Source organism: Hydrocarboniphaga sp. FW305-C-57, assembly GCF_058783045.1.
The window spans coordinates 1-56950 of record NZ_JBYSYG010000016.1 but is presented as its reverse complement, the minus strand read 5'-3'; the positions used below and the strand labels follow the sequence as shown (position 1 = coordinate 56950).

The window sequence follows — 56950 nt, the reverse complement described above, 5'->3', positions numbered from 1 at the left end:
GAGCAGATAGCAAATGCCCAGGATCTCGTCGTCGGTGATCGGCTGCCCGTTGATCTGAGCTTTCACGGCAACGCTCGTGAAGTCGTCGACCGGGTTCTTCTTGCGTTCGGCGATCAGCGCGCGCAGATAGTCACGAATCGCCGCTGCGGCATCGATGCGTTCCTGCATGTCCTCGCTGAACAGCAGCGCGTTGTTCCAGCGGAGGAACTGATCGAACAGCTCCTGCGGCAAGCCCATCAGGTGCAGGAAGATCCTGACCGGAAATGGCCTTGCGAACGCCGTCATGAACTCGCAGCCGCTGCCCTCCTGCGTAGCGGCCTCGATGAGGCCAACGCAAGCGGCGCGGATGTTGTCCTGCAGCTTGGCGACCTTGGCCGGCGACAGCAGCGGATTGAGGATCGCGCGGAACAGCGCGTGACGCGGTGGATCGATTTCGAGCGGGATCATGTCCCAGGTTTCGCCGAGCAGGCGCGAAAAACCCGACACGCCGCTGCTCGAGAACTGTTGCGGGTTTTGCAGCACGTGACGGATATCTTCCGCCTTCGTCAAAACCCACGCCCCCCGCGCGCTCGAGAAGTGGGTCGGCGTATACAGTACGCGACCACGATCGCGCAGGCCGTTCATGACGACGAAGGGATCGTCGTGAGGTCCGGAGACGCGCAGCAGATCGTAAGGAACGATGCGGTCGACCGGGACATGCGAAGGCACCGTGCTGGTGCTCACCCGGGCCGATTCCTGCACGTTCAACATGGACTTCTCCTAAGTCAGTATTGCGGCGAACGCTTACTCGAACAGATCGAGTATCGAGGCGTCCGTTCCCGCCGAAAGCAGATAGACGGCGGCTTCCTGCAAGTGCGCTCGCCAGAACGATTCAGCGCCCGCCGCGTCTTTCTTGCCGATGAGGTCGATGAGCTTGCGCAGCGACTTCTGGCTCTTGCGCTGCAGCGTCGCCCACTCGCTGCCCTTGGCTTCACCGATGCGCGCCGAATGGCGTTCGAGAATCTCGTCGAGCAGGCGCGTCAGCAGCGAGACCGTGATGTTGCCCGCCAGGCTGATCATGTATTCGCGAATCCCGGTGATCGCGTGCGCATATCGCGCCGGCGAGCCGATGAGCTGGTCCGCTTCGGCCAGTCGCTTCTTGATCTCGCTGAGTTGTTCGGCCGTGATCACACGCGCCAGATCGGCCATCGCCGGCGGCTCGATGACCATGCGCGCCTTGTAGACATCGTCCACCGAAGCGCCGCGATCCTGCAGGATCAGCCCGAAATGACGAGCGGTCGTATCCAGCATCGGCCGCTTGACCACGGCACCACCGATACCGCCGCGACGCACCACGATCAGCGACTCCGACTCCAGAATCCGCAATGCTTCGCGCAGCGTCGGCCTCGATACGTTGTACTGCTGCATCAGATCGGTTTCGGTCGGCAGCGAATCGCCTTCCTGCAGATCGCCCTGCACGATGCGCTTCCGTATGTCGGCCGCCATCAGCTCGGGTACCTTCTTGGCGCGCACGAAGAGGGAGCGGTCGGCAGGACCGGACGACGTGGTAGGGGCAGCCTTGGCGGATCTGGGCATCAGTGGGTGTCCTGTCTCGGGTGAAGTGCCGGTCAGAGTGACATGATCGGGACCGCTTCTGAATGCCCCGTCTCGCAAAAGGCCGATTCCGCCCCCCAGCGACGCGTCGCCGCCACCTCGGCGTGCCAGGCTTTTCCGCCGCCTTCCAGGCTCAGCAGCTGCAATCGCAGTGTGGCGCGATAGAGGCCGAATTCAAGCGTGAAGCCGCGCGCTCCGGACAGCTGATGCGCTTCCAGACAAACCTGGCGCGCGGCGACCGCCGCGTAGTTCGCCGCGGTAGCGGCCAGCTCTCCATCGTCGTGCCAAGCCGCCTCGCGAAGCAGCACGCGGGCACTCTCGAGCGTGATGGCGATTTCGGCGAGCCGATGCTGCAGCGCCTGGAAGGCGCCCAGCGGGCGCCCGAACTGGCGCCTGCGACTCATGTAGCCGACGAGATTCTTGAGCGCGCTGTCCATCGCACCGACCATCTCGGCCGTTACCGCGAGTTGCCAGCGTCGCACCACGAGATCGCTGTCCCAGGTCGCGAGCACCGGGCTTGATGCGAGCGACGGCAGGCTGGCCACCGGATAAACGTAGTTGCTGCGCACCGGATGCGCCTTCGGCGGATCGAGCGCGTAGACGCGGCTCTGCGCTCCATCGACGAGGATCAGTGTCTTGGCCATGGCGGCGAAGCGGACCGGAACGTCCGAATTGACCCGCGCGATGGCCACCGGAGATTTGACGCCCGAGCCGAGCAGCGTCGGTACGAGCAAGGCGTGCAATCCGACGGGAATGAGACGATCACGCCGCGAAACCTCCTCGACCAGCATGACGGCCTCGAGCAGGTCGCCTCCGCTCACGAGCTCGCGAAAGTAACCCTCCTGCGTCAGCTGCTCCAGCAACGCAGCGTCGTAGCTGTCGACGACGGCAGGCTGACGGTCCAGCAGCTTGCAGACGGACTCGAGCCACTGCTGCTGCTTCGGGTTCGGCTTGAACTCCATGCTCAGCTCTCCTTGGGCAGCCGAAGCCACAATCTTGCGATGAGATTCAATTGCATCTCGTAGCTGCCGCCCCCCAGGCCGGCGATCATCGACGTGCGGAACTCGCCGTCACCGAGTGAACCGCTCGCCAACGCGTTCTCGCCGAGCACGTCGAGCGCCACTTCGGAAACTTCACGCTCGGCACGCACGATGGCGGCACGGCCGACGTAGGCTTCGGGTCCTGCGCCTGCGCCGCCGGAGCGGCTCTGGCGCACCTGATACGAGAGCAGACGAGCCGCATGGCAGGCGGCCCGCGCGTGGGTCGCGGCCTGCTGCAGACCCGCTTCGCCGAGGCGGCCCTGACCGCTCGCGATCCGCATCGCCTGATCGAGCACCGCTTCGGCGCGCGCATAGCGCGGGGTTCCGACCCGCTCATCCGACAGCGCGTCGCGGACGATGGGCCAGCCCTGGTTCTCGGGCCCGAGACGGCATGAAGCCGGCACTCGCACCTTGTCGAAAGTCATGCGATGGATGACGTGGATATCGAGCATCGAAGGCAGCGCCTCGACACAGATTCCGGGGGTCTTCATGGGCACCAGAAAGATCGAAATGCTCTGCTGCGGGTCGGCGTTACGCCGCGTCTTGGCGAGCAGGAAGCAGTATTCCGCCTTGGAAGCGTACGAAGTCCAGATCTTCTCGCCCTGGATGACGTAGTCGTCGCCCTCGCGCTCGGCGAACGTCTGCATCGCGACCAGATCGGAACCCGCGTCCAGTTCGGAGAAGCCCTGGCACCAGAGCACATCCCCGCTGGCGATGCGCTTCAAGTGCATCGCCTTCTGTTCTTCGGAGCCCGCGGCGATGATCGCCGGGCCGATCCAGTTCACGTTCATGTACTGCGAGCCGCGAGGCTCGCCCGCTGCCCAGAGTTCCTCGCTGAGAATCGCGAAGACCCACGAAGACGCATTGCTGCCGCCGTACTCGGCAGGCCAGTGAGGCACCAGCCAGCCTCGTTCCGCGAGGCGGCGACAGAACTCGATGTTGGCATCGGAATAAGGCTCCTCGCCTGGAACCAGCAGGCGAGCCTCCTCGCTGACGAACTCACGGATGAAAGCGCGCAGTTCTTCCCGGAACTGCTGCTCCTCCAAATGCCAGCCGAATTCCATCGTTTCCCCTCTTTATGATCATCTAGTTGATCTAGCTTATTTAACACTGTCCAAAACGTCAATCCCAAAAGCTATGATCAGCATGATCATCTTATTGATCAAACCTAATCAATAGCAGGAGACAGCGAATGCGCAGGAAATTGGGCGTGGTAATGGGCGGAGCCACCGGCATCGGACGCGGCATCGCGCTTGCGCTCGCACGCGAGGGTCACGACGTCTGCATCGCGGACCTCGATCCAGCCGCCGCTTCAAAGGTCGCGGGCGAACTGACCGCTCTCGGCGTCGAGACGCTCGCGCTTGGCTGCGACGTGACCGACAGCGATGCCGTCGAAGCGGTTGCCGAGCGATGCTGGCAGCGGTTCGGACAGGTCGACTACGTTTTCAACAACGCCGGCGTCTACATCATGAAGCCGGCGCTCGACTACACGCCCGAGGATCTGCGCTGGGTTTTCGAAGTGAACGTCAATGGCACCTGGAACGGATGCCTGACTTTCGGCCGCCGATTCGTCCGTCACGGCGTGAAAGGACGCATCTGCAATACCGCGTCGGTCAATGCGCTCGGCATGTCGAGCGTGCAGTCCGCGTTGTACACGGCGACCAAGCACGCCGTGCTCGGTTTCAGCGACGTGCTTCGGCACGAATACGCGGAGCATTTCGCCGTCAGCGTGCTCTGCCCGGGCGCAGTCAATACCGGGTTCTGGGATAGCGAGCGGAACAGGCAGACCCAGTTCGGCAACGCCGGCACCTCGTCGGACTTCGCACGCCGGGCAATGCGCTACGGACTCGATCCCGAAGAGGTCGGGCGACTCACGCTCAAGGGCGTGGACGATGGGGAGTTCCTCATCTTCTCCTCGCCGATGGAACGGGAGATCGCGCAGCAGCGCTGGCTGGATATCGATGGAGCGTTCGCTCGCCAATGGCCCAATGGACCGCTGGCGCAGCATCGCTCCTCGGCGGAGATCCAGGCTCTCGTGCTCGAAGAGCTACGCAACGAAGCACGCTGAGCTTCGTTGCGCCTTCCGCTCAGCGCAGCGGCCGAAAGAAAGTCCGCAACTCATCGATCATGAGTTGCGGTTCTTCGGCGGCCCCGAAGTGACCGCCTTTCCCGGAACGGGTGTAACGGCGCAGGTCGAAGTAGCGTTCGGCCCAGCGCCGCGGCATGCCGATGATGTCGTGCTCGAAGACGATGACGCCGCTCGGCGCCTCCACGACCGGCTGTCGATCATGGCTTGCGCGCCAGGGCTGGTGGGCCGATTCGTAGTAGAAGCGCGCCGAACTGCCGTAGCTCTGCGTGAGCCAGTACAGCATCACCGAAGTCAGCAGGTCGTCCTTGCTGAAACGGCGCTCGACATCGCCCGCGCAATCGCTCCAGGTGCGGCGCTTCTCGACAAGCCAGGAGCACAATCCGACGGGCGAATCATTGAGTCCGAACGCCAGCGACTGCGGCTTGGTGGTCTGCAGCGCCATGTAGCCGACTTCCGAGGCGGCGAACGCCGCGTTGCGGGCGACGCGCCCGGCATCCTCGGGCGCGTAGTCCTCTGGCCTGGCGGCGCCGCCCTCGAAGAAATTCAGTGGCGAGGCGCCCTGCACGTGCAGGCCGATCAGCCTGTCCGCGTACTTGTGCCCGAGTTGCTCGGTCACCACGAGGCCGAAGTCCGAACCATGCGCGGCGAAACGCGCATAGCCGAGCACTTCGCACATGAGCTCGACCCACAGATCGGCGGTCTGGGTGAAGCCGATGCCGGTCCTGGCCAATGGCGTCGACAAGGCGAAGCCCGGCAGCGACGGCACGATGACGTCGAAGGCATCGTCGGCGGACCCGCCGTGCGCGACAGGGTCGGTCAGCGGCCCGATGAGGTGTTGGAAATCCCAGAATGTCCACGGCCACCCATGCGTCAGAATCAGCGGAATCGGCCTGGTTCCCTTGCCGGGTTCGTGGATGAAATGAATCGGCTGGCCCGCCACCGATGCGCGGTAGTGCGCATACCGGTTCATCTCGCGCTCTTGCGCCCGCCAGTCGTAGTGATGCAACCAGTGGTCCACGAGAGTTCTGAGGTAGTCGCCGTTGCTGCCGTACCGCCAGTCCTGATTGCCGAGTTCGTCGGGCCAGCGGGTGGCCTCCAGACGACGCCGCAGATCGGCAAGCTGGGCTTCCGGGAAATGGATCGTGAACCGTTCCGGCTTCATTTGAACTCCTGGTAATGATATATATGATCTACACTATCAAAATCGCCAAGAACGCGATATCACGGAGGACAACCATGGAAATCAGCGGTAAATCAGCGGTCGTGACCGGCGGCGGCAGCGGCATCGGCCGAGGCATTGCGCTCGCACTCGCCCGTCGCGGCGCCGACGTCGTCGTGGCCGACATCGACATTGCCGCCGCCACGGCGGTTGCAGAAAGCATTCGCGCACTTGGACGTCGCGCCGAGGCCGTACGCTGCGACGTCACCAGCGAGAGCTCCGTCGAGGCGCTCGCGGAAAGCGCATGGGCCAGCCTCGGCCCCATTCACCTGGTCTTCAACAATGCCGGCATCGTGGCGCTCGGCCCCGCCGTGGAGGCATCGTCGAAAGACCTCAAATGGTCGTTCGAAGTCAACGCCTATGGCGTCTGGTATGGCTCGGTCGCCTTCGCCAAGCGCATGCTCGCAGCCGGCGTCCAGGGCTGGATCTGCAACACCGGATCGGAAAGTGCGATCGGCGTCGCCAGTGTCGGCACCGCCATCTACTGCGGCTCCAAGCACGCGGTGCTCGGCATCACCGACACGCTGCGCAGCGAATACGCCGGCAAGATCGGCTTCAGCGTGCTGTGTCCCGGCATGGTCCGCACGAATCTCTGGGACGCCGGACGTGCGCGCCCGGCCGAGCACGGCGGCAGCTTCCAGGGCGACCCGGTCGCACACAAGGCCATCCAGTATGGGCTCGACCCCGAGCGCGTCGGCGAGCACGTCGTCGACTGCGTGCAAAAGGAGGAGTTCTACATCTTCACGCATCCACACGTGAAAGACGTCGCGGTCGAGCGCGCCAAGGAAATCGTCGCCGCGATGGATCGCCAATGGCCCAATGGCGCGGGCCCCGAGCACTACACGACGCTCGATGTGCAGAAAAAGATCATGGCGGAAATGGGCGGCTGAACGTCACCAGGCTCGCGGTAGTTCGGGCCGGCATGATTCCTCCAGTGCCGGCCCACCTTTTTGCGTCGGGCGAGCCTATCGGGCCAATACCATGCCGGCGCATTGCGGCCCCCACGACACCGTCACCACCGCGGCCTCGGCATCGGCAACCTGCCTGGCCCCGCCATCGCCGCGCAGCTGAACCACGGCTTCGGCCACCGAGGACAGGCCATGCAAGCGGCCTTCCGCGAGCTGACCGCCATTGGTATTGAGCGGCATTCCGCCACCGGGGCCGATTCGCCTGCCCTCGTCGATCCAGTCTCCGGCTTCGCCTGCCGCACAGAATCCCAGCGCCTCGATCCAGGTCAGCACCGAAAACGTGAAACCGTCGTAAACCTGGGCGAAATCGACATCCTCGGGACGTAAACCCGAACGCTGCCAGAGCCGCTGTGCGCAGCGCGGAGCGCCGCCGTGAAGAAAATCGGGTCCGTGTATCCAGTCTCCGGCACCGGTCGATTGCGCCGAGGCCAGCACGCGTACCGGACGATGGCGCAGATCGCGGGCACGATCGAGGCTCGTGAGGATCAAGGCGCAGCTGCCGCTGACCGGATAGTCGCAGTCGAACAGGCGCAAGGGCGTGCAAAGCATTTTCGATGCGAGGTAGTCGTCCATGCCGATCGGCTGGCGCAGTAGCGCACGCTCGTTGAGCGCCGCCCACCGTCGCGCATTGATCGCGATGTGCCCGTAATGCTGATCGCGCGTTCCGTACTCGTGACGCCGGCGACTCATGCGCAGAGCCGTCGATGGGATGATGCCGAACATTCCGTATGGCGCAACGATTTCGTCGTGCAGCGGTGAATGGCCGGCCTGGGCGACCGGGTCGCCGCTCGCGGAGCCGGTGTTGCCCGCCTGCTGCTGCATGCTGCGAAACACCAGCGCGACTTCGCAGGCACCCGACTCGAGCGCGGCGATCGCGGATACCACGCCCGCGAATCCCGACGCGCCGGTGCCCATGATGTCGGTGTAGGCCGCCAGATCCGAGGTGCCCAGCAAGCGCTGGACGTAGTGGCACTTGGGCGATTCGGTGCCGACCTGATACTCGAAAATCGCATCGATCTCGGCGGGCTTCACCCCGGCATCGGCGATCGCCTCCAGGCAGGCCGTGGCAGTGAGCTTTTCGACGCCAGGCCCCGGACCTCGATAGGCCGGCGAAAACCCGATACCTGCGATCGCAACCGAACGAAGGGCGCTCATCGTGAGACCTCGCGACGAAACACCGGCAGGCTCCAGTCGCCGAGCGGCTCGAAATCCACCTGCACCGGCATGCCGATCTCGACCTCCGCGCAATCACAGCCGACGACGCGGCTGAGCATGCGCAGATCTTTCTGCTCGGCCAGTTCGACGAGCGCGAGCGTATACGGCAGCTGATCTGCGAATCCCGGATGGAAGACGCGCTCGACGGAGGTGAACGCGTAGACGACGCCGCGACCGGACAGCACCGCCGTCTCCAGATCGTCCGACAGGCAGTGCGCACAAAGCGGCATCGGCGGATGCTGAAGCACGCCACATTGGCTGCAACGCCGGCAGGCCAGACGCCCCTCTCGCGCCTGCTCCCAGAAAAAACGATTCTCTTCGGTTGGGATGATCCTGGGCCTTGCCACTGTCATGCTCGAAGTCCTCTACACCTAATGATTGTCTAGTTGATCTATATTATCATTGGCCGTCAAAGCCGGTGAATACGTCGGCATTGCCGGCCACCCAGACCAGAACAGAACCGCTCGATGCGGTCCCGGAGGACGATTCGCGCATGAACTTTCACCTCACCGATCAACAGCGCATGCTGCAGGATCTGTTCGAGAAGTTGCTGCGCGAACAATCGTCGCCCGAACGTGTGCGAAAGGCCGAAGCGACCGCCGGGTTCGATCCCGTACTTTGGAGAATGCTCGCCGACAGCGGCGCGCTGCTGCTGAGAGTTCCCGAATCGGCTGGCGGAGGCGGAATGGGCCTGCTGGATGCCGCAGTGGTCGCCGAACAGTTCGGCCGCCATCTGGCCTCCGCTCCCCTGCTTGAAGGCATGGTCGCGGCCCGGCTGCTCGCCACCGTCGATTCCGCGGCTGCTGCGGACTGGCTCGGAAAGTTCGGCGGTGGCGATGCCATCGTCAGCCTCGCACTGCATGCCGGCGGCGAAGCGCAGATGGTTCCGGCCGGCGCCATCGCGAACGCCATCCTCTGGCTCGACGGCGACACCTTGCGATTGAGTGGCCATCAATCGGATGCCTCTGCCGGTGCGCCGGCGGTCTTCGGCTCGCTGCCGTACCGGCGCATGGACTTCTCGCAGCAAGGCTCAATTGCGCTCGCCAGCGGCAAAGCCATCCGCGAGCACTATCTCGCCGCGCTCGAAGAACTGAAATTGCTGACCGCAGCGGCCGTGGTCGGCGCGACCAAGGCCTCGCTCGAACTCGCGGCGCAGTATTCCTGCGATCGCCAGGCTTTCGGCAAGCCGATCGGCAGCTACCAGGGTGTCTCGCATCCGCTGGCGGATTCGATCACCGAGCACGATGGCGCCCAGCTGCTCGTCTGGCGTGCGATCTGGGCGATCGAACGCAAGAGCCCGGAAAGCGGAGCCCTGATATCGGCGGCGTTCTGGTTCGCATCGCAAACCTTCACACGCGCGGTGACGCGTTCGATGCGCGTTTTCGGTGGCTACGGCATGTCGATGGAGTACGACGTGCAACTTTACTTCCGACGCGGTCGCGGCTGGATACTCGGCTTCGGTGATCCAGCCGCCGAACTGCGCAGCACCGGACAGCGGCTCTGGGGCGGCGCTACGACCTCGCTACCCGAGCCCGGCGAATCCGGCCTCGATTTTCGCTGGGGCGAACAGGCCGACGCGCTGGCCAGCGAAATGCGCGCTTTCTTCGTCGAGAATCTCGAAGAACGTCATCGCGATTTCGCCTATCACTCGGACGATGCGCACGATCCGGCGCTGTTTCGCAAGATGGCCGCGGCCCGTCTGCTTTATCCGGAATGGCCGGAGCAGTATCAGGGACGAGCCTGCGATGCCGCTTCGATGGCCGCTGTGCAGGAAGTCTTCAACGAGTTCGATTTCCCGATTCTGGTTCCCGTCGTCACCGACATGGTCGGCAAGATGCTGCTACTGGCCGGAACCGAAGAGGCCCGGCAGGAGCTGTTGCCGAAATTTGCCAACGGCGATGCCTACTGCAGCCTCGGTTACAGCGAGCCATCGGGCGGGTCCGACTTGTTCGCCGCGAAGACGCGCGCAGTGCGCGAGGGCGATGACTGGATCCTAAACGGCCAGAAGATGTTCACGACGCAGGGCCATCTCGCCGACTACGCGATCCTGCTCGCGCGGACCGATCCCGATGCGCCCAAGCACGCCGGGCTGACGTTGTTCGTGGTGCCGCTGCGCCAGAGCGGCTACGAGTCGCACGAGGTGAAGACGCTCGGGCACGAACGCACCAACATCACCTACTACACCGACATGCGCATTCCGGATCGCTATCGCCTGGGCGAGATCAACGGTGGCGCGAAGACCATGGCCTCTGCGCTCAAGCTCGAACAGGGCGTGGGGCTCTACAACGTGGGGCCGATGCAGCGCCTGCTAAAGCACGCGCTGAAGTGGGCCCGAAGCACGATGCGCGACGGCGGTCCCGCCATCGATTCCGACGACGTCCGGAGTCGGCTCGCAAAACTCTACGTGAGCATCCAGGTTGCCGACGGCCTGACTCGGCGCAGCATCTGGGCCAGCGAGGAAGGCATCAGCCAGAAGTGGTACGGCTCGATGTCCAAGCTGTTCGGCAGCGAGGCCTGGCTCAGCAACGCAAGCGATCTCATGGATCTCGCCGCGCCCGACACGCTCGAGTGCCAGCCCAGCGATGCGGGGTGGATCGAGATCGAATATCGCCGCTCCGTCCCCAGTACTATCTATGGCGGCACGAGCGAGGTACATCGAAGCATCATCGCGGAAAGCGCGCTGAAGATGCCGCGCAGCCGCGCTTGAGCCGCCATCCTGGAGAGCAAGACGATGCCTGACCTGGACCCCAGCAGACTGCAGGCCGTGCAGTTCGAAGTTGGCAGCGACAAGATCGCGACCATCACCTTGAACCGGCCGGCGGCGATGAATTCCTTCGACAAGGCCATGGTCGATGAATTCGGCTTGTTATGGCAGCACATCGCGCGCAACGAAGACATTCATGCGGTCGTACTGCGCGCGGCACCCGGACGCGCGTTCAGCACCGGCGTCGATACCCGGGATCCGAATTTCCCCGACCCTCACCCCAACGACTGGGTGCATGAAGACCCGGGAGTCAAGCTCAGTCCCAAGCAGAATCGCTGCTGGAAACCCGTGATCACGGCCGTCCATGGCCTTTGCGCCGGTGGCGCGTTCTACTGGATCAACGAAAGCGACATCGTCATCTGCTCCGAGGATGCGCAGTTCTTCGAACCGCACGTGACGTACGGCCTGACTGCTGCACTCGAGCCGATCGGGCTCAGCTATCGCATGCCGCTCGGCGACGTATTGCGCATGGCGCTGCTCGGCAATCACGAGCGCATGAGCGCGGCCACCGCCCTACGCGTCGGGCTCGTCAGCGAAGTCCTGCCGTTGCCCGAGCTGTGGGAGCGAGCCCATGCGCTTGCCGCCCTCATCGCGGCGCAGCCGCCCACCGCCATTCAAGGGACGGTTCGCGCCATCTGGGAATCGCTCGACATTCCGCGCAGTTCGGCGCTGCAGGGCGGACTCCGATACACACAGATCGGCAATCCGAAAGGCACAGCCCAAGTCGATCTGGCGGCGGTGAAGGCGAAGACCAAGGCTTTCATGCTCAGGTAAGCCCGTGTCGATGAACGCGAGCAGCCACGGCATCTCACTCAGTGGCTTGCCGAGCCCAGACGCGCATACCACGATGTCGGGGAACTACCGGTCCAGCGGCGGAACGCCCGGGTGAAACTGCTGCTGGACGAAAAGCCGACGCGATACGTGACCTTGGAGATGTTGCCGCCGGATTCGCGCAGATGATGCAGTGCGAGTTCCCGCCGCGTCGCATCGAGTAGTTCCTTGTAGCCCGTGCCGTCGCCGGCCAGACGACGCTGCAGGGTTCGCACGCACATGTTGAGCATCCGTGCGACATCCTTTTGCGTCGGTTCGCCGTGCTCGAGCCGTTGGACCAGCACCGCGCGCACGCGCTCCCGAATGCCGCCTCGTCCCAGGCTCAACAGCATTTTCTGGACGATGGCGTCGTTGAGTCTCGCGAGTTCGGGATTGCCGCCGTCGAGCCTCCGTTCCAGGCTCCGCCGATCGAACACGATGCGATCCCGTTGCCGCCCATAGGCCAGCGGCGTCCGCAGGATGCGGTCGAAGCCTGGCCTGTCTTCGGGGACGGGTCTGCGCAGCTCGATGCGCAGCGGCGAGAATTCGCGTCCCAGGTGCGATCGGCAGAGGCGCACGTAGAGCGCCACCATCATGTCGATCGATTCGGGGGCGGGATCGAGTCCGTCATGCACCCGGATGACGAAATGGTATTCACCGCCCTGCGCGAGCAGTTCGTAGTCGACCGCATCACTGACCACCGCGCCGTATCGCGCGATCCGTTCGAAGGCCTCCTTGAGCGTGCGGCTCGCACCCACCGAAAAGCCGAGCGCATGGCTCGATGTCAGGGTGATGTGGCTCGCGGCGCGCAAGCCCAGCAACGGATCGCGGGTAGTCTCCACTGCCCGCTTCCAGAATCGATCCACGTTTGCGATGGGCAAGCGCAGGTTGGGCTCATCGAGGTCCTGCACCGACAAGCCCGCGCTTCGCAGCAAGGGCTCGCTATCGAAGCCGGCTGCGTCGAGACAGCGCTGCAGCGCCTTGACCCAGCTACCCAGCATGCTGGCCTGCGCAGCGGCGATCCCGTTCATGGCTCATCCTTGCATGGGAAACGAAAGCCCGAAGAGCTCGCCCGCGCCCGCGATGATCATGCGCAGCGCGACGAACAGAACGGCCGCGAGCCCCAGGTAGCCGATCCAGCGGTACCGGTTGAGCAATGCGGCGATCACGTTCGCGGCCAGGCCCATCAGCACGATCGACAGCAACAAGCCGAAAGCCAGCATCGCCGGATGGCGGCTGGCCGCACCGGCAACCGCGAGCACGTTGTCCAGGGACATCGAAACATCCGCGATGAGAATCTGCATCACCGCCTGCATCGGAGTCTTGGCTTTGCGGTGTGATGCGGCTTGAAGCTCGTTCGCCGGCGCATTCACCGTCCGCAGATCGGACCGCATCTTCCAGCAGACCCACAGCAACAGCAGGCCACCGACCAGCAGCAGCCCCGTGATCTTGAGCAGCTGCACGGTCATCAGCGCGAACACGATGCGGGCAATGACCGCCGCGACGAGCCCGATCAGGATCGCCCTTCGCCGATAACGGGCTTCGAGTCCGGCGGCGGCGAGCCCCACCGCGATCGCGTTGTCTCCCGCGAGGACGATGTCGATCAGCAGCACTTGCAACAGCGCTCCCGCGGCGGCGATCCATTCGGCTGGCAGCGTCATCCCAGCCGTCATCAATTGCGATACGACGGATCCTTGCGGTCCAGGCGCCGCAGCAGCCCCGGCCAGACCAGCCCGCCGCCCGCGCCGCGGGTGACCTGCCTGGCCTGCGCCTGTGCCGTCGAAATGATCTGCGGATGGATCGGCACGAGCTCGGCGCCTCCCGCCTGTGCCCGAACCTGGATCATGCAGGCGGCTTCGAAGAAGTACATCGAGACGAAGGCATCGGCGATGCTGCCGCCGATCGTCAGCAGGCCGTGATTGCGCAGCATGTAGAAGTTGGCCGCGCCGAGGTCTTGCACCAGTCGCGGCTTTTCATCGTCACGTAGCGCGACCCCTTCGTAATCGTGCGTCGCGAACGAGGACAGCACGAAGATGCTTTGCTGCGACAGCGGCAGCAACCCGCCTTTCTGCGCGCTCACGGCGACGCCGTTGATGCTGTGCACGTGCAGTACGCATTGCGCATCCCCGCGGGCCGCGTGTATCGCGCTGTGGATGGTGAAGCCGGCCGGATTGATGTCGTCCGGCGAGTCCATCACCTTGCGGCCGTGAAGGTCGACCTTGACGAGCGACGACGCGGTGATCTCCTCGAACATCCAGCCGTAGGGATTGATCAGGAAGTGGTGATCCGAATTCGGAACCCGCGCCGAGATGTGCGTGAAGACGAGATCGTCCCATCCGTACAGGGCGACGAGCCGGTATGCGGCCGCCAGGTTGACGCGCGTCTCCCACTCTTCCGCGCTGACCATCGAACGAACATCGCGATCTGCTGTGCTCATCTCATTCTCCTCGTCTTTTATGTTTCGAGCCGCCGAGCCGCTCAGGCTTCGATCAGCACGGCCCTGAAGTCGTTGACGTTGGTCAGCGTCGGACCGGTGATGATCGAATCGCCCAAGGCCTCGAAGAAGCCGTGACCGTCATTCTGCTCCAGCCGCTGCCGGGCGTTGAACCCGAGCCGGCGAGCGCGTGCCAGCGTGTCGGGCGCCAGATAAGCGCCGGCGATCTCGCGCGCGCCATCGACTCCGTCGGTATCGCCCATCAGGGCATACACGCCCGGATGTCCGTCGAGGGCGAGCGCCATCGACAACAGGCATTCCACGTTGCGCCCGCCGTTGCCCTCGCCCCGCACCGTCACCGTGGTCTCGCCACCCGACAGCAGCACACAGGGCCGCTCGAACGGTTGCCCATGGCGTGCGACTTGGCGTGCGATCCCCGCGAGCACCGTGCCGACGTCGCGCGCTTCGCCTTCGATGTCGTCACCCAGAATATGAGCCGCGATGCCGGCGTCGCGCGCGACTTTCGCTGCGGCTTCCAACGCGAGCTGCGGAGTGGCGATCAGGCGAGTCTCGCTGCGAGCCAGGCGCGAATCTCCAGGCTTGATCGACTCGCTGCGCCCTTCTTCGAGCAAGGCGGCGACCTCGCGCGGCAGCTCGATCTCGTATCGGCGCAGAACCTCGAGCGCATCGGCGCAGGTCGTCGGATCGGCCACGGTCGGACCGGAGGCGATGTCGATCGGCCGGTCACCCGGCACATCCGAAATCAGCAGGCTCAGCACGCGGGCCGGATGGCAGGCGGCGGCGAGCCGACCGCCCTTGATCGCGGACAGATGCCGGCGCACGCAGTTGATCTCGCTGATCGTCGCCCCGCAACCGAGCAATGCCCGATTGATCGCCTGCTTGTGCTCCAGCGTGATTCCGGGCGCCGGCAGCGACAGCAGCGACGAGCCACCGCCCGAGATCAGGCACAGCACCAGATCGCTTTCGTCGAGCCCCTGCACGAGTTCCAGCATGCGCTCGGAAGCGCGCACGCCGGCCGCATCCGGAACCGGATGCGCAGCCTCGACGACTTCGATCGACTTGCACGAAACGCCGTAGCCATAGCGCGTAACGACGAGTCCTCCGAGTTCACCGGGCCAATGATCTTCGACGGCGCGCGCCATCGCCGCCGCGGCCTTGCCGGCCCCGATGACGATCAGTCTTCCGTTCGGAATCGGCGGCAGATGCGGGGGCACGCAACGCGAGGGCTGAGCGCTCGCCACGGCCGCATCGAACATGCGCTTGAGCAGTTGCGCTTGCTGCGAACGCTCGAAGGCCGTTGCAAGGCTCATCCAAGCTCCACTTTCAGCGGCGTCCGTCCGCGACCACGCATTGCGCCGGCGGCTGCGCGCCGTCGAGCACGGCGACGACGCACTGCGCCGCCACCCTGTTGGTGCGATCGAGCCCTTCCCGGGTCGAGGCGCCCGAATGCGGCTGCGCGATCACGTTCGGCAGGGCCGCGAGCTCGCGGGTGACATCGGCATACGAGGGATCCGACTCGCTCACGAAAACGTCGAGCCCGGCACCGGCCAGCCGCTGGCTCTTCAGCGCATCGAGCAGATGCCGATCTTCCACGAGCCCGCCGCGTGCGGTGTTGATCAGAAAAGCGCTCGGCTTCATGAGCCGGATGGTCTCGTCGCGAATCATGAAGCGGGTTTCGGCCGTCAGCGGTGCATGCAAGCTCACGTAGTCGCTCAGCGCGAGCAGCGTCGGCAGATCCACGTACTGCACGCCGCCGGCCTGCTCGAGCGCCTCGTCGCGTCGAGGCGCATGGATCAGGATTTCGGTATCGAAGGCCCTGAGCCGCTTGAGCACGCTGGCCCCGATGCGACCGACGCCGACGACGCCGACCGTCTTGCGATACAGATCGGTGCCGAGCGGGATCGCGAGCGATCCCTGGGCCACATTGGCCTGTCCTTCGCGGAAGCGCCGGCCGAGCGCGAGCATCATGCCGATGGCCTGGTCGGCGACCGTCGCATCGTTGCCTCCAGCGGCGATGGTGGCGACACGGCCGAGATCGCGAATTGCAGCGACGTCGACGCGCTCGTAACCGACGCCGCGGCGCGAGACGACGCGCAGCTGCGGCAAGGCGGTGAGCAGCTCGCGCGTCACCCGCGCATGTCCGACGATCCATCCCGCCGCGCCGTCTAGCCAGCGCAGCAGCGTTTCGACCGGCACATCGCCGTCGCCCTTGCCGGCCGGAAGCTCGGCGATGATCACCTCGCAGCCTTGCGACTGCAGATAGGCGATCGTCTTTTCATCGAAGAACCGCTGCGTCACCACGACCCTGCGCGCACTGCTCATGCGTTCAACTCCATTTCGATAGCCGATCGCATGAGCGCCCTAGAGCTCGACGCCGAGCAGGCGCACGTACTGCTGTCCGCAGTGCATGTCCCGTTCGATCATGCCGCCCTGCGGAGACGTTCTCGGGTATGAAATCTTCACCACGTTGAGGCTGGCGACGGAGAAGCGCTTCACGAGCTTGGCATCGGTGCCGTACAAGGCGGCGATCCGCTCGGGCTGCAAGGCAGGGCTTTCGCTGTATTTCGCGAAGTTGTCGGGGCCGTCGAAGAACAGATCGATGGTGACCCAGAACGGTCCGGCCGCCTTGGAGCGCAAGTGTCGGCAAACGTCTTTGATCGTCGGCATCACGCGGCCTCCGCCTGCTTCAGGTCGACCCATCTCGTGCGCACGAGCTCCATCGGATCCTCGGTTTCGACGACGTGGTTGAGCTTGAATTCGTAGACCGCGCCGCGCTCGATGTCGGCTGGAGAGAACGCAAATCCGTACGAAGGCAGCTCTTCGTCCATGTTGATCGGATAGTGGAAGAAATACGGGTTGCAGGCCTTGGCGATCTGCGTCGCCATCTCCTGCGTATCGGCAGTGGCGACGAACAGCACGCCGACTTCGCGCGGCGGCGGCGTGCCGGGCGGCGGCTTGTCGCCCGATACGGCGTTCCAGCCGTACATGCGCAGCGAAATGTGGAAGTCGCCGGCGGCCGCGCCGATCGTGCGGCGTGTGCGCTCGTAGAGCGCGGCAAGCATCTTGTCGTGGAACTCGTCGATGCGATGCAGCACCTCCGGATCCTGGATGCCGACGAGCATGGTGGTCTGGTAGCGGCCGCGGCCCGCACCCTCGAGCTTCATCGTGTAGGGCATCGGTTCCCAGACCGAGCCCGTCACCTTCACCACGCGCGGGCTGATCTGTTCGTAGACCGACGCGGTCACGTTGAGCACGCCGCCCGGCTCGGTCAGCCGAAACGGATCGCTGTTCTCGTAGAGCATGTGCGCCGACACGCTTTGCGGGCTGCAGCGGAAGGACGTGTTCAGCGGCTCGGCTTCGAAGCCGTCGTCACCGATGCTGATGAGCACGCCCGCACCGCCGCGCTCCACCGAGCACTGTGCGCCGCATTCGGCGATCTTGGCGGCGTGCCATGAAGCGCCCTGCGGTGCGCCCTTCATGAGCGCATAGCAGGCGATGACCGCGGTGTCCGTGGTGCGGCCACCGAGGATGATGTCGGCGCCGCCCTGCAGCGCTGCGATGTAGGGCTCCGGCCCCATCACCGCGACGATGTGATCGCAGGCGTCGATCGTGCTGTCTTCCAGCGCGCCGAGTGGCGGCAGCGGGCGAATCTTGCCGGCTGCGTTCTTGCCCTTGAGCACCGCTTTTTCCTGCTCGGAATACAGCACCGCGATGCGCGGCTGGATCGCGAGTTCGCGTGCGACCTCGAGCACGATGTCGAGCGTCCAGTCGACGTTCTTGTCGCCACCGGCCTGGCCGCTGGTTCCGACGATCAGCGGAATGCCGGCTTCGGCGCCCGCCTTCATGAGAATGGTCAGATCGCGCTTCACCGCCCCGCGATTGTTCTTCGACATTCCCAAGGCCAGATAGGCCGCGCCGCTGTCGGTGGAGCCGGCATCGGTGGCGATGGCGTGCGCGCCTTGGGAGATGCCGTAGCGCACTTCCGCCTCGTCTGCGCCTGCGCCGAGGCTGCCGGTCGGAACGATGATCTTGATGGGATTCTGGAGCATGAAGACTTCACCTCGATGGCCACCGCACGTCGGAAACAATCCGGCTGGCGATGGGCATTCTATGTTTTGGGTTCAATAAGTGAAAGTTTTGGATTCAATTTTACCGGGCCCGACCTTGCCTGATGCAGGCGACGCTCGAAACGAAACGAGGCCCGCGGCGATCGTCACCGCGCAGCGTGCTAGGACGGCTCGCTGATCTCGGCGACGAGGTTCAGCTGCGCGTCGACGCCGACCACGCAGTCCGGTCCGACGCTGAAGGAGGACTCGCGCTCCTCGAACACCGCAGGCCCTTGAATGCGATCGCCAGGCTTGAGCGCGTAGCGGTCGTAGACCGCCGCGAGCCGCTCGCCCCAGCCGGCGAAGTGGATGAGCCGCTCACCGCGCAGGGCCGGCGTATCGACGAGCGAATAGGCCAGGCTGATGTCGCGTCCCGGCAACCGCGCCGACACGCGCCAGTTGACGATCTCGACCGGCAGATCGCCGATGGTCCTGTCGAAGCGCGCGGCATAGGCCTTGTCGAACGCGCTGCGGATGCCGCTTTCGAGACCGGGCGCCAGCGCTCCTTCGGGCAACTGCACTTCCACTTCGAAGCCCTGCCCGACGTAGCGCATGTCGGCCGAGCGTGTGACGACGATCTCCGCCTCGCTGCCACCGGCCTTCAGCAGCAAGCGCCGCGCACGCGCTTCCATGTCGTCGTAGAGCGCTCGCACGCGGCTCCAGTCGACCCTGGATAGCGGCGCCGCATGGCCGCGCACGTCGTCGACGGCCGGCGCCGCGACCAGAAAGCCGAAAGCCGAGATCACGCCGGCGCCCATCGGCACGATCACGCGGCGCAGCTTGAGCAGTTTGGCGAGCGCATACGCATGCACCGGTCCGGCGCCGCCGAAGGCCATCAGCGCGTACTGACGCGGATCCCTGCCCTTCTCGGCCAGATGCATGCGCGTCGCCGCCGCCATGCTCTCGGTGACGATCTGCTGGATGCCCACCGCCGCCGCTTTCGTATCGATTCCGAGCGGCTGCGCCAGCCGCTCGGACAGGGCCCGCTCGACCTGCTCGAGCGACAGCGCCATTTCGCCGCCGAGAAAGAAATCCGGATTCAGATAACCCACGACCAGATCGGAATCGGTGACGGTGGGTTCGGTGCCGCCCCGGCGATACGCGACCGGCCCCGGAACCGAGCTGGCGCTGCGCGGCCCGACTTTCATGAGCCCGAGTTCGTCGATCGCGGCGATCGATCCGCCGCCCGAGCCGATCTCGATCATGTCGACCACCGTGAGCCGCAGCGGCAGGCCGGAGCCCGGCTTGAACTTGTCGAGACGGCCCGCCTCGAACTCGTGCTTGATGTGCGGATGCCCGTGCTCGACGAGGCACATCTTGGCCGTGGTGCCGCCCATGTCGAACGAGATGATCCTGTCCTCGCCGATGTTGCGGGCCAGAAAGCCGGCCGCCATCGCACCGGCCGCAGGGCCCGATTCGAGCAGGCGCACCGGAAAGTTCTTGGCTTCCTCGATGGTGGTGATGCCGCCGCTCGACAGCATGATGTAGAGCTCGCCGTCGAAGCCGATCTTCGCCAGGTCGTTCTCGAGCCGATCGAGATAGCCATGCACGCGCGGCTGCACGTAGGCGTTCACGCAGGCGGTGTTGGTGCGCTCGTATTCGCGGATTTCGGGCGCCACTTCGGACGACAGCGTGATGAGCAGCTGCGGATAGACCTTGTGGATGAGCTCGCGGGCGCGCAACTCATGCGCAGGATTCGCATACGCATGCAGGAAGGCGATCGCGAGCGCTTCGATCTGGTGCTCTTCGACGAGCGTGCGCGCCGCCTTCAGCAAGGCTTCCTCGTCGAGCGGCGCATGTTCGCTGCCGTCGACGCGCAGGCGTCCACCGACGCCGAGCCGCCGCTGCCTCGGCACGATCACGGCCGCAGGCTGCGCGTAGAGATCGTCGACGTCGTAGCGGATCTCGCGGCCCATTTCGAGCACGTCGCGAAAACCTTCGGTGGTGATCAGGCCGACCTTCGCGCCGGTTCTTTCGAGCACCGTGTTGGTGATCAGCGTGGTGCCGTGGATGATGCTGTGCACCTGCGCAATGTTCGTCGCGGTTTCATCGAGCAGGCGCTGCACGCCTTCGACGATCGCCCGGCTCGGCGCTTCCGGCGTCGTCAGGCGCTTGCCGGTCCAGGTCACCGCACGAACATCGTCGTGCAGGACCAGGTCGGTGAAGGTGCCGCCGATGTCGACGCCGATTCTGGTGGTCTTTTCCATGATTATCGGCCTCCCGGTGCCGCGAGGTCGGATGCCGCGGGATCGAAGCCGTAGTCGCGCAGCGCGGCTTCGGCGGTGATGAATCCGGCATCGAGATCACGCGCGATCGCCTCGCGCTCGCGTTGCGCCGGCAAGCCGTAACCGCCTCCGCCCGCGAACGACAGCCTGACGCGCGATCCCGCGGGCATCGGCGAAATCGACTTGAGGCTCGGGACGCCGCCGTGACCGAACTCGGCGCGCGCGCTCGCACCCGCACCGCCACCGAGCACGCCGAGCGCCGGATGCCGCTCGCGATCGCCCAGCAGCACGACGCGCAGCGGACGGCCCGCGATGTTCTCGACCTCGATGTCCTGGCCGAGTCCGCCGCGATGGCGGCCGATTCCGCCGGAGTCGGCGCGATATTCCTTCTTCACGAACAGCAGCGGGGCGACGGCTTCCAGCGCTTCGATGCTGCCGCTGCCCGAATTCGACGGAAACGCGGTCGTCGCCAGACCATCGTGATGCGCCGAGGCGCCCATGCCGGCGCTCGCGAACAGGATCAGCGAAAACGGCTGCCGGTCCTGCGTTTCACCCGAAAACTGCACGCGCAGCGCCGGCGCGCCGCCGCTGTCCGCGATGATGTGCTCGGGCAGCACCGTGGCGAGCGCCTGGTAGACGACGCAGGACAGCAGATGCCCGGTCAGATGACGCGCCATCACGGGCGCCGGAAAGTTCGCGTTGACGATGGAACCGGCCGGAGCCGTCACCGTGATCGGCTTGTACGAGCCTTCGTTCCGGCGCGTGTGCGGATCGAGCAGGATCTTGACCGGATAGATCGAGTACGCGGTCGTGTAGTTGATCGTGCAGTTGATCGCATGCCGCACCTGCGGCGAGCTGCCGCTGTAATCGATGCGCATCTGATCGCCCGCGACGGTGACCGCGCATTCGATGTGCGTGGGCTGGCCTTCGACGCCGTCCGCATCGAGCGACGAGCGATAGACGCCGTCGGGAATCGCCGCGATGGCCCGGCGCATGACCTGCTCCGACTTCGCATGCACCGCATCGGAGATCGCGTTCAGATCCGCTTCGCCGGTCTCCTCGAGGAACTCGGTCACGCGGCGCCGGCACACCTCGTGCGCCGCCATCTGCGCCTCGAGATCGCCGAGCACCTGGCCAGGCAGGCGAACGTTGCCGAGCAGCAGATCGAGCATGCCGTCGTTGCGCTCGCCGGCACGCACCATGTGTACCGGCGGAATCAGCACGCCTTCGGAAATGAGTTCGGTCGCGCCCATCGTCGGGGTGCCGCCGATGTCCGGCGCATGAGCCGCGGTACCGGCGAAACCGATCAGTTCGCCGCGATGAAAAATCGGCGACAGCATCGCGATGTCGGGCAGATGTCCGGTCGCGATCCACGGATGATTGGTGATGACGCAATCGCCCGCACGCCAGCTTTCGAGCGGAAACTTGCCGAGCACGTGCCGCGTCATGACGCCCATGAGCGCGGCGAACGCCGGAATGCCGGCTCGGCATTCCGCAACGGTTTCTCCACGCGCGTTCAACAGCACGACGGTGTAGTCGTTGGCCTCGCGGATGATGGTGGAAAACGCGGTGCGCAACAGTGTGGTCGCGGATTCATCCACGATCGCGACCAGCCGGCTCCACCAGATTTCCAGCGTGATCGGATTGATCTCGGCACGCGGCATCGATTCTCTCTCCAGGCATGACGTCTTGTGTAATGCGGGAACGGCTCGCCAACGGGCTGCGTTCTCGATATTCGGGCAGCTTACATAATTGAATCCAATTTAACAAATTATTGGATTCAATTATGCTGACACCGACACGCTTGCCGCGTGAATACCGATTCCATACGAGAGGAGAAGCCATGCAGGCTCATTCAACGACGGTTGCAGGAGAAGAGTTGCGCGCACCGCATTCGACGGGCACGGCCCCGCCACGAACCGCGGCGCCGATCGATGCGACCGACTGTCACCATCACATCTTCGATCCGCGCTTCCAGAAGTACGGCGAGATCTACGTGCCTTCGGCGACGGTTGCCGAGTACCAGCTGTTCAAGCGCCGCCTCGGACTGTCGCGCTCCATCGTCGTCGCACCGTCGAACTACGGCACCGACAACAGCTGCCTGATCGATGCATTGCAGCAACTCGGAACGGCCGCCGCACGCGGCGTGGCTTACGTCGGCCCGCAGGTTTCCGACGACGAGATCAAGCGGCTGCACGAGCATGGCGTACGCGGGCTGCGCATCTATCTCGACAAGAATCAGGTCCCGACGCACGAGCAGGTTCGCACGCTCGGCAAGCAAGCCGCCGATCAGGGATGGTCGCTGCAGTTCGTCGGCACCGCGCGAACGGAAATCTTCGTCGAATGGCAGGACAGCATCCTCAACCTGCCCTGCTCGAGCGTGATCGATCATTTCGGCTGGTTGCCGCAACCCGCAGGCGTGAACAGCAAGACCGCCCAAACGCTCTACAAGCTGCTCGACAGCGGCAAAGTCTACGTCAAGCTCTCGGGCTTGTACCTGTCGTCCGCGATCGGTCATCCGACCTACTCGGATCTCGACGAAGTGGCGACGCGCTTCATCGCGCTTGCGCCGGAGCGCATCATCTGGGGAAGCGACTGGCCGCATCCGATGGCGATGGGAAAGCAGCAGATGCCCGACGGCGCGATGCTGTTCGATCGGCTCGCACAATGGGCGCAGCGCGACGAGGTCTTCCAGCAGATCCTCGTCGGCAATCCCAATCGGCTCTACTGGGCCGACTGAGGCGATCAGCGAGACGCCCCTACAGCCCTGCCTCTCGACGGAAGCAGGGCTGTACGCCGGACTAGAAAGCGAAGCGCCGGAAGCTGCCGTCGACCGGCAATACCACGCCCGACACGTAGGCGGCCTCGCTGGAGACGAGAAACAGGGCCGCGGCCGCGAGTTCCTCGGCCTCGCCGAGACGGCCCATCGGCAATTGCTCGGCATAGCGGCGCTCGTCGTCCGGGGTCGGCAGCCTGCGCATCAGTTGTTCGCTGCGGATGCGTCCGGGCTGGATGCAGTTGAGCGTTACGCCGTTGCGGGCGACCTCAAGGGACACGCCCTTGGACCAGGCGTGCAAGGCGGCTTTCGCAGGCGTCGAGGCGCTCAGGAACTGCGGCTCGGAAGTGCCGGTGATCGACACCACACGCCCCCAGTTCCGCGCGCACATGCCCGGGAGCAGTGCGTGAGTCAGTTCGCGCGGAGAGAAGAAGCCGATCTGCATCGCCTCGTTCCACTCCGCGTCGGGACTCTGCAAGGCGATCGGACGGCTCGCGCCACCGGCGTTGACCAGGATGTCGATCGCGCCACCCGCGAGGTCCACAGCCGCGGCCGCCAGGCTGCGGGACGCGCCCGGTTCCGCCATGTCGAAGCCCAGGCTATCGATCGGCCGGCCGCCGGCCGATTGGGCCTGCTCCGACAGCGCGTCGATCAAAGCGCTCCGCCGCGCCGCACCGATGACGCGGACACCCGCCAGCGACAACGCCAGCGCGATCGCGCGGCCGATGCCCTGGCTTGCGCCGGTGACCAGCGCGGTTCGTCCCTCGAAAGTCAGTTTCATGCTCACCCATGTCCTTCGTGATCGGCCACTTTCAGCCCAAGCGTGCGAGTCGGCCCGAGCCGATTCGCCGGATCAGGCGGTGCGCGCAGCGGGTTCCGGCAAGGCGCGGCGGAACACGCCGCGCCCACCGAGCAAGGCCAGCGTCGCGATCGCGAACGACACCGGCAGGACCACGCGCATCGACAAGGCGATCTTGGACGGGTCCATGAACACGTGGTCGTTCAGCACGCCGATCATCAAGGGACCGACGGTCGATGCGAACAGCATCGTCGTCAGCGAGTACAGCGCGGTGGTCTGCGCGCGCATGCGGTTCGGTACCAGTTCGGCGAGTGCGGCCTGGCACAGGCTGAAGCCCGATCCGATCAGGAAATTGAGCATCGCAGCGCCGACCAGCGCCAGGCCCGCCCACTGCAGCGTGAGCGCCAGGCTCGCCAGCACGCTGATCGCGGCGGCCCAGCCGCCGACCACGAACTTCGCATCCCTTGCGCCACGCCTGGCGATCGCATCGTTCAGCAGGCCGCCGGAGATCGCACCGACCGGTCCCATGATCAGGGTCAGGACGCCCAGCCAGATCGCCGCGTTTCCGGGCGCCCATTCGTGGGTGCGCACGAACAGGGTCGGGGCCCAGGATTGAATCGTCTGTCCGGCGACCGACATCGAGCCGAAACCGACGATCGCGGCGCCGATCGCATAGCGCTGGCGCTTGAAGACCTCCCAGACTTGCTGGGACGTGTACGGCGCTCCAGCGACTTCACCGCTGTCGTTGCGACGCATCGGTTCCTTGACGAACAGCAGCAGTGGAATCAGCACGTAGCCGAGTCCGCCGACCACCACGAACACGACACGCCACGGCGTCAGATCTCCGAGCACGGGCAGCGAGACCACCGTGGTCCCGAGCAGCTTGAGCAGGAATCCGCCTCCGCCGAGCGCCAGCGCCGCTCCGAGATACGCGCCGATCGAATAGAGGCTGATCGCTCGCACGCGTCGCCGCGGTTCGAAATAGTCGGACAGGATCGAGACCGCGCATGGAAACACGATCGCCTCGCCGACCGCGGTCATGATGCGGGCCGCGAACAGTTCCGGAACCGTGCGCGCGAGCCCGCAGAACACGGTCGCGGAGCACCAGACCAGCGCGGCGATCATCAGCAGGTTGCGGCGATTGCCACGGTCCGCGAGCCGCGCGAGCGGAAACAGGAACAGGCAATAGAACACGCCGAAGGCGGCGCCTTGCAGCAGGCCGAAAGTGGTGTCGCTGATACCGAATTCGTGCTCGATCGGCCCGACCACCGTGGATAGCAGCGCACGATCCATGTAGTTGAACGCGTACGTCAGCATCATCACGAAGCAGACATACCAGGAATAGGAATCGACGCGCGGACCGCCGGACACACTGGATTTCATGCGTGGGCTCGCTGAAGCTGAAGCCGGCTCATTCGACGGCATCCGCGATCGCCTGGCCGCAGGCGATCGTCCCTGCCGGCCCGCCGAGATCGCGCGTGCGCAGCGCAGGTTCGGCGAGTACGCGCTCGATCGCCGAGACGATCGCGGCGGCGGCCTCGCGTTCGCCGAGATGGTCGAGCATCAGTGCAGCCGACCAGATCTGTCCGACCGGATTGGCGATCCATTTTCCGGCGATGTCGGGTGCCGAGCCGTGCACGGGTTCGAACAGCGACGGGAACACGCGCTCGGGATTGATGTTGGCCGCCGGCGCGATGCCGATGGTGCCCGTACAAGCGGGCCCGAGATCCGACAGGATGTCGCCGAACAGGTTCGACGCCACCACGACGTCGAACCAGTCCGGATGCTGCACGAAGTGCGCGGTGAGAATGTCGATGTGGTACTTGTCCCAGCGCACGTCCGCATACTGCGGCGCCATCGCCTCCACGCGCTCGTCCCAGTACGGCATCGTGATCGAAATGCCGTTGGATTTGGTCGCCGACGTGAGATGCTTTTTCTCGCGCCGCTGCGCGAGTTCGAACGCGTACTTGAGCACGCGATCGATGCCCACTCGCGTCATCACCGTCTCCTGCATCACGATCTCGCGATCGGTGCCCGGAAACATGCGGCCGCCGATCGACGAATACTCGCCCTCGGTGTTCTCGCGCACCACGTAGAAATCGATGTCGCCGGGCTTGCGCCCGGCGAGTGGGCTCGGAACACCCGGCATGAGCTTGACCGGACGCAGGTTCACGTACTGATCGAACTCGCGCCGGAACTGGATCAGCGAGCCCCACAGCGAGATGTGATCCGGCACCGTCTCCGGCCAGCCCACGGCGCCGAAGAAGATCGCATCGTGGCTGCCGATCTGCTGCTTCCAGTCCGCGGGCATCATCGCGCCGTGGCGCAGATAGTATTCGCAGGAGGCGAAATCGAAATGGTCGTACTCAAGGCCGAAGCCGTAGCGCCTGGAGACGGCCTCCAGCACGCGAAGGCCTTCGGGAACCACTTCCTTGCCGATGCCGTCGCCGGCAATGACGGCGATTCGATGCCTGCGGACTGTACTCATGCAATTGTTCTCTCGAGTGCTACCGGATGGGCCGCTATAGATTCCACGTCAGCGTGACGCCGTAAGTCCGCGGCGGGTTGTATGCGGCGAACGTCGCTCCGAGGAAGGTTCCCTGGAACACGCGCGTGGTTTCGTCCGTCAGGTTCTGGCCCCAGAACGACACCGTCCAATGATCGGATGGGCTGATGTAGATGACGCGCGCATCGACGAAGTGGGTCGGCGGGCGGAACTCCGGACCGACGTTGGAATCGTCGTCGTAGATCTTGCTTTCGTAGCGGTAGTCGGCGGCCAGGCGAACGATCGCTCCGCTCGAAGCCAGCACATCGTACGAAGGCGAAACCACGACCTTGTTTCTCGGCAGTCGCGTCAGGCGATTGCCCGCATAGCTTTCTTCCGGCGAGAAGTCGTACTTGTCGAAGGTGCCGTCGGTCCAGGCGTACGTCGTCATCAGGTTCGCACCGGCGAAGGCACGCCAGTTGAAATAGGTTTCGTAACCCTTGATCGTCGCCTCACCCGCGTTCTTGGTGACCTTGGTGAGGTCGGGCAACACGTTGATGGTCTGCAGATCGGTGTAATCCATCCAGTAGAGCGTGTTGTTCCAGACCAGCTTGCCGCCGAAGAAACTGCTCTTCTGGCCGATTTCGTAGTTGGTCGCGTATTCCGGCTTGAAGCTCTGCGCGGCCTCCGCCGCGGCACCGGGCGTGTCGGAGAAACCACCGCTCTTGAAGCCGCGCGAAACCATCGCGTAGAGCAGATGATCCCTGGACGGCTTGAAGTCGCCGCCGACGCGATAGGTCACCGCATCCCAGCTGTCGGACAGTTGCAGGTCGAAGCGCTCGCTGGCGCGGAACAGGTTCGGCCCTTCGGTGTTCGACAGGTGGTAATCCTTGTCGTCGTTGGAATAGCGGATGCCGCCGATCAGATGCCACCTCTCGCCGACCGGAATCGTGACGTCGCCGTAGGCCGCGTAGCTGTCGAGCGTCGCCTGCTGGTGATAGATCTCGGTGCCCGGGCCGCGTCCGGTATCGAGTATCAGAGCGTCGCGACGATTGGTGTCGTTGGTGAACGTGAACAGGCCGGCGACCCAGCGGATGCTGCTCTCCGGCAGCGAGGAAAGCCGCAGCTCGTTGCTGTAGAAGTGGCTCTTTTCGGGCGCGCCGCCCGAGATCGCGATGCGATTGGTGCTCGGATTGCCGCCGTCGAAATCGTAGCTCTCGCGATAGTCCAGCTCGCGATACGAGCCGAGGTAGGTCAGCGTCGCGAACGACAGGTCGAGATCGCCCTGCAGGCGCGAGCCCCAGGTTTCCTTGTTCAAATAACCTTCGAACGAGCCTGCCGTGTAGTTCCGGTTGCGATCGACCGTCCACAGCGGCGCATACGGACTGCTGGGGTCGCGATCGACCACGTGCTGGCCCGGACCCGCGGCGCGGCTGCGCGTCCCATCCAGCGAGAACAGCAGGCGCAGGCTGTCCTGCGGGTTGTAGGCCAGCTGCATGCGCAGGCTGCGATCGTCCTGATCGTCCTGGCGGCCGCCGGTGAAATTGTTCTCGGTATAGCCATCGTGCTGCCGAACGGCGCCGGCCACGCGAATAGCCGCCTTGCCGTCGGCGAACGGCACGTTGACGAAGCCGGCATCCTCCGCACGCGCGTAATTGCCGACCGTGACCTGAGCACCCGCGTCGAACTTGGTGAAGTCCGGCTTGCGCGTGATCACGTTGACCGCACCGCCGACCACGTTGCGTCCGTACAGGGTGCCCTGCGGGCCCTTGAGCACTTCGACGCGCTCGATGTCGAAAGCATCGAACGCGACGGCGGCCGGCCTGCCGAGATAGATCTCGTCGAGGAACACGGCGGAACTCGGGTCACCCGCGGCCCCGCGATCCGACGAGCCGATGCCGCGGACGGCCAGGCGCGGCTGCGAAGACGGGAACGCGTCGAAGACCAGACCGGGCGTGCGCGTGGCGACGTCCTGCACGGCCACGATGCGCGCTTCGCTGAGCTGTTCGGCGGTGAAAGCCGTGATGGTCACCGGAACATCCTGCAGCTTCTCCTTGCGGCGCTGCGCGGTGACGACGACCTCCTCGATGCCGCCGTCCGCCTTCGCGTCGCCGGCGGCTTCGGCAGCAGCGGCTTCGCCGGCCTCCGACGCAGAGTCGGCGGGCGCTGCCGCTTCGCTCTGCGAAACCTCGGGCCCGAGCGGCGCGTCGTCGACCGGCGTTTGCGCCTGAGTGGTACTGCTCGCTGCGACGGCGGCCACGGCCACGCTCCAGGCGCAGGCCGCCAGCTTCACTGATTGCATATCCCCTCCAGGATTTATTTCTAGTAATCCCTGGCCGACACCAGGGGTGGAAGGAGAATAGGCAAAATGAATCCGTAATGTCAACGGATTGGATTCAATTCATGATATGTTTGAATTATGTTATTCCTGAGCAGCCCGCGGGTGGTCGTCGCGTCACCGGACGGTGGCGAGGGAGTGCACGCGCCTTTTCGTCGCGATGACGTGCTCGAACATGATTTTCTCGGCGCCCTCGGCATCGCCCTTGCGCATCGTCTCGATCAATTGCTCGTGCTCGGCCTGCGACTTGATGATGTGCTCGGGGGTGATTTTCGGAACCTGGCGCGCGCGCTGCGGAACGTGCATCGCCACGCTCGGACAAACCCGCACGACATCGCCGAAGACCGGATAGATCACCGTCATGCGCACGGCGTTCCTGAGCACCGAATTGTGGCCGGCGTGATAGATGGAACGATGGAACGCCCAGTTGAGGTTGTACCAGTCGAATTCGATCTGCTCCGACCAGTCACCACGGTCGACGATCTCGCGCGCCTGGGCGACGATGCGGTTCAAGCGATCGAGCACCGCTTCGTCCAGGCCGTGATCCGCGCAAAGACGGCAGGCCAGGCTTTCGAGCCGCGCGCGCACTTCGATCGAATCGAGCACGTCGCCGATGGTCACCGCACGCACGGTGTAGCCGCGGTTGACGCTGTACATCACCAGGCCTTCGGCCGACAGCACCGCGAGCGCGCTGCGCACGGGAGTTCTCGATACTTCGAGCTCGTCGGCGAGGCCTTCGGCGCGCAGGCGCGTTCCCGGCGCGATCTGGCCCGTCACGATCATCTCGCGCAGCCGCACGAGCACCGTATGCGTCGCGGGCTCGGTGTGCTGCGGATCCGCCAGGGCGGCATGATCGAGCGGTTCAGCCTTTTTCTTCATTCCTACCGCACTCCTGTCTGTTTTGTCGTCGCGCATCCGGACGTGCCGTGCGCCATCGCGGCGAACGCAGCGCGTGCACCTCTTCCCATACCCATAGCGGGCAATCGGACGTATCGATCAAGCCCGCAGTACTCGCCCGTTTCTGGAGGAAACCCGCTTGAACATCAGCCCGCTGCTGAATCCCGCGCTGGCCGGGACCCTGATGATCGTCACCTTCATGACGCTCATCATAACCAAGAGAATGTCGGCCATTGCCGCACTGATCGCGGTACCGATCGTTTTCGGGATCATCGCGGGCGCAGGTCCGGGCCTGGGCGCGATGATGATCGACGGCGTGCTCAAGGTGGCGCCGACGACCTTGATGCTGGCCTTCGCGGTGCTCTACTTCGCCGTGATGATGGACGCGGGACTCTTCGACCCGCTGGTGCGCCGGGTACTGGCGCTGGTCGGCACCGATCCGATGCGCATCAGCCTCGGCACGGCGCTGTTGACCATGATCGTCTCGATCGACGGTGACGGCACCACCACCGCGCTGATCATCATCGGCGCGTTCCTGCCCGTGTACCGGCACATCGGCATGAACCCGCTGATACTCGCCACGCTGCTGGGTCTGGGCAATTCGCTGATGAACTTCGTCCCCTGGGGCGGTCCGTCCGCACGCGCCGCGAGCGCGGTGCATGCCGACGTGCTCTCCGTATTCCTGCCGTTGCTTCCGGCGATGATCATCGGGCTGATCGCGGTGCTCGGCATCGCCTGGCTGATGGGCCGTTCCGAACGCGCGCGGCTCGCTCTAACTCCGGCCGGCGCGACGATCGGCGCGATGCAGGCAGACCTCATCGCGGACGACCGCTCGAATCCGGAGCTCGCGGCGAAACGCAGGCCGCAGCTGTTCTGGTTCAACCTGCTGCTGACGCTCACGCTCGTCGGCGGCCTGATCTCGGGATTCGCGCCGCTGCCCGTTCTGATGATGGGCGCTTTCGCCATCGGCATCACCGTCAACTATCCGCGCATGAAGGATCAGCGCGAAAGGTTCGCAGCCCATTCCGACAATGTGGCCAACGTCGTCGTGCTGCTGTTCGCGGCAGGCGCGTTCACCGGCATCCTCAACGGCAGCGGCATGGCCGACGCGATGGCGACTGCGGCGCTGTCGGTGATCCCTCACGATATCGGCCGCTATCTCGCGCCGATCACGGCGATCGTGAGCATGCCCTTGACCTTCGTGATGTCGAACGATGCCTACTACTTCGGCGTGGTGCCGGTGATCGCGCGCACCGCCGCGGAATTCGGCATCGCACCCGACGCGATCGCACGCGCTTCGCTGCTCGGCCAGCCGGTGCATTCGCTGAGCCCCTTGCTCGCCCCGATCTACCTGGCTTGCGGACTGCTCGGGGTCGATGTCGCCGATACCCAGCGTTTCGCGCTCAAGTGGGCCGTCGGGATCTGCCTCGTGACACTGCTGGCCGCATTGCTGACCGGCGGCGTTCCGCTGGCGGGCACCGGCGTGCCGCTGCAAGCCGCGGCGCCATGAGCCTGCGCCACAAGCGAGCGGCCTGGCTGCTGCTGGCGGTGGGATCGGTCGGCGTTGCGTCGCTGATGCGCGAGCTGCATGTGCCCGCAGCCTTCATGCTCGGCCCGATGCTCGCCGCGATCGTCGTCGCCTTGAGCGGCGCCGGCATCCGGCTGCACAAGAACTACTCGCTCGGCGCCCAGGCGGTCATGGGCTGCCTGATCGCGCACCTGATCAACCCCGCGCTGCTGGCGGTGTTCTCCGCGCACTGGTTCACGCTGATCGTGATCAACCTCGCGGCCATGCTGCTGATCGCGGCCCTCGGCCTGCTGATCACGCAGCGCCGCTGGCTGCCCGATACATCCGCGATCTGGGGGCTGTCGCCGGGCGCCGCGTCGGCGATGGTGCTGCTCGCCGACGACTACGGCTCCGACCCTCGTCTCGTCGCGATGATGCAGTACTCGCGCATCGTGCTCGTATCGATGGCCGCCATCGCGATTGCGTCCGGCCTGGATCATTCGCACGGCGCTTCGACGGCGGTTCCGGGCGTGCTGCAGGACAGCTGGTTTCCTCCGATCGCCACGACCGCCCTGCTCGAAACCCTGGCGCTCGCGCTCGCCGGTTACGCAGCCAGCAAGCTGACCGGCAAAGGCAACCTCGCGCTGTTCCTGCCCGCATTCGCGGGCGCGCTGCTGCAAGGCACCGGCCTGATCGACATCGAGGTGCCGCCACTGGCCTCCACGCTCGCCTTCGGCCTGACCGGCTGGTACGTGGGCCTGACGTTCACGCGCGAATCCGCGCTGCATTGCCTGCGCCTGCTGCCGCGCATGCTGGTCGCCATCGTCACCCTGATCTCGATCTGCGGCCTGCTGTCGCTGCTGCTCGCGCGGCTGGTTCCGGACACCAATCTGCTGACCGCCTACCTGGCCTTGAGCCCGGGCGGAATCGACACCGCCGTGATGATCGCCAGCGGGGCCAGCGTGTACCTGCCGCTGGTCCTGGCCTCGCAGTTCGTGCGACTGGTGATCGTGCTGTCCGCCGCGCCTTCGCTCGCAAAAGCCGCCGCGAGCCTGCACTCTGCGCGCAGGCCGCAAGAGATGACGAGATGAAAGCCCTGCTCTGCAAGTCCTGGGGAGATCCGGAGACCCTGGTTCTCGAAGAAACCGCGACGCCCGCTCCGGGCGATCATCAGGTGCTCGTTCGCGTGCACGCCGCCGGCGTCAACTTTCCGGACACCCTGATCATTCGCAACCTCTATCAGTTCAAGCCCGAGCTGCCGTTTTCGCCGGGCGGGGAATGCGCCGGCGTGGTCGAGGCGGTGGGCGCGAAGGTCGGCCACGTCAAGGCCGGAGACCGGGTCATCGCGTTCACCGGCTGGGGCTCGTTCGCCGAGTTCGTCCTGGCCGATGCGAAGGCGCTGATGCCGCTGCCGGCCGGGCTCGACGACGAAACCGCTGCCGCGTTCGTGATGACCTATGGCACCTCGTATCACGCGCTCGCCGATCGCGCGGCGCTCCAGCCCGGCGAAACCCTGCTCGTGCTCGGCGCCGCGGGCGGCGTCGGCCTGGCCGCGGTGGAAATCGGCAAGGCCCTGGGCGCGCGCGTGATCGCCGCGGCTTCGTCGGCCGACAAGCTCGCCACTTGCCGCGAGCACGGCGCGGACGAGCTCATCGACTACAGCCGTGAAGACCTGCGCGACAGACTCAAGGCACTCACCGGCGGACGCGGTGTCGACGTCGTCTACGATCCGGTCGGCGGCGCCTACACCGAGGCCGCCCTGCGCAGCTGCGCCTGGCGCGGCCGCCTGCTCGTGGTGGGCTTCGCCAACGGGGATATTCCACGCCTGCCCGCCAATCTCGCGCTGCTCAAGGGATGCAGCATCGTCGGCGTGTTCTGGGGCGACTACACCCAGCGCGAACCCGAACGCAGCCAGCGCGATCTCGAAACCCTGCTCTCGTGGATGAAGCAGGGTCGCATCCGTCCGCACATCGGCAGGCGCTATCCGCTCGAACGGGGCGGCGAGGCGATCCGCGCGCTGATGAACCGCGAGGTCGTGGGCAAGGTCGTCGTCACCGTGACGCACCGCGATCGAGCCGCCGGAGCGCCGCGATGAACCCTCACTTCGGCGACTATCAGAACGCGATCTACCTCGCCGGTCTCAACGGCGTGCTTCCGAAGTATCCGGTCGATTTCGCAACGCTCAAGGCGCGCGCCGAAGCGGCGATGCCGCCCGCCATCCTTCACTACGTGCAAGGCGGTTGCGGCGACGAGTACACGCAGGATCGCAACGCCTTGGCCTTCCACGACTGGGGCATGGTGCCGCGCATGCTCGTCGATACGAGCCGGCGTGATCTGTCGATCGAGCTGTTCGGCTGCAAGCTGCCTTCGCCGCTGTTCATGAGCCCGATCGGCGTGACCGGCCTCTGCACGCAGGACGGACACGGTGATCTCGCGGCGGCACGCGCCTCGGCGCAGACCGGCGTTCCGCTCACCGTCTCCACGCTCACCAACGATTCGCTCGAAGACGTCATCGCGGCCACTGGCGACACGCCGGCCTACTTCCAGCTCTACACCCCGAAGAATCACGAACTCGCCGCCAGTCTCGTGCGGCGAGCGGAGAACGCCGGTTACAAGGCGATCGTGGTGACGCTGGACACCTGGGTCACCGGATGGCGGCCGCGCGATCTGAACAACGCCAACTTCCCGCAGCTGCGCGGGCACGTGCTGCAGAATTACTTCAGCGACCCGGTGTTCCGCGAACTGCTCGGCGCCGATCCGGGCAGCGATCCGCGGGCGGCGGTGCTGCTCTGGGTGAGCCTGTTCGGCAAGGTGCTGACCTGGAACGATCTCGACTGGCTGCGCAGCCTGACCCGGCTGCCGATCGTGCTCAAGGGCATCTGCCACCCGGACGACGCACGTCGTGCGGTGGATGCCGGCATCGATGCGATCTATTGCTCCAACCATGGCGGACGCCAGGCCAATGGAGGCATCGCCGCGATCGACCTGCTGCCCGCCGTCGTCGATGCGGCCGGCGCTACGCCGGTGCTGTTCGATTCCGGCGTGCGCTCGGGCTCCGACGTCGTCAAAGCGCTCGCACTCGGCGCGACCGCCGTCGGCATCGGCCGCCCCTACGCGTACGGACTCGCGCTCGGCGGAGCCGAAGCGGCGGCCCACGTGCTGCGCTCGATCCTCGCCGAGGCCGACCTCATGATGGCCGTCAACGGCTATCCGACGATCGCCGACGTGCGCAGCGCCGGAGCGAGCAGGCGCTGAATCGTTCGCCCGCTCGCACGGAGCGCGTTCACGGCATCCGCTTGCCTGACGAGGCGGCATCGCGCAGATCCTTGCGCAGGATCTTGCCGACGTTGCTCTTGGGCAAGGCCGCGATGAACTCGATGGACTTGGGCCGCTTGTACGCGGTGAGCCGCTCGGCGCAGAAGGCGAGCAGATCGGCAGCGCTCAAGTCGGCATCGCGCCTGACCACGAACAGCTTCACGGCCTCGCCGGTGCGTTCGTCCGCCATCCCGATCACCGCGCATTCGAGTACGCCCGGATGGCCCGCAACCACCGCTTCGATCTCGTTCGGAAACACGTTGAAGCCCGAGACGATGATCATGTCCTTCTTGCGATCGATCAGCTTGACGTAGCCGTTCTCGTCCATGACCCCGATGTCGCCGGTGCGCAGAAAACCATCGTCGGTCATGACCTTGGCCGTCTCGTCGGGACGCCGCCAGTAACCGGCCATCACCTGCGGCCCGCGTACGGCGATTTCGCCGCTCGTGCCAGTCGGCAGCGCCTTGCCGTCGTCGTCGAGAATGCGGATCTCCACGCTCGGCATCGGCAAGCCGATGTTGCCCGTGAAGACTTCCGAGTCGGTGCGGTTGCAGGTGATGCCGGAACTGGTTTCCGACAAACCATAGCCTTCCACGATCGGGCAGCCGGTAACGGCGAGCCAGCGCCGGGCGACGGCTTCCTGCACCGCACTGCCGCCTCCGTTGCTCAGGCAGAGCTCGCTGAAATCGCAATTCGAAAATTCGGGCTGATGAAGCAGCGCTGCGAAAAGCGTATTGACCGCCGGGAAATTGTGGATGCGGTATTGCTTGAACGCATCGACGACCGCGCCGATGTTGCGTGGATCCGGAAGCAGGACGTTGACCGCCCCGATTCGGGCACCCAGCAGGCCGCAGCTGATGAACGCGAACACGTGATAAAGCGGAAGCGCGCAAAGGATCGTGTACTGCCCGGTGGTCGGACGCCGATGCAGGCCCGGCTGCATCCAGGCCTCGGAGGCCAGCAGGTTGGCGACGATGGTTTCGTGCAGCAGCACCGCGCCCTTGCTGACGCCCGTCGTACCACCGGTGTACTGCAGCAGCGCGACATCGACGGCCTGTATTTCCGGTGCCGTGAAGCGCGATGCCGAACCTTGCGCGAGCGCCGTATCGAACCGCGTGATCCGCGCATCGTCCGGATGCGATATGCCTTCGTCCTGGACCGCCGCCAGCGCGTCCGTCAGCGAAGCGAGCACCACATGCTCAATGCCGGTCTCGCCCGCGATCGCCTCCAGGGTCGAGGCGTGGCGATCAAGCATGACGATGGCGCGCGCACCCGAATCGACGAGCTGATGCCGAAGCTCGCGGGCGGTATAGAGCGGATTGACGTTCACGACCACGCATCCGGCGCGCAGCACCGCGGCGACCGCGACCGGATACTGCAAGACGTTGGGCATCATGATCGCAACACGCTCGCCCGTAGCGAGGCCACGCGACTGCAGCCAGGCCGCGAGCCAGCGCGAAAGCCGGTCGACGTCGGCATAGCGCAGCTCTCTGCCCATGCAAGCGTAGGCCTTGCGCTCCGCGTAGCGGGCAAAGCTTTCTTCGAGCAAGGCGATCACCGACGGATACGCGCTCGCATCGATGGTGGCGGGCACGCCCGGCGGATAGCTGGCAATCCAGGGATGGGTCATAGACGAGCGCGATTCGAAGGCGGAGATCATGCGCCCGGCCATCGATTCGGCACGGCCGATGGTCCACGCATCATTGCGCAGATGGTAAGGCATGCCCGCGCCGCGGCTTTGTCCCGCGGCGACAGCTTGTTGCCCTGGCGCGACAGGCTGCATTACGGCAACGCGCCGACGTGATCAGCCCGTCACTGTCGCCGAGAGACGACAGGCTTCAGTGAGGCCAGACAAAGCCAGTCTTGACCATTGGCGGAATCGAAACATATCCGACTCCTCGTGTGTAGTTCCCGACGTGAATGCAGAACAAGATGATCCACGCCAATAAAGCAAGAACAAGTACCGATTTTTTGATGATCTTCGCCGCTCTCAAAGCGCCCCCTCCTATCAACTCGCATTGATCTGGACGCAAGCCAAGAATGCCCACGGAACCGGCTCAATGAGCAGCATCCCCCGCACTGCGTTGGTCAGTCTGATTGCTCACTCATCTGCAGGATCACGTTGCAAAAGTGGATCGTGCAGACCCAATCGCTCAAGCAACAGCGGTACGCCTGATTGAAACGCCTTATTGCATCGACGCGATCGGCCCGATTCATCAGCACACCGTCAAGACTGCCGTCGACAGCATGTGAAGTTTCTCGGCGATATATTCAGCGGCTCCGGAGAAAATCCACCTGCCGTGCGCCTGCACTGATCGATCCTTTCGCGGATCTTTTTGAAGTTCTTCGAACGCAAGCCGATGAAACAGACATCCGCGTTCTCACAAGCGAAACCGGTCGCACTCCGAAGTTCCTGCGCTCAGGACCAGATCCATCACTCCGCAGGCAGCTTGCTATCGATGATCCAGGCGTCGCCGTCGGGCTTGATATAAATGCCTGTCGGGCCGGAGAAGTGCGATCCCAGCAGCAGTGCTTTGCGGCTCGATGCACGTTCCAGCACGAGTCTCCGCGTCGATCTCGCCATTTCATGATTCCAGCAGAAGTTGTCTCCAACATGTGGAATCGCAACTTGAACAGGGTGATGCAAAAGATCGCCTGTGATGAGGGCCTCTTGCCCATCGGAGGAAATCACGATGGAGCAATGACCGGGCGTATGCCCAGGTGTCGGCTCGAGCCTCACTTCTTCGACAATGAAGTGGCCCGGATCAACGAACTTGGCGAGCCCTGCTTCAATGATCGGTCTTACCGAGTCGTCCAGAACAGCGGGCGCATCGCCATGATCATCGACTTGCAGATGTTCATACTCGGCCTTGGCAAAGAGATATTCCGCATTGGGGAACGTCGGAACCCATCTCCCATCGACCAGCATCGTGTTCCACCCGCAATGGTCGGCATGCAAGTGTGTGCACAAAACACAGTCGATGCTCTCGCGCGGATAGCCAGCCTCTTCCAATCGTTTCAGGAAAGGGCCATCAAGCATGCTCAAAGCCTCGTAACTGCGCTTCTTGTCGTTTCCGATGCAGGGATCCACCATGATCCGCTTGCCGCCGGCCTCAATGATGAAGGCTTGAAAGTGCAGCTTGATGTTACCGTCCTCGTCGGAATAGTCCGGATACAGCCAATCTCTCCGCTGTTGAACTTCCTGCTTGTTCGTCTGGATGAAGATCGCAGGATCGGCACTGATCGGCGGCATCTCAAGCACTCGTGTCACCGTCGCAGCGCCAATCGACCATCGCATGAAGGGGGTTTTCTCTGTCGACTGTGCTGACACGGCAACGCTCCTCGGTCTTAGTCTTATATTGTTTAGGGCCGCCCCGCAGCACCGCGTGCATCACCCACTGCGTACCCTCTTCGCAAGATAGAGCAACGAGAGACGTCGATACATATGAATATGCTTATTTCATCCATAGCCAAAAGGCTATGTGACGGTTTTTCAGCCGGACTTCCGCCGTAGCGAGCAGGCGGGCACTTGTATGGCGGGACCCAATTCAGGAAACATCCTTGGCAAGCATGACGCCGGGCCACTCACCTGACTCCACGCGCAGACGAACGGCTTGATACAGCAGCTCTTCGAACGCCTTTACAGCTGAGCTGGGAGGACGAGTGCGCAGCGTGCTGACGGTCCAAGTTATTGAAAAATTGTTGATGGGCGCTGCCTCCAAGTCATACCGTCGAGAGCCCATCGCGCATCCAGGCATCGCCACGAAGCCAAGCCCCAGGTCCACCAGTTCCAGCATCATCGAAGCGCTGGTCTTAACCAGCACATTGAGTGGCTTTCCAAATCGCGAGAGTCGCTGATTGAGACGTTTAACGACCACCGTCGCATTGTGTTGGTGGATCATGGGTCGCACAGTAAGATCGGAAAGCGGAACCTCTTGAAGTTCGGCAAGGCCGGATCCCTTAGCTCCGAGTAGATAGATCCGATCGTGCACGATAGGTCGAGATTCGATTTCGGGATCGTCCTCCGTCATCGTCAGAACGGCGAAATCAATTTCCCTTGCTTTGAGCATGCCTTCGAGGGTCTCGCTGGAATCGGCGATGACCGTGAGCCGCACGTCCGGATACCGCTCATTGAACTGCTTGATAACCGGCGCCGTCATTCTCTCCGACCATGAATGAGGCATGCCAACCGCCAGCTCACCCTGGGGCTCCGGCTGCTGCGCCAGAAGCTCTTCGGACAACTCGTCGATGTCGGTCAGGATGGAGCGGGCACGAGTACTGAGCAGGTGACCCGCCTCGGTCAGGCAAACACCCCGTCCATGGCGCATCAACAGCTTGACCCGCAGCTCCTCCTCAAGATGGGCAACGTGCCGGGTCAGCGCTGGCTGAGTGATATGCAGCTCAGACGCCGCGCGCGTAATGCTGCCGTGCTCGGCGATCTTGAGCAGGTATCTCAAACTTAGGATGTTCATGACCTCTCCGTCGGGGGCCAGTAACAATCCGGAGCCCCCATCAAGCCATAACGACGATGTTATACCGCGAAGGCGGCGACTCGTGTCTTCGAAGCGGGATAAGCGCAGCCATGCCCGTGCTAAATCGCAAGAGCAACGGAGACTCGGCCGAGCGCATCCATAACCGAATCGTTATGCGGAAGATGCCGCTCAAGCGCTATTTCGGGGGGATTGCCCGGCGTAGCCTTTTTGGGAAAGGCACGCCTCCACAGCGTCTGGCGGGCCACGACGGAGCTGCGCATGGCCTCAATCCCGATGGGCGACATCCCTGCTTGGTATTCCAACAGCCTCGGGAGCGACCGGCTGTGTGTAGTGCATCAGGAAGCTCGCCTGTCCTGGGGCGAAATGGCCGTGCGGGCCAATCGTCGCGCCTGGGCGCTGAAGCGGCTCGGCGTGAACAAAGACGACATCGTTGCGTTGGTGATGTCCAACGAGAACGCCGTGTTCGAGTTGGCCTTCGCGATCTGGAAACTCGGCGCGACACCTTCCGTAATATCGGCAAGGCTGCCTATGGACGAACTCAAAGCGATCCTGGGACTTGCCCGCCCCAAGGCGATCTTCGCCACCGATTCGGCAATTCAGTCGAGCACGGGCGCGCTGCCGTCGGACTACGGACTTCGTGAGGGAAGCGACGAAGCGCTCCCCTCGGTCATTGGCAGTCACTGGAAAGCGATGACTTCAGGAGGCTCATCAGGCCGCCCCAAGATAATCATCGACCTCGGCCCCGGCGCGGTCGATCCGGACGAGCCGCCGCTCAACATGCCGCTAGGCGAGGCGGTACTCAACGCCGGGCCGCTCTGCCACAACGCGCCCTTCACCTTCATGTCGATCGCCCTGCATCATGGCAATAGCGTGATCAGCATGCCGCGGTTCGACGCAGAAGAAGCGCTGTGCCTGATCGAACGGCATCGCATCGCCTGGGCCAATCTGGTCCCGACGATGATGAGCCGCATCTGGGCGTTGCCCGAAGCGCTGCGCTCGCGCTACGACCTCTCCTCGCTGAAGGCGATTTGGCACACTGCCGCTCCAATGCCGGGCTGGCTCAAAGAAGCCTGGCTCGACTGGCTCGGGCCCGAGAAAATCTGGGAAATCTATGGCGGAACCGAGCGGCAGGGCAACACCGTCATCAGTGGCGTGGATTGGTTGTCACATCGAGGTTCCGTTGGCCGACCCGTCAACTGCCACATCCGCATTCTGGACGACAGCGGCAACGTCGTTCCGCAGGGCGAAGTGGGCGAAATTCACCTGCTTCCGTACACCGGTGCCGGCTCGACTTATCGCTATCTTGGCGCCGAAGCACGGCGATCGAGCGACGGCTACGAAACGATCGGCGACTTTGGCTGGCTGGATGAGGACGGTTATCTCTACATCGCCGACCGCCGCGCCGATCTGATCATTCGCGGCGGCATGAACATCTATCCAGCCGAAATCGAGAATGCACTGTCGGAGCATCCCGGTGTAGAGCTGGCCGTCGTAATCGGGCTGCCCCACCCGGACCTGGGCTCGGCGGTCCACGCCATCGTGCAGCGCCCGGCAGGGGGCGAACCCGTCAGTGCCGAAACACTCAATGCATTCCTGGCAACGAAGCTGACGCGTTACAAGCTTCCGGCGAGTTACGAGTTCACGCTGGAGCCATTGCGTGATGAGGCAGGAAAGGTTCGGCGCGGACAACTCAGGGCCGAGCGAATCGCCTTGCGCGAAAGCGGCAACACAATAGCCAGCACCGCTTGATCCCAACATCGCAACGCCGACTCCACAGCCAATACATCAGCCGGCATCGGTAGTTGTAATCCGCAGCGGCACCTCCGAATTCAGGGGCTCAACGCAGCGTGAAGCCGTCGATTCAAGCGATTCCAGCACCACAAGAGCAGAAAGCACCACAGTGCGAGAGAGGATTCCAACAATGACCGATCCAATTGGCGCGTACGAGTTCCTCGAGCTCGACCGCCCCCGAGCCTCGATTCTGAGAATCACGCTCAACCGCCCTGCAAAGCGCAACGCCATGAGTAGCGAGCTTCGTCGGGAGCTTTTCTCCGTCCTCGAGCGCGCCGATGTCGACAACGATATTCGCGTGATCATTTTGCGCGGTGCGGGCAAGTGCTTTTCGTCGGGTTACGACTTGAGCCAGGGGTCCGTCGAAGGCGCCGGCGCCCGGCCTACGCCCTACTACACCGCCCCAGGCATCGGCTACTGGGCGCGTCACGTTGTCGACGGCTGCTTTCGGATGTGGGACCTGGCAAAGCCGGTCATCGCACAAGTCCATGGCTATTGCCTGGCTGGCGGGAGCGAGCTCGCCGCATCGTGTGATCTTGTCTACGTCGCCGATGACGCCGAAATCGGCTACCCGCCAATTCGACTGATGAGCCCCCCCGACAACCAAGTGTTCCCGTGGTTGATGGGCATGCGCCACTCGATGGAGATGATGCTGACCGGAGATTCGATTAACGGCAAGCAGGCGGCCCAATTCGGCTTCGCCAATCGCTCGTATCCGCTCGATCAGCTCGAAACGGCGGTTCTGGATATTGCGGAGCGTGTCGCGAGAGTGCCTGCGCCGCTTCAGCAGATGAACAAGCGAGCCCTTCATCGCCAGATGGAAGCGATGGGAATACGCAATGGCATCCGCGTCGGCACTGAAGTGCAAGCGCAAGCCTGGTTCACGCCCGAAGTTCTCGCCTATGTCGAAGAGCTACGCAAAAGCATCACCGGCGCACTCGATCAGCGCGACGGCCAATTCGGCGACTACCGCACCAGCGGCCGCCCCTGATCTCCGACATCACTCACGAGGAAATGCAATGTCTGCGGGAATCAAATCCGAAAGCCGCCTGCCGCTCATTGATATCGAGACCCTGGAAGGAGCCGTCGGCGATGCGCTGCGCGCCGCGCCCATGCGACTCAACATCATCGCCATGATGGCGCACGCCAAGACCGCCGTTCTACCGCAACTGAATGTCGGTCGCGCCGTGATGACGGAGCTGTCTCTCGCGCCGCTTCAGCGCGAGCTGCTGATTCTGCTCGCGGCGCGGCTCGACGTGTGCCAGTACGTCTGGTCCCAACATCGTGCGATCGCCGAGAAGCTGGGCGCCACCCCCGAGATGGTGGAAGCAATCGATGCGCTCGACCTCTCATCCAAAGTTTTCAACGAAGCCAATCAGGCGCTGCTGCTGTTCGGCAAGCAAGTCATTCGCGGCGGCGACGTAGTCGACTGGGTTTTCGAACGAGTTTCCAGCCACTTCTCGGCGCAGGAACTCGTCGAGGCCATCATCGCCATCGGCTACTACATGACCATGAACCGGCTCACGCTCGCAACACGAACGCCGCTCGAATCCGGCATCGTCGGCGCCGCTATTCGAAATGCGAAGCCGGCCAACAACAACTAAACGCTGCATTTGAATGGAGGAATGAAAATGGCGACGGCAAGTGAAAATCACCAGCTTCTGACCGACTACTACGCCGCATACGGCGAAGGCGGCCCCGAGGGCATCGCTCGCATGGCCAGCTTCTACGCCAAGGACAAGCCCGCGTACATCGGCGGAAACTCTGAGTTCTCTGGGCACATCAAGAACACCGAAGAGGCCGTGAAGCTACTCCTGCGGGTCCAGGAGCTCAATAACGGCAACGTCAAGATCGTGGGAAAACCGACGGTGCTGGTCGCCGGCGACACCGTCGTGGCGACGCTCATCTACGAGAAGCATGCGCGCGTCGGACAGCCCGAGCTAATCGTTCCCCGGCTCTGCGTTTATGAAATTGCAGACGGCAAGCTCAGCAAAGCATTTGCCTGGCAAATCGAATCGAAAATTTTCGATGACTACTATCCGCGCGCCGAGCGACACCTCTAACCGCAAAATTGCACCAGGAGTTTCAGATGTCCGAGAGCAAGCTGTTCCATAACGTCGTCCGCAGTCGAAAATCCGCACGCAGCTTTCTGCCCGATCCGGTTCCGGATGCCGTTCTGAAATCTGTTCTCGAAGATGCGAGGCATGCGCCGTCGAACTCCAATGTGCAGCCCTGGGTAGTGCACGTTGCGTCTGGAGAAACCCGCGACAAGCTCAGCAAGGCGATGCTCGCTGCCGCCTTGGAGGAGCGCATCACGGCCGACTTCTCCTTCAACTACGACGACCTCTATGGCGTCTACAAGGAGCGTCAGCAGGCCCAAGGAGCCGCCTACTTCCAGGCCGCCGGAATCGCCCGGGATGCGGCTGAGCAGCGTCGCTACGCGATCCTGCGCAACCTGGAATTCTTTGGCGCGCCGCATGTCTGCCTGTTGTTCATGGCGCCCGTCTATGACCCCGTTCGTGTCGCTGGCGACGTCGGCATGTATGGCCAGACGCTGTTGCTTTCGCTGGCGGCCCACGGACTCGCCGGTGTCCCGCAAACCTTGCTGAGCTTTTTTGCCGAACCAGCCCGTGAGGTTCTCGGTATCGATCCCTCACTGAAAATGCTGTTCGGCGTTTCCTTTGGCTACGCCGAGCCCGGCAACCCGGTGAACACCTTCCCCGTCGCGAAGGCGCCGATTGAGGAATGCGTGAGCTTTCACCGCTAGTGATGAGCGTGGGGGCTTGGTAAGCCCATCAAGCCCCTGCTCGTTTGGCTTGCTGCCATGCGAGCGACATCAGCTCGGGCAATACGGCAACACGCTCGCGCGCCTGCGCCGACGAGGCGTTTCCGCGTAGATAGCGGCCCTTGATGCCGTGGAATATCGCGGCCAGGCGAAAGAAGTTGAATGCGACATAAAAGTCGTAGGCCGGCATTCCGGCCAGGCCACGGCGATCACAGTAGGTGGCGAGATAGTCCGCCTCGCTCGGAATACCGAGCGCATGCAGATCGGCACCTCCCAAGCCCGCGACAATGTGAGGCGGCATGCGGTACATCATCGCGTGATAAGCGAAATCCGCGGCCGGATGCCCCACAGTCGACAGCTCCCAATCCAGTACTGCCAGAATGCGCGGCTCGGTTGGATGAAAGATCATGTTGTCGCAACGAAAGTCGCCGTGAACGACGCAGCTGTCGTCGCCCGCCGGGACGTTCGCAGCCAACCACTCGACCAGGCGGTCCATGTCCGCATGGCGCCCGGCCTGACTGTCGTTGAGATACTGCTGACTCCAAAGCTCGATCTGCCGCTCGATATAGCGGCCTCGGCGGCCGAAGTCCTGCAGCCCAATCGCCTGATAGTCCAGCCCGTGCAGCATCGCGATCGTGGCATTCATCGCGTCGAAATGCCGAGCTCTCAGCTCCTTTGGCACACTAGAGAAGGTCGCGTCCCAGAAGATGCGGCCTTCGACCATCTCCATCACGTAGAACCAAGTTCCGATCACCGCATCGTCGGTGCACAGCCCGTGCACTTTCGCAACCGGGAAGCCCGCCCTGCCGAGCGCCACTAGAACCTTGCTCTCACGCTCGATGGCATGCGCGCCTTTGAGCAGCGCGCCGGGGGGTTTGCGGCGCAGCACATAGCAGCACGCCGAGGTTACGAGCTTGTAGGTGGGGTTGGATTGCCCACCTTTGAACTGCTCGACCGAAAGCGGCCCGCGATAGTCGGCAACGTTAACCCGCATCCAGGCATCGAGAGCCGCCACGTCGAAGCCGAATCCCTCTCGCACCTCGGTAGTGCCGAAGTTCTGTTCAGCCTCTGCACTCATGCCGACGCGCCCCTCCAATCTCGCTTGATCTTCTTGGCAAGCGCCCACTTGTGCACTTCAGTGGGACCGTCATAGATCCGGAAGGCGCGTATCTCGCGAAAAGCCTGTTCGACGATGGTGTCTCCACTGACGCCGTTACCACCCATGACCTGCACGCAGCGGTCAACCACCCGAAACAGCGCATCGGACACCGCCACCTTTGCCATTGAGCTCTGCGCGGTGCCCAGCGATCCCGAATCCAGCACGCTGGCACACCAGTCGATGATCAACTCCGATTGCTTGAGATCGACGAGATTGTCGGCCAGCATGAATCCCACGCCCTCGTGATCGATGAGCGGCTTGCCAAACGCCTGCCGGCGACAGGCGTAATCTCGGGCAAGCTCGTTGGCGCGGATCGCAAGGCCCAGCCAGCGCATGCAGTGCGACAGCCGTGCCGGGCTCAGGCGCACCTGCGTGTACGCAAAGCCTTCACCCGACGCTCCCAGCATCTGCTCGTCAGAAACCCGCAAATCGACGATCTCAATCTCGGCATGCCCGCCGGGCATCGAGCTGTCGAGGGTGTTCAGCACCCGAGTCGTGCGGATCGCGGGGTCGGGAAGGTCCACCAGAAACATGCAAGCACCGTCATCCGACTTTGCCATGACGATGCCAACCCGCGCTCCCTCCGCGCCCGTAATGAACTTCTTGCGGCCATTAATGATCCAGTGCTCACCATCGAATCGACAGGTGGTCTTCATCATCGAAGGATCAGAGCCGGCTCCGTCCTCCTCTGCCGGCTCAGTCATGAAGAACGCCGACCGCGCGTCTCCCGAGATCAGTGGCGCGAGGAAGCGCGCCTTCTGCTGCGGCGAGCCCACTTTGCCGAGCAAGTACATATTCCCCTCATCGGGCGCCATGGTGTTGCAAGCAATAGGCCCCAGCGGCGACAGACCACTTCGGATCAGCACCGTGGCCATCTCGCGCTGAGTCAGGTGACTGCCGTCATCGAGGATGTGCGGAGTCAGCACACCCGCCGCACGGGCTTTGCTTCGTAGCTCGACAACGAGATCCTCACTTGGGCCGTGAGGACCAAGCCGCGTGTCCTTCTCATACGGCGCAACCGTGCCACGCACGAAAGCCTCGACTCTCTCAGCAATCACGCGAGCCCGCTCGCTCACGCCTTTACTCAATCCCAGTTCCACGTTTCCTTTTCCCCCAATTTTCTTCGCGCTCAGGCGCTCCCCCTGCTCTCAGGGCAAGCAGCGGCGAATAAAAGCAATCGCCTTTTCGTGCGCATCGGCGGCAGCGCGACACGGCATCGCAACGAAGTTGTGAGGTGCTCCTGGGTAAACATGTAGCTCGCTGGGGTTTCCGGCCGCCAGCCAGCGCATGTGCATGAACAGCGAATCTTCCAGCAGAGCGTCATCGGTTCCCACGACGAACACCGCCGGACAAAGATTCGACAGTTCGGCATAGAGTGGTGAGACCTCGGGCGATCGCCGATCGAAATCGGGCCCCAGCAGCGCATCGACGAAGCCACGCAGGTCGCCAGTGCGCGGCATGCTGCGTACACCGCCGAATTGCTGCGCGCCGGGCGTCAGCGCCAGATCGAAGAATCCAAAGATGAAGTGCGCAGCCGCAAAGCGTACGGCCTCGCGCAGCTTCAGCAGTGTCAGTGCCGCCAGATGCGCACCGGCTGAATCGCCACCGATAACGAGGCGCTCACTGCCCCACAGGCGCACTGCGTTCTGAGCCAACCATGTGGCAGCCGCAACGCAATCTTCCAGCGCCGCGGGGTGCGGATGTTCCGGCGTCAGGCGGTAGTCGACGCTCACGCAGACGAGGTCGCCATCATCGGCAAGCGCCTCAAGCTTGTAGTCCTGCAAATCGGCCGCGCCCATAAACCAGCCGCCACCATGAATATGCAGGTAGAGTCCCTTGGGATTTGCCGAGGCGATCACGCGAAGATCGAGCGGGCCACCGGGGCCGGGAATGCGGATCGTCTGCGCTCGCGGTGAGCGGATGATGGCGGGAAAGCCGCCGACGCCCGCATGGCGAGCCTCGCGCAGCGGCCTGGCATGCTGCGGCGTCCATGCGGGGAAGGCAGGAATTCCCGCTTTGACGGCAGCGGCGATCGCGCGCGTGTCATCCGGAATACTGCTCGCTTCGAACAGACTTGAATCCAGTACGGCCATGGCATCCTCGCAAACGCATAGAGCGATTCCCGATCAGGCCCGACACGCGGGATCGCGGCGTCTTGCCAGCTATCACACTCAACGCTGAGCCTAAGTGGCGCTCCGGCCGACCATCCCGCGCGAGATCGCCAGATCAAGATGGGCCCCGGCATCCATGATCAAGGTTTCGCCCGTGATGATGGAGGCCTCTGGCGAGCAGAAGTACGCAATGCCGCCCGCGATATCTTCGGGTGATGCGGCGCGCTGTAGCGGCATATTGTCCGCAACCTGCTGCAGGGTCGCCGCATACTGATCTAGCGAGAGTCGGTCTTCGAACCAACGGGTTCCGACAAAACCTGGGCAGACCACGTTGACGCGAACATGAGGCGACAGGGCGCGCGCCAGCGTCTTCGTCAGATTGATCAGAGCGGCCTTTGAAGCGGCATACGCTGAGCAGGATCCACCACCGAACAAGCCCGCGATCGACGCCACGTTCACGACCGATCCACCGCCCGACGCCCTCATCCCCGGCGCCACAGCGCGGATCATCTGGTAGGGGCCGATGACGTTGGTGCGGTAGATATTGGCGAAGTCTTCGCCCGAGAGACCGTCGAGCTGCGCGTGCTGCACAAACTTGGTCGCCGCTGCGTTGTTGACAAGAATGTCGACAGCGCCGCCCAGTTGCTCTACGGCAGCGCCAACCAGGCGATGACAATCCTCGTCGTTGCCGACATCTGCCGCAATCGCAACCGCGCGCGCCCCCAAAGCCCTGCAGGCGCGTGCCGTGTCCTCGGCCTCGTCACGGCTCACGCGGTAGTTGATGGCGACGTGGGCTCCACAGGCCGCGAGCTTCAACGAAGCGGCGCGGCCGATGCCGGTTCCCCCGCCCGTTACGATGGCGATTCTTCCGCTCAGATTCACCGAGACTCTCCGGCGATCAATAGTCGAAGACGGCCGACACGTCGCCGAAGCCTTCGAAATGCGCGCTGATCACCGAGTTCGGCGGCGCAGTCAGCAAGGCGGAGGGCGATAGTGTCGCGAGAATCTGCCCCTTGCGTATGCCCTGGCGCTCGCGCGCCGAGTTGACGCCGACGAACACCAGGATGAAAGGATCGACGACGGGGTGTCCGCCGCGCGTGTCACCCACCGTTTCACCGTTCTGCTGGGCCACGAGCCGTAGCTTGCCGAAGTCGAGCGACCTCCAGTCCGGATAGGGTTCGCCGACCACGAAGCCGCCGCTCAAAGTGTTGTCCGCATAAGCCTCGAACACGCGATCGGCCAGCTCCTGCATGCCGGCGATATCGAAGCGGAAAGCAAGAAACTCGATCGCCGGCACCGCCTCGGTGGCTTGCGCGACTTCTTCATAGGTGTACGGAAGATCGCGCGGAGGCAGGTCCGTTTTGGCACGGAACACGATCTCCGGCTCCCAGATGCGGATACGCGACATCTCCTGCGTGATACGAGCACCAGAAGGCAGCAGATTGAAAATTGGCGCAAGCAGATTGGGCTGCCCGGCCTTGAACGGAAAGTAGAGCTTCCATCCCTTCACGGGCTGCCCGAGGCCGTTGACCAGGCCATCGAGAATGCTTTGTACGTCATAGAAGGAAGTCGGCCGGCAATCTTCCGGAAAGCGCTTTACAGGCTCTTTCGCCGTACCGCGAAATAGTGAGACCAGCAACTCCGCGGCTTTATCAGCACTCGCTTGATCCATTGTTCAATCCTCGGTTTCCTGGTGGGGTGTGTTTTCAGCGCTGAGAAAACGCGTGCACGCGCCTGCTCGATAGAACATCTGCGAACCGAGCCCTGAGTTCGGGCAGTAGTCAGCGCTAGTGGGCTACGAGTTAGCGCCGGCTCGACGAGCCTCATCGGGAGTCGAGATGCGCTTTTCGGCGATGTGAGATTCGACTTTCTTGCTGGTGCCTTCTCGCGGGCCTTTGTCACATGCTATCGCCGGCGCAACGCCGCCAACTAGGCCGAATTGCGACATCGCAGCCATAACACTGATGTTGATTGACGCCGCGACGATGCGGTGGCGATATGTCGTTTGATCGAGAGCCCGAGACACTCACGTGCATCGACAGCGATACCGGCGCTGTCGATGCACGATACCGACGACGGGCCACACCATTCTCACGCGAGGACTCGCAAGAACCATGAGCGACGCAGCCGCCACGAGGCCTCGAGCAATTTTCAAACGCGAAACCAAGGGTCTGATCACCGCTGCGGTGGCTGTTCAACTCGAACGCAGCCGCCTCTTACTGTTCGCCAAGCTACTCGGAGAGACCGCCCCGCTCTTCACCAACGTCGCTGCCGCTCGGGCCAGTGGGCACCCCGACATCGCCGCCGCGCCCTCATTCGCCGCGGTCATCGAGACCCTCGCGGAAGAAGAGCGATCTCGACAAGGCGGCGCGAATCTCACCGAGCTGATCGGTTGCGACTTTCGATACTTGCTGCACGCCGAGCAGCATCACACTTACGAGGGTCTGATGTACGCCGGTGAAGAGGTTCTCGTCAGCACTTTGGTCCTCGATTTCTACGAGAAGCGCGAGGGCTCGCTGGAGTTCGCCGTACTGGAATCGACGATCTCCCACGCCCAGCGCGGCGTGCTGGTCCGTGTCAAACGAACGCTCGTGCATCGGCTGGAGTGAGGGCGATGGAGAGCTCAGCACAATACGATGGCATTCAAGCAGGCAGCTTTTTACCCGAGATCGAGTTTGGCCCCATCTCACGCGCCCTGCTTGCGCTCTATGCAGGCGCATCGGGCGATCACGATCCGGTTCATATCGATATCGACTTTGCCAGAGACGCGGGGCATCCCGACGTCTTCGCTCACGGCATGCTTCCCTTCGGCGTCCTATCGCGCGTCGTCACCCAATTGTGCGGCCCGGAACGCCTACGAAGCTTTGGGGCGCGATTCGTTGCGATCACCCATGTTCACGATCTCATCCGCTGTCGGGGCCGCGTGGCCGAGCTCCTGGAGCGCGACGGCACTCGAGTGGCGCGTATCGAGCTGATCGCCTCCGCACAGGACGGCCGGCAGCTCATTGTTGGCGAGGCTGTAGTCGCGTTGACCTAAGAGCTCTCGGTCACTTTGAAAGTGCTCAGGACTGAACATCTAACGGCTTGATCCGCTGCCTGGGGTTACGACATGTCGACATTCTCGCTTCCAATCATTGGTGCTTTTCTGGTTTCGATGCTCAGTCAGTTCGCCGGCCTGGCTCTGATTCCAGCGACACGAGGCTTCACCGCCTTTTGGCCGACCATCGGCTGCCTGGCCGGCTTCGCTATCGGCATCGCGGTGTCGGCCCGCATGGTCAACGCCGGGGTGCAACTCAGCATCCTTACTCCCTTCATGACGGTCGCTCTGCAGCTCCTGGTCCTGATCGTTGCGGCGACCGTCTATGGCGAGTCGGCCTCCCTAGCGAAGATTGCTTTATTGGTATGTGCCGCCCTGATGATCGGCGTGGCCACGCGCGTGTAGATCTTGCGCAAATTGGACAGCAGACACGCACCCTCTGAGATGGAGCACAGATATGGCAGAAGAACTCAAGCTGTTGATCGCTGGCGAACTGGTGGGTGGCGACTCCTCCATGAACGTCATCGACCCTTCGACGGGATCTCCGTTTACGACGGCGCCGCGGGCCTCATCTCGCCAACTCGGGCTCGCCGTCGCTTCCGCAAAAGCGGCTCAACCGGCCTGGGCGGCGCTTGCGCTTAGTGCGAGGCGTGAGCGGCTGATCGCGCTGGCTGATGCCATACAGAAAAATTCGGCCGAACTCGCACGCACTTTGGTTCGTGAGCAGGGCAAGCCGCTGGCAGAGGCGATTGTCGAGCTGGCGTTTACCGAGGGGCTTGTTCGCTACTTTGCGGCTATCGACCTACCCGTCGATGTACTTCAGGACGACGAATCACTCCGCATCGAAGTTCATCGCAAGGCGCTTGGCGTGGTCTGCGGCATCACGCCCTGGAACTTTCCCCTGTTTCTCGCCGCGATCAAATTTGCGCCCGCATTGCTGCTGGGAAACAGCTTCATCCTGAAACCGGCGCCAACGACGCCGGTGAGCTCGCTCATGCTCGCGCGGCTGGCACAGCCGCTACTCCCTGCCGGCGTTTTCAGCGTGATCACGGATCTCAATGACCTCGGCGCGGAGCTCACTGCCCATCCCGATGTGGCGAAGATCGCGTTTACGGGCTCGACCGCAACTGGGAAGAAGGTCATGCAAGCGGCCGCCCCTGGCCTGAAGCGCATCACGCTCGAGCTCGGCGGAAACGACGCCAGCATCGTGCTGGATGATGTCGATGTCTCGGTCGTTGCACCCAAGATCCTGGCCGCCGCCTTTGCCAACGCCGGACAAGTCTGCATTGCGGCCAAGCGGGTCTATGCCCACCGCAACATCTACGACGCCTTGTGCAACGAACTGGCGAGATTGGCCGACGCGATGGTGGTTGGGAACGGGCTGCAAGCTGATACGCAGATGGGGCCGGTGCAGAACGCAGTACAGTTCGAGAAAACCAAAAGTCTGATCGAAAGCGCACGCCGCGATGGCCGGATCATCGCGGGCGGCAGCGTCGGCGATGGCAAGGGCTACTTCATCCGCCCCACCATCGTTCGCGACATTGACGATGGCGCCACGCTGGTGGACGAAGAACAGTTCGCCCCCATTTTGCCGATCGTCAAGTTCGACGACGTGGACGAGGTGGTAAGCCGGGTCAATCGCTCGATTCACGGCCTCGGCGGATCGGTCTGGAGTAGCGACCATGACCGGGCGTATGTCATTGCCCGCCAGATCGATAGCGGAACCGTTTGGATCAATCATCATGCCGACCTGCGGCCGCACGTTCCATTCGGAGGCGCCAAGCAGTCCGGCATCGGCTCCGAACTCGCGACCGATGGCTTGCTGGCGTTCTCGCAGACCTCGGTCATCAGCATCTCCAAACAGCTCGTGCGATAGCGCCGCGAGCCGATCCAGCCATAGTGGTTCGGTTATGCCTCCGATAACCGGACCATTCTAGTTAAGCCGCGCCTGAACCCGTATCGTGGGTTTGCGCCAGCTGGCGTTCCCGCCATTGCCGTGCAAGACGGTGGAGCGCATGGCGGTTCGGCTCATAGAGCGTCAACGCTCGCCCAACACGCACAAGGGCTCGCGGTCGCAGCGGCTATTTCACATACAAAAGGGACGAGGAGCCCCACATGTCAGAACTCAACGGAAGATCGGCATTGGTCACCGGCGCCGGAAGCGGCATCGGCCGAGCGACGAGTCTCGCGCTCTCCGCATGTGGGGCATACGTATGGGTGACCGATTTCGATGAATCAGGGGCCAAGGCTACCGTTGATTTGATCGAACGAGCCGGTGGCCACGCGCAGGCGATTCGCTTGGATGTCCGCAGCGAATCCGAGTGGCAGCAGGCGCTGTCTCTCACTGATCGTCGGGATGAGCCCTTGACGATCCTGGTCAATTGCGCAGGCAAATCGATGATCACCGATACTTTCTCGATGCCGCTCGAGGATCTTCGATCGATCATGGCGATCAATGTCGAAGGAACGTTTCTCGGGATGAAGCTCGCGATTCCGAGGATCGCTCGATCAGGCGGCGGCGCTGTCATCAACATCTCCTCGCTCGCAGGCCTGAAGGGCATTGCCGGCATGGCGGCCTATTGCGGCTCCAAGGGCGCGATCCGGATGATGACCAAGGCCGTCGCGCTCGAATGCGCCGCACTCCGCAACAAGGTACGCGTCAACTCCGTTCATCCAGGCGTTGTCGATACGCCTGCCTGGCAGAAGCACAGCGCAGATGAGGTTGCCCAGTCTGGCCATGGCTCGCCGGCAGTGAAGACGCTCGACCCTCACAAGGTGGCCGAGGAACTGGTTCCGATCGGCGTGGCTTGTACGGCCGCAGAAATTGCCGACACGGTCTGCTTTCTCGCATCGGACACTGCACGCCACATCACCGGGGCCGAAATTGCCATCGATGGTGGCATGACGGCGGGCTGATGCCGCCATGCTCGCCGTACACGGTGAGATTCAGCCGGTCAGAACCGCAATTTCCACGTAAGCAAGAAGAGGAATCCGCATGTCGGAACTCACAGGTACTGCAGCGTTCGTCACTGGCGCCGGCAGCGGCATCGGCAGGGCGATCAGCCTCGCACTCGCCGCTCGCGGCGCTTTCGTCTGGGCTACAGACTTCGACATCGCAAGCGCAATCGGCACGGCCGATTTGATCGCCCAGGCCGGCGGGCGGGCCGAGCCGCTGCGACTGGATGTTCGACACGAATCCGAGTGGCAGCAGTCGCTCGCTCGCACCGATGCGCCCGGTGCGGCTTTGACCGTACTGGTCAATTGCGCGGGGACGTCCGCCATCACCGACACTTTCTCGATGCCTCTCGAAGACTTCAGGCGGATCATGGCGGTGAACGTCGAGGGAACGTTTCTGGGCATGAAGCACGGCGTTCCGCGAATTGCGAAATCCGGCGGCGGGGCCGTCATCAACATCTCGTCTTTGGCTGGCCTGAAAGGTATCGCCGGCATGACCGCCTACTGCGGGTCGAAAGGCGCGATTCGGATGATGACCAAAGCCGTGGCACTCGAATGCGCGGCGGCGCGCAACCAGGTTCGCGTCAACTCCGTTCATCCCGGCCTGGTCGACACGCCTGCCCTGCGCAAGCATATCGACGACGCCACCCAGGCCAACCCAGCGGCAGGCCCGACGACGCTCGACCCCGACGAGGTCGCCAAAGCCGCAGTGCCGATTGGCGTTGCCTGCTCGCCCGCCGAAGTCGGCGAGACCGTTTGCTTCCTGACCTCGAATGCCGCTCGGCACATCACCGGCGCAGAGATCGCGATCGATGGCGGCATGACCGCCGATTGAGCCGTGGCCGCACCACTGCTTGGGCCGGCCTTACGTGAAAAAGGATGGGCATGAATCTGTTTGATCTCAGCGGCAAGGTGGCGATCGTCACCGGCTCGTCACGCGGCATCGGCCGAGCTATCGCACAAGCCTATGCGGCAGCGGGTGCGCGCGTCGTCATCTCGAGCCGCACCCAGTCGGCTTGTGAGGAGGTCGCGGCGACGATTAATGCAACACACGGTGAAGAACGCGCCATTGCCGTAGCAGCCAGTCTGTCCGACAAATTGGCGCTGGAAGCCCTGGTTGCTCAAACCCGGCAACGACTCGGCCAGATCGATCTACTGGTCTGCAACGCCGCGTCTAATCCCTACTATGGGCCGCTGTCAGGGATTACGGATGAACAGTTCCGCAAGATCTTCGACAACAACGTGCTGGCCAACCATTGGCTGATCAAGAAGGTGGTGCCGGAGATGGTCGCTCGGCGCGCGGGCTCGATCATCATCGTCTCGTCGATCGGCGGGCTCATCGGCTCGGAAGTCATCGGCGCCTACAACATCTCCAAAGCTGCTGACTTCCAATTGGTCCGCAATCTCGCCGTGGAACTCGGCCCGCATAACGTCAGGGTCAACGCGATCGCACCCGGCGTCATTCGGACCGATTTTGCTCGCGCGCTATGGGAAGACCCGCATGCCGAGACCGCGTTGCGACGCGCGACGCCGCTGGGCCGAATCGGCGAACCAGAGGAGATCGCGGGCGCCGCCGTATTTCTCGCCTCGAAGGCAGGCGCCTACGTCACCGGCCAAGGAATCGTGGTTGATGGTGGCTCAACCATCAAGGGGACACTCTGACGATTTAGATGGGGTCCGCTTCGACCCATCGATTTCGCAGCTTCATCAAACATCGGGCATCCCGCTACTGACTGCGCGAAGCCGGATGCCATCATCGCCTCAAGGTTTTCGTCACAAAGCTGGGCAACATGCTCCAGCTTCTCTGCTCATCGGGCACGCAGTCCAAGGGCTTCTGCTCGATTGCAAGCCAATATCTGTCCCTCGACACAGGAGTGCATCATGCCGCTGCGTTTCGCCGAGCGCTCGACCGAGTTCCATCAGTTCCCGTTGACGATCCGACGTTTGCTGGACGGTGTTCTAACCAAGGCCGCCGATCAGCAAATCATCTATCGCGACCAGCACACCTACACCTACCGGGAGTTTTACGGACGCATCAGCCGGCTTGCTTCACTGCTTGCAAGTATCGGAGCGGAGCAAGGCACAACGGTGGCGATAATGGATTGGGATAGCCACCGCTATCTAGAAGCCTACTTCGCCATACCGATGATGGGCGCGGTACTGCAGACCGTGAACGTACGTCTGCCTGCGCCGCAAATCACCTATACGCTGCAGCACGCAAAAGCCGAAATCCTCATCGTTCATCGGGATTTTTTTCCGATCATTGAGGCAATCCTGCCCACACTGCCAATGGCCAAGGCAGTGGTCGCGATCATGGACAGCACTGATGAGGCGCTACCCGCATGGGCCGATGGCGAATATGAAGCGCTCTCGTCAACGGCTTCATCCGACTATCGCTTTGTTGATTTTGACGAAAACGCGGTCGCCACAACCTTCTACACCACTGGCACGACTGGCAATCCCAAAGGCGTTTGCTTCACACATCGTCAGCTCGTTCTTCATACCCTGGCGGCCACCGGCCCATTCGGTGCTTCTACCGCATCGCCGAGCCTGGCTGTGGATGACGTCTACATGCCCCTTACGCCCATGTTCCATGTTCATGCCTGGGGAATGCCTTATATCGCGACAATGCTGGGAGTAAAGCAGGTCTATCCAGGACGCTATGATCCCGCGACGATCTGCCACTTGCGCAGCAAACACCGTGTTTCCTACTCCCACTGCGTACCGACGGTGCTCGAAATGGTACTCAGATCTGCCCAACAGACCGGCGTGGATCTGACCAATTGGAAGATGACGATCGGCGGCTCCGCGCTAACCAGGGCGTTATGCAGCGAAGGGCGCCGGCGTGGCATGTTGATTGGGGCCGGCTATGGCATGTCGGAAACCTGTCCCACGGTATTGAAAGCCGCGCTGCGGTTCCCCGATCGAGATGAAGGAGAGGATGCGATGCTCTCCATCTTCACAACATCGGGAATTCCCGTGCCCTTGGTCGATGTACAGATCGTCGATGAGGCGATGAACCCACTGCCTCACGATGGAAAATCGCGCGGTGAGCTGGTACTGCGGGCGCCCTGGCTTTCTTCCTGCTACGTCGGCGACCCCAAAGCATCCGATGCCCTGTGGCGTGGAGGCTGGATGCACACCCAGGATATCGCAACGATTGATTCCAATGGCCTCGTCCAGATTCGTGACCGACTAAAGGATGTGGTCAAAACCGGTGGAGAATGGATTGATTCGATTCAACTGGAAGAGCTGGTCGCAACCGCTGACGGAGTCGCCGAAGCCTGCGTGGTCGCGGTACCCGACGCGAAGTGGGGCGAACGTCCGCTGGCTGTAGTGGTGATCGAAGCTTCCGCTCGGCCGACGCTGGATACGATCAACGCGCCTGTTGAACGCGCTATCGCCAGCGGCGCGATCACACGCTACGCCAGGCTCGATCGCTTCGAAATCATTGATCAGCTTCCGCGTACCAGCGTCGGCAAGATTGACAAGAAGCTGCTACGCGCTCGCTTTGGTGAATGCTCAGGCTAAGCTGTGGCACTGACGAGGCGGGGCCGTACGGCGCTGCCTTGGTACGCTCCAATGATCAGATCGGCTTCGCTATTCCATTCGTGAGTTGGCAATGGAAAAAGGGCGCCGAGATTTTCCCGGCGCCCTTTTTCTCCACACGCGTATCGGGACTCAAAACGCTACCGATACCGTGACCCCGACCGTGCGGGGAGATGCAGGACTCGCTACATACCCCCCTGTGCCGGCCGGACCCGCTGACTCCTGTCCAATCAGGTAATACTGGACATTGCTCAGGTTCTTTCCCCAAAGGATGAACCGCCACTGATCCATCGAAGAGGGCACTAGGCTCAGCGAAGCATTCACCAGAGTCACATCCTCGGCCCAGAGTCGATTGTCCGCGGTCCACGGATACTTGCCCGTGTAGGACACCCCCGGCGCGCGTCAAGATAGTTGTCGCCTCAGTCATGCAGCCAATCGCTGTTTGGTTGTAGCGCCTGATGAGTTCGGC

General features: G+C 63.5%; 51 protein-coding genes (1 of these 51 cut by a window edge). 22 read left to right on the top strand and 29 right to left on the bottom strand.

The genetic code is table 11. The features are described from left to right. The 4 genes in view from AC3WUM_RS22860 to AC3WUM_RS22845 are tightly spaced (at most 33 nt apart) and all read right to left on the bottom strand, a layout consistent with a single transcriptional unit that may run on beyond the window. Nucleotides 1–750 carry the 5' portion of a cytochrome P450 gene (locus tag AC3WUM_RS22860; RefSeq protein WP_492413309.1) on the bottom strand. The gene continues 486 nt to the left of window position 1, outside the view, so only the first 750 of its 1236 coding nucleotides appear in the window; it begins with the start codon at nucleotides 748–750; its stop codon lies off the left edge, out of view. Between the two features lie 33 nt (nucleotides 751–783). Beyond that, nucleotides 784–1575, bottom strand: coding sequence for a FadR/GntR family transcriptional regulator (locus AC3WUM_RS22855; protein WP_492413307.1), 792 nt, complete (start codon nucleotides 1573–1575; stop codon nucleotides 784–786). Nucleotides 1576–1607: 32 nt separating this feature from the next. After that, nucleotides 1608–2555, bottom strand: coding sequence for an acyl-CoA dehydrogenase family protein (locus AC3WUM_RS22850; RefSeq protein WP_492413305.1), 948 nt, complete (start codon nucleotides 2553–2555; stop codon nucleotides 1608–1610). Between the two features lie 2 nt (nucleotides 2556–2557). Continuing rightward, a complete protein-coding gene (locus AC3WUM_RS22845; RefSeq protein ID WP_492413303.1) occupies nucleotides 2558–3697 on the bottom strand; it encodes an acyl-CoA dehydrogenase family protein in 1140 nt (379 codons plus the stop codon). Between the two features lie 128 nt (nucleotides 3698–3825). Between AC3WUM_RS22845 and AC3WUM_RS22840 the strand changes: the two genes are divergently transcribed. Continuing rightward, entirely contained in the window at nucleotides 3826–4701 is an 876-nt protein-coding gene (locus tag AC3WUM_RS22840) for an SDR family NAD(P)-dependent oxidoreductase (RefSeq protein ID WP_492413301.1), read from the top strand. 19 nt (nucleotides 4702–4720) lie between these two features. On the opposite strand, the gene AC3WUM_RS22835 is transcribed toward AC3WUM_RS22840, so the two are convergent. Further along, nucleotides 4721–5884 carry an epoxide hydrolase family protein gene (locus tag AC3WUM_RS22835; protein ID WP_492413299.1) on the bottom strand — a complete coding sequence of 388 codons (1164 nt, stop codon included), beginning with the start codon at nucleotides 5882–5884 and terminating at the stop codon, nucleotides 4721–4723. 74 nt (nucleotides 5885–5958) lie between these two features. Between AC3WUM_RS22835 and AC3WUM_RS22830 the strand changes: the two genes are divergently transcribed. Next, nucleotides 5959–6831: an SDR family NAD(P)-dependent oxidoreductase gene (locus AC3WUM_RS22830; protein WP_492413297.1), complete on the top strand. Its 873-nt coding sequence runs from the start codon at nucleotides 5959–5961 to the stop codon at nucleotides 6829–6831. Between the two features lie 75 nt (nucleotides 6832–6906). Here the strand turns inward: AC3WUM_RS22830 and AC3WUM_RS22825 are convergent, their stop codons facing one another. Next, entirely contained in the window at nucleotides 6907–8064 is a 1158-nt protein-coding gene (locus AC3WUM_RS22825) for a thiolase family protein (RefSeq protein ID WP_492413295.1), read from the bottom strand. Further along, nucleotides 8061–8477 (bottom strand): Zn-ribbon domain-containing OB-fold protein, encoded by a 417-nt coding sequence (locus AC3WUM_RS22820; RefSeq protein ID WP_492413293.1) that lies wholly within the window; start codon nucleotides 8475–8477, stop codon nucleotides 8061–8063. Before AC3WUM_RS22820 ends, AC3WUM_RS22825 begins: the two co-directional genes overlap by 4 nt. Before the next feature lie 140 nt (nucleotides 8478–8617). On the opposite strand from AC3WUM_RS22820, the gene AC3WUM_RS22815 reads away from it, so the two are divergent. Continuing rightward, complete coding sequence (locus AC3WUM_RS22815; RefSeq protein ID WP_492413291.1) at nucleotides 8618–10831, top strand: acyl-CoA dehydrogenase family protein; 2214 nt, start codon at nucleotides 8618–8620, stop codon at nucleotides 10829–10831. Nucleotides 10832–10855: 24 nt separating this feature from the next. After that, nucleotides 10856–11662, top strand: a complete 807-nt coding sequence (locus AC3WUM_RS22810) for an enoyl-CoA hydratase/isomerase family protein (protein WP_492413290.1) — start codon at nucleotides 10856–10858, stop codon at nucleotides 11660–11662. Between the two features lie 38 nt (nucleotides 11663–11700). Here AC3WUM_RS22810 and AC3WUM_RS22805 read toward each other — a convergent pair whose 3' ends face one another. The 9 genes from AC3WUM_RS22805 to AC3WUM_RS22765 form a co-directional block, all read right to left on the bottom strand. Then, nucleotides 11701–12729 carry an AraC family transcriptional regulator gene (locus AC3WUM_RS22805; protein WP_492413289.1) on the bottom strand — a complete coding sequence of 343 codons (1029 nt, stop codon included), beginning with the start codon at nucleotides 12727–12729 and terminating at the stop codon, nucleotides 11701–11703. Nucleotides 12730–12732: 3 nt separating this feature from the next. After that, nucleotides 12733–13359 carry a YjbE family putative metal transport protein gene (locus tag AC3WUM_RS22800; RefSeq protein ID WP_492413288.1) on the bottom strand — a complete coding sequence of 209 codons (627 nt, stop codon included), beginning with the start codon at nucleotides 13357–13359 and terminating at the stop codon, nucleotides 12733–12735. 11 nt (nucleotides 13360–13370) lie between these two features. Continuing rightward, nucleotides 13371–14135 (bottom strand): class II aldolase/adducin family protein, encoded by a 765-nt coding sequence (locus tag AC3WUM_RS22795; RefSeq protein WP_492413286.1) that lies wholly within the window; start codon nucleotides 14133–14135, stop codon nucleotides 13371–13373. Between the two features lie 41 nt (nucleotides 14136–14176). Next, nucleotides 14177–15463, bottom strand: coding sequence for a glycerate kinase type-2 family protein (locus tag AC3WUM_RS22790; RefSeq protein WP_492413284.1), 1287 nt, complete (start codon nucleotides 15461–15463; stop codon nucleotides 14177–14179). Nucleotides 15464–15476: 13 nt separating this feature from the next. Beyond that, nucleotides 15477–16475 carry a phosphoglycerate dehydrogenase gene (locus AC3WUM_RS22785; RefSeq protein ID WP_492413283.1) on the bottom strand — a complete coding sequence of 333 codons (999 nt, stop codon included), beginning with the start codon at nucleotides 16473–16475 and terminating at the stop codon, nucleotides 15477–15479. Nucleotides 16476–16514: 39 nt separating this feature from the next. Next, the gene (locus tag AC3WUM_RS22780) at nucleotides 16515–16820 is read right to left on the bottom strand and encodes a DUF4387 domain-containing protein (RefSeq protein ID WP_492413281.1); all 306 of its coding nucleotides are present in this window, start codon (nucleotides 16818–16820) and stop codon (nucleotides 16515–16517) included. Continuing rightward, a complete protein-coding gene (locus tag AC3WUM_RS22775; RefSeq protein ID WP_492413280.1) occupies nucleotides 16820–18202 on the bottom strand; it encodes an acyclic terpene utilization AtuA family protein in 1383 nt (460 codons plus the stop codon). Before AC3WUM_RS22775 ends, AC3WUM_RS22780 begins: the two co-directional genes overlap by 1 nt. Before the next feature lie 179 nt (nucleotides 18203–18381). After that, nucleotides 18382–20466, bottom strand: a complete 2085-nt coding sequence (locus AC3WUM_RS22770) for a hydantoinase/oxoprolinase family protein (protein WP_492413279.1) — start codon at nucleotides 20464–20466, stop codon at nucleotides 18382–18384. A gap of 2 nt (nucleotides 20467–20468) precedes the next feature. After that, complete coding sequence (locus tag AC3WUM_RS22765) at nucleotides 20469–22148, bottom strand: hydantoinase B/oxoprolinase family protein (protein WP_492413277.1); 1680 nt, start codon at nucleotides 22146–22148, stop codon at nucleotides 20469–20471. 179 nt (nucleotides 22149–22327) lie between these two features. On the opposite strand from AC3WUM_RS22765, the gene AC3WUM_RS22760 reads away from it, so the two are divergent. Further along, entirely contained in the window at nucleotides 22328–23224 is an 897-nt protein-coding gene (locus tag AC3WUM_RS22760; RefSeq protein ID WP_492413275.1) for an amidohydrolase family protein, read from the top strand. A 61-nt stretch (nucleotides 23225–23285) separates the two neighbouring features. On the opposite strand, the gene AC3WUM_RS22755 is transcribed toward AC3WUM_RS22760, so the two are convergent. From AC3WUM_RS22755 to AC3WUM_RS22735, 5 genes are all read right to left on the bottom strand, one after another. Beyond that, the gene (locus AC3WUM_RS22755; RefSeq protein WP_040452928.1) at nucleotides 23286–24041 is read right to left on the bottom strand and encodes an SDR family NAD(P)-dependent oxidoreductase; all 756 of its coding nucleotides are present in this window, start codon (nucleotides 24039–24041) and stop codon (nucleotides 23286–23288) included. A gap of 72 nt (nucleotides 24042–24113) precedes the next feature. Further along, the gene (locus AC3WUM_RS22750; RefSeq protein WP_492413273.1) at nucleotides 24114–25442 is read right to left on the bottom strand and encodes an MFS transporter; all 1329 of its coding nucleotides are present in this window, start codon (nucleotides 25440–25442) and stop codon (nucleotides 24114–24116) included. A 28-nt stretch (nucleotides 25443–25470) separates the two neighbouring features. After that, nucleotides 25471–26547, bottom strand: a complete 1077-nt coding sequence (locus tag AC3WUM_RS22745) for a tartrate dehydrogenase (protein WP_007183632.1) — start codon at nucleotides 26545–26547, stop codon at nucleotides 25471–25473. Between the two features lie 34 nt (nucleotides 26548–26581). Further along, nucleotides 26582–28846 (bottom strand): TonB-dependent receptor, encoded by a 2265-nt coding sequence (locus AC3WUM_RS22740; protein ID WP_492413271.1) that lies wholly within the window; start codon nucleotides 28844–28846, stop codon nucleotides 26582–26584. Between the two features lie 153 nt (nucleotides 28847–28999). Beyond that, on the bottom strand, nucleotides 29000–29761 hold the full coding sequence (locus AC3WUM_RS22735) for a GntR family transcriptional regulator (protein ID WP_492413269.1): 762 nt from the start codon (nucleotides 29759–29761) through the stop codon (nucleotides 29000–29002). Nucleotides 29762–29963: 202 nt separating this feature from the next. On the opposite strand from AC3WUM_RS22735, the gene AC3WUM_RS22730 reads away from it, so the two are divergent. Genes AC3WUM_RS22730 through AC3WUM_RS22715 form a run of 4 tightly spaced genes read left to right on the top strand, consistent with a single transcriptional unit; the run spans nucleotide 29964 to nucleotide 34541 of the window. After that, nucleotides 29964–31289 carry a CitMHS family transporter gene (locus AC3WUM_RS22730; protein WP_492413406.1) on the top strand — a complete coding sequence of 442 codons (1326 nt, stop codon included), beginning with the start codon at nucleotides 29964–29966 and terminating at the stop codon, nucleotides 31287–31289. Then, entirely contained in the window at nucleotides 31286–32377 is a 1092-nt protein-coding gene (locus tag AC3WUM_RS22725) for an AbrB family transcriptional regulator (RefSeq protein ID WP_492413267.1), read from the top strand. Before AC3WUM_RS22730 ends, AC3WUM_RS22725 begins: the two co-directional genes overlap by 4 nt. Then, the gene (locus AC3WUM_RS22720) at nucleotides 32374–33381 is read left to right on the top strand and encodes an NADPH:quinone oxidoreductase family protein (RefSeq protein WP_492413266.1); all 1008 of its coding nucleotides are present in this window, start codon (nucleotides 32374–32376) and stop codon (nucleotides 33379–33381) included. The genes AC3WUM_RS22725 and AC3WUM_RS22720 overlap by 4 nt, the downstream gene beginning before the upstream one ends. Continuing rightward, nucleotides 33378–34541, top strand: coding sequence for an alpha-hydroxy-acid oxidizing protein (locus AC3WUM_RS22715; RefSeq protein ID WP_492413264.1), 1164 nt, complete (start codon nucleotides 33378–33380; stop codon nucleotides 34539–34541). The genes AC3WUM_RS22720 and AC3WUM_RS22715 overlap by 4 nt, the downstream gene beginning before the upstream one ends. Before the next feature lie 28 nt (nucleotides 34542–34569). Here AC3WUM_RS22715 and AC3WUM_RS22710 read toward each other — a convergent pair whose 3' ends face one another. The 3 genes from AC3WUM_RS22710 to AC3WUM_RS22700 all read right to left on the bottom strand — a co-directional run bounded on the left by AC3WUM_RS22710 (nucleotide 34570) and on the right by AC3WUM_RS22700 (nucleotide 39073). Then, nucleotides 34570–36231, bottom strand: a complete 1662-nt coding sequence (locus tag AC3WUM_RS22710; protein ID WP_492413405.1) for an AMP-binding protein — start codon at nucleotides 36229–36231, stop codon at nucleotides 34570–34572. Nucleotides 36232–37035: 804 nt separating this feature from the next. Then, the gene (locus AC3WUM_RS22705) at nucleotides 37036–37932 is read right to left on the bottom strand and encodes an MBL fold metallo-hydrolase (RefSeq protein ID WP_492413263.1); all 897 of its coding nucleotides are present in this window, start codon (nucleotides 37930–37932) and stop codon (nucleotides 37036–37038) included. A gap of 217 nt (nucleotides 37933–38149) precedes the next feature. Continuing rightward, the gene (locus tag AC3WUM_RS22700; RefSeq protein WP_492413261.1) at nucleotides 38150–39073 is read right to left on the bottom strand and encodes a LysR family transcriptional regulator; all 924 of its coding nucleotides are present in this window, start codon (nucleotides 39071–39073) and stop codon (nucleotides 38150–38152) included. A gap of 279 nt (nucleotides 39074–39352) precedes the next feature. On the opposite strand from AC3WUM_RS22700, the gene AC3WUM_RS22695 reads away from it, so the two are divergent. From AC3WUM_RS22695 to AC3WUM_RS22675, 5 genes are all read left to right on the top strand, one after another. Next, complete coding sequence (locus AC3WUM_RS22695) at nucleotides 39353–40843, top strand: AMP-binding protein (RefSeq protein ID WP_492413260.1); 1491 nt, start codon at nucleotides 39353–39355, stop codon at nucleotides 40841–40843. A gap of 172 nt (nucleotides 40844–41015) precedes the next feature. Beyond that, on the top strand, nucleotides 41016–41876 hold the full coding sequence (locus AC3WUM_RS22690) for an enoyl-CoA hydratase-related protein (RefSeq protein ID WP_492413258.1): 861 nt from the start codon (nucleotides 41016–41018) through the stop codon (nucleotides 41874–41876). A gap of 28 nt (nucleotides 41877–41904) precedes the next feature. After that, nucleotides 41905–42489 carry a carboxymuconolactone decarboxylase family protein gene (locus tag AC3WUM_RS22685; protein WP_492413256.1) on the top strand — a complete coding sequence of 195 codons (585 nt, stop codon included), beginning with the start codon at nucleotides 41905–41907 and terminating at the stop codon, nucleotides 42487–42489. Nucleotides 42490–42516: 27 nt separating this feature from the next. Then, nucleotides 42517–42948, top strand: a complete 432-nt coding sequence (locus tag AC3WUM_RS22680) for a nuclear transport factor 2-like protein (protein WP_492413254.1) — start codon at nucleotides 42517–42519, stop codon at nucleotides 42946–42948. Nucleotides 42949–42974: 26 nt separating this feature from the next. Continuing rightward, complete coding sequence (locus AC3WUM_RS22675) at nucleotides 42975–43652, top strand: nitroreductase (protein ID WP_492413253.1); 678 nt, start codon at nucleotides 42975–42977, stop codon at nucleotides 43650–43652. Nucleotides 43653–43680: 28 nt separating this feature from the next. Here AC3WUM_RS22675 and AC3WUM_RS22670 read toward each other — a convergent pair whose 3' ends face one another. The 5 genes from AC3WUM_RS22670 to AC3WUM_RS22650 form a co-directional block, all read right to left on the bottom strand. Then, nucleotides 43681–44748, bottom strand: coding sequence for a phosphotransferase (locus AC3WUM_RS22670; protein WP_492413251.1), 1068 nt, complete (start codon nucleotides 44746–44748; stop codon nucleotides 43681–43683). Then, the gene (locus AC3WUM_RS22665; protein WP_492413404.1) at nucleotides 44745–45905 is read right to left on the bottom strand and encodes an acyl-CoA dehydrogenase family protein; all 1161 of its coding nucleotides are present in this window, start codon (nucleotides 45903–45905) and stop codon (nucleotides 44745–44747) included. Before AC3WUM_RS22665 ends, AC3WUM_RS22670 begins: the two co-directional genes overlap by 4 nt. A gap of 72 nt (nucleotides 45906–45977) precedes the next feature. Then, nucleotides 45978–46922: an alpha/beta hydrolase gene (locus tag AC3WUM_RS22660; RefSeq protein WP_492413250.1), complete on the bottom strand. Its 945-nt coding sequence runs from the start codon at nucleotides 46920–46922 to the stop codon at nucleotides 45978–45980. Between the two features lie 90 nt (nucleotides 46923–47012). Beyond that, nucleotides 47013–47822, bottom strand: coding sequence for an SDR family NAD(P)-dependent oxidoreductase (locus AC3WUM_RS22655; protein ID WP_492413248.1), 810 nt, complete (start codon nucleotides 47820–47822; stop codon nucleotides 47013–47015). 16 nt (nucleotides 47823–47838) lie between these two features. Further along, complete coding sequence (locus tag AC3WUM_RS22650) at nucleotides 47839–48612, bottom strand: 2-keto-4-pentenoate hydratase (protein WP_492413247.1); 774 nt, start codon at nucleotides 48610–48612, stop codon at nucleotides 47839–47841. Between the two features lie 442 nt (nucleotides 48613–49054). On the opposite strand from AC3WUM_RS22650, the gene AC3WUM_RS22645 reads away from it, so the two are divergent. The 8 genes from AC3WUM_RS22645 to AC3WUM_RS22610 all read left to right on the top strand — a co-directional run bounded on the left by AC3WUM_RS22645 (nucleotide 49055) and on the right by AC3WUM_RS22610 (nucleotide 56463). Continuing rightward, entirely contained in the window at nucleotides 49055–49549 is a 495-nt protein-coding gene (locus AC3WUM_RS22645; protein ID WP_492413246.1) for an FAS1-like dehydratase domain-containing protein, read from the top strand. 5 nt (nucleotides 49550–49554) lie between these two features. Then, entirely contained in the window at nucleotides 49555–49977 is a 423-nt protein-coding gene (locus tag AC3WUM_RS22640; RefSeq protein ID WP_492413245.1) for a MaoC/PaaZ C-terminal domain-containing protein, read from the top strand. 72 nt (nucleotides 49978–50049) lie between these two features. Beyond that, the gene (locus AC3WUM_RS22635) at nucleotides 50050–50382 is read left to right on the top strand and encodes a hypothetical protein (protein WP_492413243.1); all 333 of its coding nucleotides are present in this window, start codon (nucleotides 50050–50052) and stop codon (nucleotides 50380–50382) included. A gap of 52 nt (nucleotides 50383–50434) precedes the next feature. After that, nucleotides 50435–51853 (top strand): aldehyde dehydrogenase family protein, encoded by a 1419-nt coding sequence (locus AC3WUM_RS22630; RefSeq protein WP_492413241.1) that lies wholly within the window; start codon nucleotides 50435–50437, stop codon nucleotides 51851–51853. A 239-nt stretch (nucleotides 51854–52092) separates the two neighbouring features. Beyond that, nucleotides 52093–52893 (top strand): SDR family NAD(P)-dependent oxidoreductase, encoded by an 801-nt coding sequence (locus AC3WUM_RS22625; RefSeq protein WP_492413239.1) that lies wholly within the window; start codon nucleotides 52093–52095, stop codon nucleotides 52891–52893. 79 nt (nucleotides 52894–52972) lie between these two features. Next, a complete protein-coding gene (locus AC3WUM_RS22620; protein WP_492413237.1) occupies nucleotides 52973–53767 on the top strand; it encodes an SDR family NAD(P)-dependent oxidoreductase in 795 nt (264 codons plus the stop codon). 50 nt (nucleotides 53768–53817) lie between these two features. Next, complete coding sequence (locus AC3WUM_RS22615) at nucleotides 53818–54594, top strand: SDR family NAD(P)-dependent oxidoreductase (protein WP_492413235.1); 777 nt, start codon at nucleotides 53818–53820, stop codon at nucleotides 54592–54594. Between the two features lie 219 nt (nucleotides 54595–54813). Beyond that, entirely contained in the window at nucleotides 54814–56463 is a 1650-nt protein-coding gene (locus AC3WUM_RS22610) for a long-chain-fatty-acid--CoA ligase (protein ID WP_492413234.1), read from the top strand. Nucleotides 56464–56950 lie beyond the last annotated feature (487 nt).

Excerpts from the sequence above, each read along its gene's own strand:
- AC3WUM_RS22625 (WP_492413239.1), top strand. The coding sequence starts at position 52,093 with ATGTCAGAACTCAACGGAAGATCGGCATTGGTCACCGGCGCCGGAAGC.
- AC3WUM_RS22695 (WP_492413260.1), top strand. The coding sequence starts at position 39,353 with ATGGCCTCAATCCCGATGGGCGACATCCCTGCTTGGTATTCCAACAGC.
- AC3WUM_RS22835 (WP_492413299.1), bottom strand. The coding sequence starts at position 5,884 with ATGAAGCCGGAACGGTTCACGATCCATTTCCCGGAAGCCCAGCTTGCC.
- AC3WUM_RS22725 (WP_492413267.1), top strand. The coding sequence starts at position 31,286 with ATGAGCCTGCGCCACAAGCGAGCGGCCTGGCTGCTGCTGGCGGTGGGA.
- AC3WUM_RS22780 (WP_492413281.1), bottom strand. The coding sequence starts at position 16,820 with ATGCCGACGATCAAAGACGTTTGCCGACACTTGCGCTCCAAGGCGGCC.
- AC3WUM_RS22840 (WP_492413301.1), top strand. The coding sequence starts at position 3,826 with ATGCGCAGGAAATTGGGCGTGGTAATGGGCGGAGCCACCGGCATCGGA.
- AC3WUM_RS22610 (WP_492413234.1), top strand. The coding sequence starts at position 54,814 with ATGCCGCTGCGTTTCGCCGAGCGCTCGACCGAGTTCCATCAGTTCCCG.
- AC3WUM_RS22670 (WP_492413251.1), bottom strand. The coding sequence starts at position 44,748 with ATGAGTGCAGAGGCTGAACAGAACTTCGGCACTACCGAGGTGCGAGAG.
- AC3WUM_RS22645 (WP_492413246.1), top strand. The coding sequence starts at position 49,055 with ATGAGCGACGCAGCCGCCACGAGGCCTCGAGCAATTTTCAAACGCGAA.
- AC3WUM_RS22660 (WP_492413250.1), bottom strand. The coding sequence starts at position 46,922 with ATGGCCGTACTGGATTCAAGTCTGTTCGAAGCGAGCAGTATTCCGGAT.
- AC3WUM_RS22680 (WP_492413254.1), top strand. The coding sequence starts at position 42,517 with ATGGCGACGGCAAGTGAAAATCACCAGCTTCTGACCGACTACTACGCC.
- AC3WUM_RS22715 (WP_492413264.1), top strand. The coding sequence starts at position 33,378 with ATGAACCCTCACTTCGGCGACTATCAGAACGCGATCTACCTCGCCGGT.
- AC3WUM_RS22845 (WP_492413303.1), bottom strand. The coding sequence starts at position 3,697 with ATGGAATTCGGCTGGCATTTGGAGGAGCAGCAGTTCCGGGAAGAACTG.
- AC3WUM_RS22820 (WP_492413293.1), bottom strand. The coding sequence starts at position 8,477 with ATGACAGTGGCAAGGCCCAGGATCATCCCAACCGAAGAGAATCGTTTT.
- AC3WUM_RS22745 (WP_007183632.1), bottom strand. The coding sequence starts at position 26,547 with ATGAGTACAGTCCGCAGGCATCGAATCGCCGTCATTGCCGGCGACGGC.
- AC3WUM_RS22855 (WP_492413307.1), bottom strand. The coding sequence starts at position 1,575 with ATGCCCAGATCCGCCAAGGCTGCCCCTACCACGTCGTCCGGTCCTGCC.
- AC3WUM_RS22790 (WP_492413284.1), bottom strand. The coding sequence starts at position 15,463 with ATGAGCCTTGCAACGGCCTTCGAGCGTTCGCAGCAAGCGCAACTGCTC.
- AC3WUM_RS22795 (WP_492413286.1), bottom strand. The coding sequence starts at position 14,135 with ATGAGCACAGCAGATCGCGATGTTCGTTCGATGGTCAGCGCGGAAGAG.
- AC3WUM_RS22740 (WP_492413271.1), bottom strand. The coding sequence starts at position 28,846 with ATGCAATCAGTGAAGCTGGCGGCCTGCGCCTGGAGCGTGGCCGTGGCC.
- AC3WUM_RS22785 (WP_492413283.1), bottom strand. The coding sequence starts at position 16,475 with ATGAGCAGTGCGCGCAGGGTCGTGGTGACGCAGCGGTTCTTCGATGAA.
- AC3WUM_RS22850 (WP_492413305.1), bottom strand. The coding sequence starts at position 2,555 with ATGGAGTTCAAGCCGAACCCGAAGCAGCAGCAGTGGCTCGAGTCCGTC.
- AC3WUM_RS22800 (WP_492413288.1), bottom strand. The coding sequence starts at position 13,359 with ATGACGCTGCCAGCCGAATGGATCGCCGCCGCGGGAGCGCTGTTGCAA.
- AC3WUM_RS22775 (WP_492413280.1), bottom strand. The coding sequence starts at position 18,202 with ATGCTCCAGAATCCCATCAAGATCATCGTTCCGACCGGCAGCCTCGGC.
- AC3WUM_RS22810 (WP_492413290.1), top strand. The coding sequence starts at position 10,856 with ATGCCTGACCTGGACCCCAGCAGACTGCAGGCCGTGCAGTTCGAAGTT.
- AC3WUM_RS22630 (WP_492413241.1), top strand. The coding sequence starts at position 50,435 with ATGGCAGAAGAACTCAAGCTGTTGATCGCTGGCGAACTGGTGGGTGGC.
- AC3WUM_RS22650 (WP_492413247.1), bottom strand. The coding sequence starts at position 48,612 with ATGGATCAAGCGAGTGCTGATAAAGCCGCGGAGTTGCTGGTCTCACTA.
- AC3WUM_RS22615 (WP_492413235.1), top strand. The coding sequence starts at position 53,818 with ATGAATCTGTTTGATCTCAGCGGCAAGGTGGCGATCGTCACCGGCTCG.
- AC3WUM_RS22700 (WP_492413261.1), bottom strand. The coding sequence starts at position 39,073 with ATGAACATCCTAAGTTTGAGATACCTGCTCAAGATCGCCGAGCACGGC.
- AC3WUM_RS22635 (WP_492413243.1), top strand. The coding sequence starts at position 50,050 with ATGTCGACATTCTCGCTTCCAATCATTGGTGCTTTTCTGGTTTCGATG.
- AC3WUM_RS22720 (WP_492413266.1), top strand. The coding sequence starts at position 32,374 with ATGAAAGCCCTGCTCTGCAAGTCCTGGGGAGATCCGGAGACCCTGGTT.
- AC3WUM_RS22805 (WP_492413289.1), bottom strand. The coding sequence starts at position 12,729 with ATGAACGGGATCGCCGCTGCGCAGGCCAGCATGCTGGGTAGCTGGGTC.
- AC3WUM_RS22770 (WP_492413279.1), bottom strand. The coding sequence starts at position 20,466 with ATGGAAAAGACCACCAGAATCGGCGTCGACATCGGCGGCACCTTCACC.
- AC3WUM_RS22735 (WP_492413269.1), bottom strand. The coding sequence starts at position 29,761 with ATGAAGAAAAAGGCTGAACCGCTCGATCATGCCGCCCTGGCGGATCCG.
- AC3WUM_RS22730 (WP_492413406.1), top strand. The coding sequence starts at position 29,964 with ATGATCGTCACCTTCATGACGCTCATCATAACCAAGAGAATGTCGGCC.
- AC3WUM_RS22830 (WP_492413297.1), top strand. The coding sequence starts at position 5,959 with ATGGAAATCAGCGGTAAATCAGCGGTCGTGACCGGCGGCGGCAGCGGC.
- AC3WUM_RS22765 (WP_492413277.1), bottom strand. The coding sequence starts at position 22,148 with ATGCCGCGTGCCGAGATCAATCCGATCACGCTGGAAATCTGGTGGAGC.
- AC3WUM_RS22760 (WP_492413275.1), top strand. The coding sequence starts at position 22,328 with ATGCAGGCTCATTCAACGACGGTTGCAGGAGAAGAGTTGCGCGCACCG.
- AC3WUM_RS22755 (WP_040452928.1), bottom strand. The coding sequence starts at position 24,041 with ATGAAACTGACTTTCGAGGGACGAACCGCGCTGGTCACCGGCGCAAGC.
- AC3WUM_RS22825 (WP_492413295.1), bottom strand. The coding sequence starts at position 8,064 with ATGAGCGCCCTTCGTTCGGTTGCGATCGCAGGTATCGGGTTTTCGCCG.
- AC3WUM_RS22675 (WP_492413253.1), top strand. The coding sequence starts at position 42,975 with ATGTCCGAGAGCAAGCTGTTCCATAACGTCGTCCGCAGTCGAAAATCC.
- AC3WUM_RS22710 (WP_492413405.1), bottom strand. The coding sequence starts at position 36,231 with ATGACCCATCCCTGGATTGCCAGCTATCCGCCGGGCGTGCCCGCCACC.
- AC3WUM_RS22640 (WP_492413245.1), top strand. The coding sequence starts at position 49,555 with ATGGAGAGCTCAGCACAATACGATGGCATTCAAGCAGGCAGCTTTTTA.
- AC3WUM_RS22815 (WP_492413291.1), top strand. The coding sequence starts at position 8,618 with ATGAACTTTCACCTCACCGATCAACAGCGCATGCTGCAGGATCTGTTC.
- AC3WUM_RS22620 (WP_492413237.1), top strand. The coding sequence starts at position 52,973 with ATGTCGGAACTCACAGGTACTGCAGCGTTCGTCACTGGCGCCGGCAGC.
- AC3WUM_RS22690 (WP_492413258.1), top strand. The coding sequence starts at position 41,016 with ATGACCGATCCAATTGGCGCGTACGAGTTCCTCGAGCTCGACCGCCCC.
- AC3WUM_RS22685 (WP_492413256.1), top strand. The coding sequence starts at position 41,905 with ATGTCTGCGGGAATCAAATCCGAAAGCCGCCTGCCGCTCATTGATATC.
- AC3WUM_RS22750 (WP_492413273.1), bottom strand. The coding sequence starts at position 25,442 with ATGAAATCCAGTGTGTCCGGCGGTCCGCGCGTCGATTCCTATTCCTGG.